This window comes from Natrialba chahannaoensis JCM 10990 (assembly GCF_000337135.1).
Taxonomy (GTDB): domain Archaea; phylum Halobacteriota; class Halobacteria; order Halobacteriales; family Natrialbaceae; genus Natrialba; species Natrialba chahannaoensis.
Window position 1 is genome coordinate 172,879 of record NZ_AOIN01000056.1, and the last position, 43,934, is coordinate 216,812.

At 59.8% G+C, this 43,934-nt stretch carries 50 protein-coding genes and 2 pseudogenes (1 of these 52 running past the window's edge); 28 read left to right on the forward strand and 24 right to left on the reverse strand.

Annotation, left to right across the window (positions count from 1 at the left end; all coding sequences use genetic code 11):
- The 4 genes in view from C482_RS09790 to phaC are tightly spaced (at most 44 nt apart) and all read left to right on the forward strand, a layout consistent with a single transcriptional unit that may run on beyond the window.
- A protein-coding gene (locus C482_RS09790; RefSeq protein WP_049896621.1) for an AbrB/MazE/SpoVT family DNA-binding domain-containing protein crosses the window boundary here: on the forward strand, positions 1-212 show its 3' portion. The gene continues 103 nt to the left of window position 1, outside the view; 212 of the gene's 315 nt are visible here — the last part of the coding sequence; its start codon lies off the left edge, out of view; its stop codon occupies positions 210-212.
- Between the two features lie 14 nt (positions 213-226).
- Positions 227-712, forward strand: coding sequence for a hypothetical protein (locus C482_RS09795; RefSeq protein ID WP_006167434.1), 486 nt, complete (start codon positions 227-229; stop codon positions 710-712).
- A 44-nt stretch (positions 713-756) separates the two neighbouring features.
- Positions 757-1,305 carry a poly(R)-hydroxyalkanoic acid synthase subunit PhaE gene (locus C482_RS09800; protein WP_006167435.1) on the forward strand — a complete coding sequence of 183 codons (549 nt, stop codon included), beginning with the start codon at positions 757-759 and terminating at the stop codon, positions 1,303-1,305.
- Positions 1,302-2,705, forward strand: a complete 1,404-nt coding sequence (phaC, locus tag C482_RS09805; RefSeq protein WP_006167436.1) for a class III poly(R)-hydroxyalkanoic acid synthase subunit PhaC — start codon at positions 1,302-1,304, stop codon at positions 2,703-2,705. Before C482_RS09800 ends, phaC begins: the two co-directional genes overlap by 4 nt.
- Before the next feature lie 12 nt (positions 2,706-2,717).
- Here the strand turns inward: phaC and C482_RS09810 are convergent, their stop codons facing one another.
- A complete protein-coding gene (locus C482_RS09810; RefSeq protein ID WP_006167437.1) occupies positions 2,718-3,377 on the reverse strand; it encodes a glycerophosphodiester phosphodiesterase in 660 nt (219 codons plus the stop codon).
- Positions 3,378-3,735: 358 nt separating this feature from the next.
- Between C482_RS09810 and C482_RS09815 the strand changes: the two genes are divergently transcribed.
- Positions 3,736-4,191 (forward strand): response regulator, encoded by a 456-nt coding sequence (locus C482_RS09815; protein WP_006167438.1) that lies wholly within the window; start codon positions 3,736-3,738, stop codon positions 4,189-4,191.
- Positions 4,192-4,275: 84 nt separating this feature from the next.
- Entirely contained in the window at positions 4,276-5,010 is a 735-nt protein-coding gene (locus C482_RS09820; RefSeq protein ID WP_006167439.1) for an SDR family oxidoreductase, read from the forward strand.
- A 104-nt stretch (positions 5,011-5,114) separates the two neighbouring features.
- Here C482_RS09820 and C482_RS09825 read toward each other — a convergent pair whose 3' ends face one another.
- The gene (locus tag C482_RS09825) at positions 5,115-5,447 is read right to left on the reverse strand and encodes a hypothetical protein (RefSeq protein ID WP_006167440.1); all 333 of its coding nucleotides are present in this window, start codon (positions 5,445-5,447) and stop codon (positions 5,115-5,117) included.
- Between the two features lie 164 nt (positions 5,448-5,611).
- The gene (glnA, locus tag C482_RS09830; RefSeq protein WP_006167441.1) at positions 5,612-6,967 is read right to left on the reverse strand and encodes a type I glutamate--ammonia ligase; all 1,356 of its coding nucleotides are present in this window, start codon (positions 6,965-6,967) and stop codon (positions 5,612-5,614) included.
- A 290-nt stretch (positions 6,968-7,257) separates the two neighbouring features.
- Here glnA and C482_RS09835 point away from each other — a divergent pair, with 290 nt between their 5' ends.
- Positions 7,258-7,611: a thioredoxin family protein gene (locus C482_RS09835; RefSeq protein WP_006167442.1), complete on the forward strand. Its 354-nt coding sequence runs from the start codon at positions 7,258-7,260 to the stop codon at positions 7,609-7,611.
- Between the two features lie 280 nt (positions 7,612-7,891).
- Here C482_RS09835 and C482_RS09840 read toward each other — a convergent pair whose 3' ends face one another.
- Positions 7,892-8,347, reverse strand: coding sequence for a hypothetical protein (locus tag C482_RS09840; protein ID WP_006167443.1), 456 nt, complete (start codon positions 8,345-8,347; stop codon positions 7,892-7,894).
- A gap of 115 nt (positions 8,348-8,462) precedes the next feature.
- Entirely contained in the window at positions 8,463-8,870 is a 408-nt protein-coding gene (locus C482_RS09845; RefSeq protein ID WP_006167444.1) for a hypothetical protein, read from the reverse strand.
- 530 nt (positions 8,871-9,400) lie between these two features.
- Between C482_RS09845 and C482_RS21505 the strand changes: the two genes are divergently transcribed.
- Positions 9,401-9,559: a hypothetical protein gene (locus C482_RS21505; RefSeq protein WP_161605597.1), complete on the forward strand. Its 159-nt coding sequence runs from the start codon at positions 9,401-9,403 to the stop codon at positions 9,557-9,559.
- A 26-nt stretch (positions 9,560-9,585) separates the two neighbouring features.
- Here C482_RS21505 and C482_RS09855 read toward each other — a convergent pair whose 3' ends face one another.
- Positions 9,586-9,801 carry a hypothetical protein gene (locus C482_RS09855; protein ID WP_049896610.1) on the reverse strand — a complete coding sequence of 72 codons (216 nt, stop codon included), beginning with the start codon at positions 9,799-9,801 and terminating at the stop codon, positions 9,586-9,588.
- 93 nt (positions 9,802-9,894) lie between these two features.
- Positions 9,895-10,959 carry a hypothetical protein gene (locus tag C482_RS09860; protein WP_006167447.1) on the reverse strand — a complete coding sequence of 355 codons (1,065 nt, stop codon included), beginning with the start codon at positions 10,957-10,959 and terminating at the stop codon, positions 9,895-9,897.
- 261 nt (positions 10,960-11,220) lie between these two features.
- On the opposite strand from C482_RS09860, the gene C482_RS09865 reads away from it, so the two are divergent.
- From C482_RS09865 to C482_RS09880, 4 genes are all read left to right on the forward strand, one after another.
- The gene (locus C482_RS09865; RefSeq protein ID WP_006167448.1) at positions 11,221-14,085 is read left to right on the forward strand and encodes a DEAD/DEAH box helicase; all 2,865 of its coding nucleotides are present in this window, start codon (positions 11,221-11,223) and stop codon (positions 14,083-14,085) included.
- Positions 14,086-14,159: 74 nt separating this feature from the next.
- Complete coding sequence (locus C482_RS09870; protein WP_006167449.1) at positions 14,160-14,558, forward strand: response regulator; 399 nt, start codon at positions 14,160-14,162, stop codon at positions 14,556-14,558.
- A 32-nt stretch (positions 14,559-14,590) separates the two neighbouring features.
- The gene (locus tag C482_RS09875; RefSeq protein ID WP_006167450.1) at positions 14,591-15,256 is read left to right on the forward strand and encodes a protein sorting system archaetidylserine decarboxylase; all 666 of its coding nucleotides are present in this window, start codon (positions 14,591-14,593) and stop codon (positions 15,254-15,256) included.
- Positions 15,257-15,573: 317 nt separating this feature from the next.
- A complete protein-coding gene (locus C482_RS09880; RefSeq protein WP_006167451.1) occupies positions 15,574-17,871 on the forward strand; it encodes a catalase in 2,298 nt (765 codons plus the stop codon).
- A 117-nt stretch (positions 17,872-17,988) separates the two neighbouring features.
- Here C482_RS09880 and C482_RS09885 read toward each other — a convergent pair whose 3' ends face one another.
- The gene (locus C482_RS09885) at positions 17,989-20,229 is read right to left on the reverse strand and encodes an AAA family ATPase (RefSeq protein ID WP_006167452.1); all 2,241 of its coding nucleotides are present in this window, start codon (positions 20,227-20,229) and stop codon (positions 17,989-17,991) included.
- Between the two features lie 190 nt (positions 20,230-20,419).
- Between C482_RS09885 and C482_RS22655 the strand changes: the two genes are divergently transcribed.
- Positions 20,420-20,554, forward strand: a complete 135-nt coding sequence (locus C482_RS22655; RefSeq protein ID WP_006167453.1) for a DUF7128 family protein — start codon at positions 20,420-20,422, stop codon at positions 20,552-20,554.
- Between the two features lie 145 nt (positions 20,555-20,699).
- Here C482_RS22655 and C482_RS09895 read toward each other — a convergent pair whose 3' ends face one another.
- Both C482_RS09895 and C482_RS09900 read right to left on the reverse strand, forming a co-directional pair.
- Positions 20,700-20,945 carry a DUF7508 domain-containing protein gene (locus tag C482_RS09895; protein WP_006167454.1) on the reverse strand — a complete coding sequence of 82 codons (246 nt, stop codon included), beginning with the start codon at positions 20,943-20,945 and terminating at the stop codon, positions 20,700-20,702.
- Between the two features lies 1 nt (position 20,946).
- Entirely contained in the window at positions 20,947-21,387 is a 441-nt protein-coding gene (locus tag C482_RS09900) for a DUF5796 family protein (RefSeq protein ID WP_006167455.1), read from the reverse strand.
- A gap of 665 nt (positions 21,388-22,052) precedes the next feature.
- On the opposite strand from C482_RS09900, the gene C482_RS09910 reads away from it, so the two are divergent.
- Positions 22,053-22,982, forward strand: a complete 930-nt coding sequence (locus C482_RS09910) for a shikimate kinase (RefSeq protein ID WP_006167457.1) — start codon at positions 22,053-22,055, stop codon at positions 22,980-22,982.
- A 51-nt stretch (positions 22,983-23,033) separates the two neighbouring features.
- The gene (locus C482_RS09915) at positions 23,034-23,360 is read left to right on the forward strand and encodes a chorismate mutase (protein WP_006167458.1); all 327 of its coding nucleotides are present in this window, start codon (positions 23,034-23,036) and stop codon (positions 23,358-23,360) included.
- 94 nt (positions 23,361-23,454) lie between these two features.
- Here the strand turns inward: C482_RS09915 and C482_RS09920 are convergent, their stop codons facing one another.
- The 8 genes from C482_RS09920 to C482_RS09955 form a co-directional block, all read right to left on the reverse strand.
- Positions 23,455-23,844, reverse strand: coding sequence for a histone acetyltransferase (locus C482_RS09920; protein ID WP_152421994.1), 390 nt, complete (start codon positions 23,842-23,844; stop codon positions 23,455-23,457).
- A gap of 80 nt (positions 23,845-23,924) precedes the next feature.
- Positions 23,925-24,209, reverse strand: coding sequence for a type II toxin-antitoxin system RelE family toxin (locus tag C482_RS09925; protein ID WP_006167460.1), 285 nt, complete (start codon positions 24,207-24,209; stop codon positions 23,925-23,927).
- A complete protein-coding gene (locus tag C482_RS09930; RefSeq protein ID WP_006167461.1) occupies positions 24,202-24,474 on the reverse strand; it encodes a ribbon-helix-helix domain-containing protein in 273 nt (90 codons plus the stop codon). The genes C482_RS09925 and C482_RS09930 overlap by 8 nt, the downstream gene beginning before the upstream one ends.
- A gap of 427 nt (positions 24,475-24,901) precedes the next feature.
- Positions 24,902-25,348: a hypothetical protein gene (locus tag C482_RS21130; RefSeq protein WP_152421995.1), complete on the reverse strand. Its 447-nt coding sequence runs from the start codon at positions 25,346-25,348 to the stop codon at positions 24,902-24,904.
- Between the two features lie 226 nt (positions 25,349-25,574).
- A complete protein-coding gene (locus C482_RS09940; protein WP_006167463.1) occupies positions 25,575-25,928 on the reverse strand; it encodes a type II toxin-antitoxin system PemK/MazF family toxin in 354 nt (117 codons plus the stop codon).
- Entirely contained in the window at positions 25,925-26,164 is a 240-nt protein-coding gene (locus tag C482_RS09945; RefSeq protein ID WP_006167464.1) for a hypothetical protein, read from the reverse strand. The genes C482_RS09940 and C482_RS09945 overlap by 4 nt, the downstream gene beginning before the upstream one ends.
- A 142-nt stretch (positions 26,165-26,306) precedes the next feature.
- Complete coding sequence (locus tag C482_RS09950) at positions 26,307-26,690, reverse strand: PIN domain-containing protein (protein WP_006167465.1); 384 nt, start codon at positions 26,688-26,690, stop codon at positions 26,307-26,309.
- Complete coding sequence (locus C482_RS09955; protein WP_049896611.1) at positions 26,687-26,932, reverse strand: AbrB/MazE/SpoVT family DNA-binding domain-containing protein; 246 nt, start codon at positions 26,930-26,932, stop codon at positions 26,687-26,689. Before C482_RS09955 ends, C482_RS09950 begins: the two co-directional genes overlap by 4 nt.
- A gap of 238 nt (positions 26,933-27,170) precedes the next feature.
- Here C482_RS09955 and C482_RS09960 point away from each other — a divergent pair, with 238 nt between their 5' ends.
- From C482_RS09960 to C482_RS09975, 4 genes are all read left to right on the forward strand, one after another.
- On the forward strand, positions 27,171-27,455 hold the full coding sequence (locus C482_RS09960; protein ID WP_006167467.1) for a ribbon-helix-helix domain-containing protein: 285 nt from the start codon (positions 27,171-27,173) through the stop codon (positions 27,453-27,455).
- Entirely contained in the window at positions 27,448-27,732 is a 285-nt protein-coding gene (locus tag C482_RS09965; protein WP_006167468.1) for a type II toxin-antitoxin system RelE family toxin, read from the forward strand. Before C482_RS09960 ends, C482_RS09965 begins: the two co-directional genes overlap by 8 nt.
- Before the next feature lie 226 nt (positions 27,733-27,958).
- A complete protein-coding gene (locus tag C482_RS09970) occupies positions 27,959-28,552 on the forward strand; it encodes a flavodoxin domain-containing protein (protein WP_006167469.1) in 594 nt (197 codons plus the stop codon).
- 7 nt (positions 28,553-28,559) lie between these two features.
- A complete protein-coding gene (locus C482_RS09975; RefSeq protein ID WP_006167470.1) occupies positions 28,560-29,408 on the forward strand; it encodes a hypothetical protein in 849 nt (282 codons plus the stop codon).
- Positions 29,409-29,418: 10 nt separating this feature from the next.
- On the opposite strand, the gene C482_RS22350 is transcribed toward C482_RS09975, so the two are convergent.
- Positions 29,419-29,964: a DUF5694 domain-containing protein gene (locus tag C482_RS22350; protein ID WP_338043512.1), complete on the reverse strand. Its 546-nt coding sequence runs from the start codon at positions 29,962-29,964 to the stop codon at positions 29,419-29,421.
- Between the two features lie 433 nt (positions 29,965-30,397).
- Positions 30,398-31,204: an aminoglycoside N(3)-acetyltransferase gene (locus C482_RS09985; RefSeq protein WP_006167471.1), complete on the reverse strand. Its 807-nt coding sequence runs from the start codon at positions 31,202-31,204 to the stop codon at positions 30,398-30,400.
- A gap of 348 nt (positions 31,205-31,552) precedes the next feature.
- Between C482_RS09985 and C482_RS22355 the strand changes: the two genes are divergently transcribed.
- A complete protein-coding gene (locus tag C482_RS22355; RefSeq protein WP_241431911.1) occupies positions 31,553-31,825 on the forward strand; it encodes an MBL fold metallo-hydrolase in 273 nt (90 codons plus the stop codon).
- 512 nt (positions 31,826-32,337) lie between these two features.
- Positions 32,338-32,946, forward strand: coding sequence for an NUDIX hydrolase (locus tag C482_RS09990; RefSeq protein ID WP_006167473.1), 609 nt, complete (start codon positions 32,338-32,340; stop codon positions 32,944-32,946).
- Positions 32,947-33,135: 189 nt separating this feature from the next.
- Here C482_RS09990 and C482_RS20435 read toward each other — a convergent pair.
- Positions 33,136-33,956, reverse strand: a pseudogene (locus tag C482_RS20435) (class I adenylate-forming enzyme family protein); the annotation flags it as partial.
- Between the two features lie 538 nt (positions 33,957-34,494).
- On the opposite strand from C482_RS20435, the gene C482_RS10005 reads away from it, so the two are divergent.
- The 3 genes from C482_RS10005 (at position 34,495) to C482_RS10015 (ending at position 37,065) form a co-directional block, all read left to right on the forward strand.
- Complete coding sequence (locus C482_RS10005) at positions 34,495-34,956, forward strand: hypothetical protein (RefSeq protein ID WP_006167476.1); 462 nt, start codon at positions 34,495-34,497, stop codon at positions 34,954-34,956.
- A 55-nt stretch (positions 34,957-35,011) separates the two neighbouring features.
- Positions 35,012-35,353 (forward strand): universal stress protein, encoded by a 342-nt coding sequence (locus C482_RS10010; RefSeq protein ID WP_006167477.1) that lies wholly within the window; start codon positions 35,012-35,014, stop codon positions 35,351-35,353.
- Positions 35,354-35,541: 188 nt separating this feature from the next.
- Complete coding sequence (locus C482_RS10015) at positions 35,542-37,065, forward strand: MATE family efflux transporter (protein WP_006167478.1); 1,524 nt, start codon at positions 35,542-35,544, stop codon at positions 37,063-37,065.
- Between the two features lie 549 nt (positions 37,066-37,614).
- On the opposite strand, the gene C482_RS10020 is transcribed toward C482_RS10015, so the two are convergent.
- From C482_RS10020 to C482_RS10030, 3 genes are all read right to left on the reverse strand, one after another.
- Positions 37,615-37,926, reverse strand: a complete 312-nt coding sequence (locus C482_RS10020) for a DUF7521 family protein (protein WP_006167479.1) — start codon at positions 37,924-37,926, stop codon at positions 37,615-37,617.
- Positions 37,923-38,282: an ArsR/SmtB family transcription factor gene (locus C482_RS10025; protein WP_006167480.1), complete on the reverse strand. Its 360-nt coding sequence runs from the start codon at positions 38,280-38,282 to the stop codon at positions 37,923-37,925. Before C482_RS10025 ends, C482_RS10020 begins: the two co-directional genes overlap by 4 nt.
- 137 nt (positions 38,283-38,419) lie before the next feature.
- Positions 38,420-39,190 carry an alpha/beta hydrolase family protein gene (locus C482_RS10030; RefSeq protein WP_006167481.1) on the reverse strand — a complete coding sequence of 257 codons (771 nt, stop codon included), beginning with the start codon at positions 39,188-39,190 and terminating at the stop codon, positions 38,420-38,422.
- A gap of 154 nt (positions 39,191-39,344) precedes the next feature.
- Here C482_RS10030 and C482_RS10035 point away from each other — a divergent pair, with 154 nt between their 5' ends.
- The 4 genes and pseudogenes from C482_RS10035 to C482_RS10050 all read left to right on the forward strand — a co-directional run.
- Positions 39,345-39,932: a metal-dependent hydrolase gene (locus C482_RS10035; protein WP_006167482.1), complete on the forward strand. Its 588-nt coding sequence runs from the start codon at positions 39,345-39,347 to the stop codon at positions 39,930-39,932.
- Positions 39,933-40,347: 415 nt separating this feature from the next.
- Entirely contained in the window at positions 40,348-41,418 is a 1,071-nt protein-coding gene (locus C482_RS10040; RefSeq protein WP_006167483.1) for a polysaccharide deacetylase family protein, read from the forward strand.
- Positions 41,415-42,779, forward strand: coding sequence for a hypothetical protein (locus tag C482_RS10045; RefSeq protein ID WP_006167484.1), 1,365 nt, complete (start codon positions 41,415-41,417; stop codon positions 42,777-42,779). Before C482_RS10040 ends, C482_RS10045 begins: the two co-directional genes overlap by 4 nt.
- Positions 42,780-43,128: 349 nt before the next feature.
- A pseudogene (locus C482_RS10050) lies at positions 43,129-43,902 on the forward strand (antibiotic ABC transporter permease); the annotation flags it as partial.
- Positions 43,903-43,934: the final 32 nt, after the last annotated feature.

The window sequence follows — 43,934 nt, forward strand, 5'->3', positions numbered from 1 at the left end:
TGAAGCAGATGGTTCAGGCTAGCTCAGCGAACCCGTTCGAGGAGATAATGCCGTTCGGACCGATGAATATGGGCACAGCGACGTTCAAAGCCCGCGTCCAGAGCAACGGCCGAGTCAGCATACCTGGCCCGGAACGGGAGGCCCTCGATATCGAAGAGGGAGATATTGTCCAAACAATCGTTGTCCCTGTCAAACGCAACCGCGAAGAGTGAGCAGAGTCACAATCATGACACAAAACCCCTTCAGTACGGTCTTTGACGCACAGCGCACTGCAATCAAACACAGCCAGAACATGGCGCACGACGCCATCGAGGCCCAACAGGCCTCCATTGGCGCGTTCGCCAACGCCGTCGAGAACTCGAACGCGCTCGTCGAGTCTAACGCCGAGCTTACTAAGGGAGTCATCCATGCGTACTTTAACGCACTCGAGGCGTCCGTACCGGAAGACACGGTTGAATTCGACGATCTCAGCGAACTCGTTGATGAAGGCGTCGACTCTGCCACTGACGCTCAGTTGCAGTCGCTCGAGGTTGCCGTCGAGGCACTCAGGGAATCAGAAACAGCCTACGATGAGTTTACAGCTTCCTATTCGGAGGCCGTCGACAACTCCTTCGAGGCGTTCATCGAGGTTCACGAGCAGGTTGCGCAAAACATGACAGTCGCTGCCGAAAGCGTCGAGGAGGCTACCGAGGAGTTCGACGCTTCACCATAGAATTGAGTCGAAATCACACCTTCATCCACTCCCGATTAGAAACAATGTCTGATTCGCAATATCCAGAACAGGACTGGAGCGCATTCGCCGAACAGTGGAACGAACAGTTCCTCGAGGAATTCGAGAACAATATGGAAGCCCAGGCCCAGTTCGTCGAAAGCTGGTGTGACGCAGTTGACACAGTCAGCGACGACAACGAAATCTCCGACGATATCGAGGGTTACGCTCGCGCCTACGAGACATGGATGAGCGCATCGAAGCAAATGGTCGACCGGATGAACGACACGTTCGAAGGTGAGGATGTCGAGTTTGAGGAATTCCGTGACATCTGGCTCAACACGGCTAACGAGGCGTTCAAGGATGTTATGTCGACGACCGAATTTGCCAAGATGACTGGCGAGGCAGTCGGAGACGTACTCGAACTCCAGCAGCAGGCCGACGAGGCCTCACAGGAGACCCTTCGGATGCTCGGTTTCGCAACCGAAGATGACATCGCCGAAGTCGGTGACCGACTCGTCGAACTCGAACGCCGTCAACACGCTGTCGAGACAAAACTTGACCGTGTCCTCGAACACGTAGAAGACGAGCAATGAAGAACCCGTATTCGATCGCGCTGGATATACAACGGCAGGCCTGGGAAGGTGCCGCCGATCTGGCGGAGAAGGTTCAGATCACCCCTGAACGAACCGAGACGATCAAGAATATCGACGTCGGTCAAACGCCGAGCGAGGTCGTTTACGAAGAGAACAAGCTCGAACTTCTTCACTACAAGCCGGTGACAGAGGAACAGCACGACGTGCCGATCCTCATCGTCTACGCACTGATCAACAAACCCTACATTCTCGACCTTCAGCCGGACCGTTCAGTGGTCCGGACGCTGCTCGAGAACGGGTTCGATGTCTACCTGATCAATTGGGGAGAACCGTCCACACTCGATCGATCGCTGACGCTCGATGACTACGTCAACCGCTACATCGACAATTGCGTCAACGTCGTCCGCGAACGTTCCGGTCAGGACGAGATCAATATCCTCGGCTACTGTATGGGCGGCACGAAGTCGGCAATGTACGCCGCCCTCTATCCAGAGAAGGTAAAGAACCTCGCCCTGATGGCGTCGGGACTGTGTTTCGACGGCGACGGTGGTATTCTAGAACTCTGGGGAGATGAAGACTACTACGATCCAGAACAGGTTACAGAAGCCTTCGATAACGTCCCCGCAGCGTTTCTAGACCGTGGTTTCGAACTAATGGACCCAGTCGCGAATAACGTGACAAAATACGTTCGGTTCTACGACAACATGGCGGACGAAGATTTCGTCGAGAACTTCGCCCGAATGGAGCGATGGCTCAGCGAGGGAATCGATGTCGCGGGCACCACCTACAAGGAGTTCATCGAAGACATCTATCAGGATAACAAGCTGATAAACAACGAACTGTACCTCCACGGCGACCACGTCGACATCACCAATATCGACATGCCAGTTCTCCAGATCGTTGCGGAGTACGACCACCTCGTCCCACCCGAGGCATCGAAACCGTTCAACGACGAGATTCCCTCGGAAGATACCGAGATTATCGAGTTCACAACGGGGCACATCGGCATGTCAGTTTCCTCCCAGAGTCACGCCGAGCTCTGGCCTGCGGTCTGCGAGTGGTTTGAAGAGCGTTCGAGCGACACAGACATCGAAACTGAACCAGAGACACCAGCCCCCAAGGAAGCAGACGCCGCACTCGCTGAAGACGTAACCGGCGACGAATCTGGTCCTGACGTGGTGGAAGTTACTAACCAAGACATCGCATCTAAGAACGAATCCGAAGTCACCGATCTCACCGAACTGAACGGCGTCGGAACAGTCTATGCCGGCGAACTCGCCGCGGCCGGCATTGAGACAATCAACCAACTCGCGTCCGCCGATACAGCAGAACTCGCTGCCGAAACAGGGATTTCCCCGAGTCGGATCAACGACTGGATCGAACAGGCACAGGAGCACTAATGAGTGGGAAAACTACACCTGAATTGGTCGATCCGCCGAAACACAATCCACGCCACGAAATCCCAACAACATCGCAGTCAGTCGCCGCTCGATCGACCACGCATGAATCTCGAGGTCTACCGCCTTCGCTCGCGGCACCAACTGGGTCGTCAAACAGCGCCAGTAGTTCGCCCCGATCACGTCACAGTCGAGTTCGACCGCCGTCGTCACCGGCATCTCGAGTCGTCGGCTGACGAGCAATCCCATCGGCTGACTCGCATCCAGTTCGCGGATCGTCCGCAACTCCGGCGCAAGAAACGATGTCGTCACCACGCGATTCTCGACGCTGTCGAGTGCATTGAGCACGTCAGCGGCGATACCCAGTTCCTTCATCTCAAGATTGACTTCAACCCCGGGCGGAACGGCCCCGAGCATCTCCTCAAGGGTTGGAATTCGCTCGCCGGACTCGAGTACGGTGTGTGTTTTGAGGTCGGCAAGGCTACTCTCTGCGACGGTAGCGACGCCGCCCGTAACGCGGTCGATCGTCTCGTCGTGGATAACGACGAGTTCGCCCGAGCCGCAGCGTCGAACGTCGAATTCGACGGCGTCGGCGTACTCGGCGGCAGACTGGATGGCAGTGATGGTGTTCTCGGGAGCCGTCGCAGCGAAACCGCGGTGGGCGATTAGTCGCATTCGATCCGGTTGATGGTGGCCAGTGGCTTCAGTGTCACGTCCGGCGGGTCAGGTGAGTGGATACCCGTGTCCGATGGTGTCGGGATCGTCTCTGTCGGTACTCGAGTGCTGTTTGTGCAGTACTCCGGACAGCAGTCTTGCTACCTCTCCGACAGGCGATGCTACCGACATCCGAACAGCTAGGCGAGCACGTTTTGGAGTCTCGCTCAAGGAACACTGTTTGAGTGACCACAAACAGTCGACTATCCAAACCGTTTAGCACCTACGTTTAAACAGATCGGCTGAGAATTCTCTCTTACGTGTTTCCAGCGATGTGTCGTCGACGAGTAGCAACGTCCCCGAGGCAACGGTGGCTGCAATGAGTAGTCGACGGGCGGAACCGTTCGATGTCCTCCTAGTCGAAGACGATCCGACAGACAGAGACCGCATCCGTAACGCCTTCGGGCAATTGCCCGTCGAACTGACGTTCACGGTCGTCACTGATGGGGAGACTGCACTCGAGGAGCTCTCCGTTCGAGTGGCCGATAAGAGCACCGAGTTGCCAGCGCTCGTGTTGTTGGACCTCGATCTGCCGGGCGTCAACGGCCACGCGCTCCTCGAGACGATCCGTGAGGATGCGTCGCTCGTTCGGCTACCGGTAATCGTCCTGACGAGTTCGGGGACGGGTGAGGACGTACAGCGCAGTTACGAACTGTCTGCAAACGCGTATCTGACCAAGCCCGCAGAACCGGATGCGTTTTACTCGCTTGCGGAGGCGGTCGCGGAGTTCTGGTTCGAACACGTGCTGTTGCCGCCGATCTCTGGGCCGAGGTAGGCATCGAGAAGGTGGGAGAGATCGAGCCAGCCGAGCCGAGAACCGCCACCTAGATTGATCGGGTCACTCGTTGGAGTCTGTTCTATGTCGCCACAGCACACCGCCGACTTCGACTTCACGGATAGCGTCACAATCGTCACCGGTGCGAGCGGCGCTCTCGGAAGCGCCGTCGTCGAGCGGTTCCGTGCAGACGGCGCGACCGTCTGTGCAGTCGATATTGTCACGCCCGACGACGAGGACAGTCTGCTCGAGCAGGAGCCATCCGAAACGTCAGGGCTGGACTTCTACGAGGCGAATCTGACCGACGAGGCGGACGTCTCTGCCGTGGTCACACAGATTATCGACGACCACGGCCGAATCGATCACCTGCTGAACATCGCCGGCACCTGGCGTGGCGGCGACCCCATCGAGGACACCGATCTCGACGAGTTCGAACTGTTGCTCGATGTCAACCTGAAATCGGCGTTCCTCATGTCGAAATATGCGCTCCCATACCTGCAGGACAGCGAGGGCTCGATCGTCAGTGTCAGCGCTCGTGCAGCACTCGAGGGCGGCGAGGGCGACGGCCCCTATCGGATCACGAAAGCAGGGATCAAGCTGCTTACCGAGACGCTCGCGGCGGAGAATCGGGGCACCGTTCGGGCGAACTGCGTCCTCCCGAGCGTGATCGATACGCCGATGAATCGCGAGATGATGGCCGACGCAGATCATGACTCGTGGGTCGATCCCGCCGAAATCGCGTCCATGATGGCGTTTCTCTGCAGTGATGAGGCGACAGCCACGAGCGGGGCTGCGGTGCCGGTGTACGGCGAGGCCTGAGACGGTCCGTGGTAGTTCCGTGCCAGTGATCGCTCCGCTGAGGGCGGGAACCTCCGGTCATACGCGATAACAGCCGTATGAGCCAACTGTCTTCTCGGCTGCAGTTACTCGTCCGCCAGTCGTTCGGTTTCCGATCTGATTTCGTCACCTTCGCGCCACTGGTAGTATCGGTATCGTTCGCCTGCAATCTCGACCACAGAGACGACTGCACGGTCTGGAACGGATGGCGGCGACTCCGAGGACGACTCCGGCGATGGCTGCTGAGACGTGGACGGGGACGCCTCATCAGCAGCTAATGATTCCTTCCACTCGGCAAGCGACAGCGCGTACTCTGCGACCGACAACAACGTCTCGCTGTCCTGCGTCTCGAGTGCCTCGACGAGTCCATCGTCGAGTGCTGCTGGTGGCTGCGGGGGAGTGGGGTCGCGTTCAGTCACAGGTTTGCTCTCACCGGTGAGTGGGAGTACGAGCCCAAAACAGTCTCCGATCTCGATTCGGTCATAGCCCGGTTCTGGTTCGAAAGGAACAGTAGATCAAGTGCCACAGAGCCGAACGCCACAGGGCACAGAGATCACCTCGAAATCAGGCCGCCGGGAGCGGCTCAGAACGTCTCGAGATAGCGGTCGAGTTCCCACTGGGAGACATCGATCAGGTACTCTTCGAACTCCTGGCGCTTTGCCTCGACGAACTTCGCCCCGACGTGTTCGCCGAGTGCGTTGTAGATCTCCTCGTCCTCCTCTAAGGCGTCAACGGCTTCGCCGAGATTCGACGGCAGCGTTTCGATACCGTACTCCTCGCGCTTCTGCTCGTCGAACTCGTAGATGTTCTCGCGCACTGGGTCTGGACAGTCGAGATCGTTCTCGATGCCGTTCAGTCCGGCGTGGATCATAACGGCAATAGCGAGGTACGGGTTACAGGACGGGTCGGGTGAGCGCAGTTCGACGCGCGAGGCAGCGGGCACGCGGGCGGCCGGTTTGCGGATGAGCGACGAACGGTTGCGGTCCGACCAGGCGACGTACACCGGCGCTTCGTAGCCCGGCACAAGGCGCTTGTAGCTGTTGACCGTCGGGTTCGCGACCGCCGTGATGGCGGGTGCGTGCTCGAGAATACCAGCGGTGAACGCACGAGCCTCGTCGCTCAGGTCGAACTCGTCGTCGCCGTCGTGGAAGGCGTTCTCGCCGTCCTCGGTGAAGAGCGAAAGATGAGTGTGCATGCCCGAGCCGTTGATCTTCGGGATCGGCTTCGGCATGAACGTCGCGTGGTAGTCGTGCTGGGCGGCGATCGCGCGGACGACCGTACGGAACGTTCCAACGTTGTCCGCGGTCGTCAGCGCGTCGTCGTACTCGAAGTTGATCTCGTGCTGGCCCTCTGCGACCTCGTGGTGGCTCGCTTCGACCTCGAAGCCCATGCTCTCGAGTCCGTAGATAATGTCGCGGCGAACGTCGCTTGCGAGGTCTTTCGGTGCGAGGTCGAAGTACCCGCCGGCGTCGTTCGTTTTCGTTGTTGCACGCCCCTCCTCGTCCTCCTCGAAGAGGAAGAACTCCGGTTCGGGTGCGGCGTTGACCGTGTAGCCCATCTCCTTGGCGCGCTCGAGTGCATCCTTCAGCACGCGGCGTGGATCACCCTCGAACGGTTCGCCCGTCGAGGTGTCGTAGACATCACAGATCATCCGGGCTGCTGCGCTATTCTCGTCGTTGCGCCACGGGAGAATCGCGAACGTTTCCGGGTCCGGCTTGAGTCGCATGTCCGACTCCTGAATGCGGACGAAGCCTTCGATCGAGGAGCCGTCGAAGTAGATGCCCTCCGTGAACGCCTTCTCGGTCTGACGGGCCGGAACGGAGACGTTCTTGACCGTTCCCAGGATGTCCGTAAACTGTAATCGGAGGAAGTCGACGTCTTCCGATTCGATTTTCTCCAGTACCGATTCTTCCGTTGAGGTCAGGTTCCCATCTGTCATCTTCTATTCGACTCAGACAACCACATCCACCACTAAAACTCTATTGTTGTGGGCGAATATACTGTGATTGATTGAATAGTGGCCAATTGTCCACTCATGAGTTGCCTTAGTAAAGAGTGCGATACTTGAGGGGCAACACTTGCACCCCGAGTGGAAGAACGTGTGTCATGGATAGAAGCAACATGATCAACAGGTCGTGGTCCAGACTGGTGTCACACGAGCACCGATGCGGACCACGGACAACCCGAGCTAGTCGTCACTTGTTTCGCACGTCAGCCCTACGTCCCAGTATGAACGACCACACACCCACCCCAGTCGACCTCGACGACGGCGACGCACTCGAGTCCTTCGTCGCGAGTCACGAAACGTGTCTCGTCGAGTTGTACACGAAGGGGTGCTCGCTGTGTCAGGCGATGGAGCCGGTGCTCGGCAACGTCGCACGGTCGACGGGAGTACCCGTCGGGATGCTGAATCCGAGAGACGATCCCGAACTGGTCGAGCGGTTCGACGTTCGGTCGGTGCCGAAGCTCGTGGTGTTTCACGAGGGAGAGCAAGTAGCGAGCCGTGCGGATGGATTCCTTGGCGGTGACGAAGTGACTGCGCTTCTCGAGACGCACGCGCCTGCGGTGAACGAGGGCGCGTAGCGGAACGCCTCGGAAACGAACTGAGAGAACTGGTTGGGTTAGTCGTCGCGAGTGTCGGTTTCAGTGCTGCTGTCGGCAGCTTCGTCCACGTCGGCCCGCTCGTTCTATCGGCAGCCTCGGCTGGTTCAACAGTCTGGTGAACAGCACCAGCAGCACGGTATCAGCAACCTCAGCGGCAGCAACCATTCAGCAGCAGCAAAACCTCAGCAACAACCACAACAGCAGCGACAACAGCACCACCAACCCCGACTACAGTGTCAGTATCCGTTTTTCTGCCGACTCACTCCGCAGAATCAGCACCGCTTGTGTCCGACTCATCTTCACGGTCCGCACCGTCAGCACCGTCCTCAGTGGTCCCCTCCACACCCTCATCATCATCACCGAGTTCAGCCAACTCGACCTCGCCCGCGAGCACCTGCTCGCCGAGGTCTGTGATATCGTAGACGCCAGGCATATGCTTCGTCAGCAGTCCGCGCTTGGTGAGTTCGCGACAGCGATAGGCCGCATGGGGACCACGACAGACGTCTTCAGCTGCAATCTGATCGGGGGAGAAGTACTCTTCGCGGCCCATGTACTCGAGTACCGTTTCGTCGACTGGGTCGATCCAGTCTGCATCGGTGTTGTCGGCGGTGTCGTCGGTGTCGGTAGCGTTGGCTGCGTCAGTCGGTTTGGTTTCGGTGCGATTTCCATCTCCATTGCCAGTACCATCGCCATCGCCGTCTCCGGCTACAGTCATAGTTGGCAGTACTCGTTCGTGCTCCAAGAAGGAATTGATTGGACGAGTGTGACGGTGACAGGTGGCCAGAGGCGGCTTCTGGAGGGTGCTGACACCGTGTACGCCCGCGGCTCGCTCAGCTGGTACTGTAGTCGACGTGAACGTGCGGTGCGGCACTCGGCGAAAGGCCGGTGATACCGCGGTCAACGAAGGTGACGTCGGTCAGGTCACCGGTAAACTCGAACTCGACGGTGCCGTCTTCGATGGTTCCTTCAACCGTTGATCCGGAGAGCACGGAGGTGTCGGTCGTCGTCGCTGCGTCACAGCCTTCGATGCGTCCCTCAACCGTAATCTCGAAAATCGTCGGGACACCGCGGCCGATGATCGTCAGCGTTCGATCGGAGCCGTCGGGGTCGCCTGTTGCGACGATGGTCGCCGGGGAGGGTTCGGCAGTCGCCGCTGGTGTTTCGGGGTAGCTGCCCTGTGCTGGCTGTTCCAGCGGGTTGTGTTCGTTTCGTACCACATCAGCATCATCCTGTGCCATACCCTTCGAAAGCAGAGTAATTACTCATAAACCTTCCCACTGAATTATCGCCACAGTCGTGTGAAGGTTTTCTCGTCTTACTGGTTCTCTGCGGGGATACTCTGTGCGTGAGGACAGACAGAAGGGAGTGATCGAGAGACGGAGAAGACCACGAACTCGTCCAGTACGAATACGGTCACGATGGATGCTGGTGAGAGATTCGCTCAGCGACTGTGCTCGGAACTGGCGTTCCACAGTCCGTGCACCTCCAGCTTCGTGAGACCGTTCCCGACTCCTTCTGAAGGTCCTGTCTGTACTGCAGGCGAGCACCACACTGACACGTGTATGTTGTTCGGGACATGGGACATCGAAAGCGCCGTACTGAGGCACGACCGTGACGGAAACGGCCGGTTCGAGCGCGCTGTGATCGTGCTGCTAGCCAGTCAGTCACCGGCCCCGCTCGTAGTCGGCTGTAGGTGCTTCTCCGAAATGACCGCACGGGTTTCGATCTCAAGCCGCGGACTCGTCTCCGCGGGGCAACGAGATGCGCTATGGATTCGAAACGACCCGACGTACGAGTGGACGACCAACCGGACGAAGAAGGACGCGTAACGACTCGATCGACGGACGACACCGGTAGCGAGTCGGGGCTCCGAGCACGGCTGTCCGCACTGACTCGTTGGCTCCACGGCGCACTGTTTCGGCGGTGAAGGGACAGGCAGTCCGTTCGAGGACGCTACGAGTCCTCGAGCAGGCCGAGTTCGGTCGCGACCAGATCGGCGATCTGATCAGCAATGTCGGGATCGACCTGTGCGATCTCCTCGCCGTCGTGAAGCTGGTCGTTGTGGCGCGCAACTGCGTTGGCGACACCCGAGAGCGGCACGCGTGAGGTCGTCTCACAGGCGCTACAGACGATCGGAACCTGCGGGGCGTCCGTGTCGTCAGTCGTCATTGTCGGCAGTCTCGTGGCAACCGTGATAGGTTCGTTGGTTCGAGCAACGAACGCGAGACGGGGCATTGATGCGAGCAGCCACTGTGCGCTCTCTCAGGGCCGTCTGAGGGCGGCAATCAACAGCGCGCTGAGCGCGACGAGCACCGACAAGACGCCGAACCCGGGCACGGTGTCGGTCGCGTCGTCGTCTGTTCCGTTCGACTCGCCGGCCTCGTCACCGGTCGAGTCGTCGGCACTATCGTCCGTATTCTCGTCTGCGCCACCACCGGCATCGGCAGCTGCGTCACCGATTTCTTCGTCCGGATCGACCGGAATGTCGGCGTCACCGTCGAGCTGGAGGACGACGACCAGCTGTCCGTGCGAGCCGTCAGGGTGGTAGGTCCAGCCACCGCCGGCCTCCTCGTAGGCGACGGCCGACTCGAGTGGGTCGATATCAGTGTCCCAGGCTTCGTGTGGGCGCTCGATGTAGCCGACGAGGTCAATCTGGTCCGCGTGTGGTCCCTCAATCTGTGCCTCACCGTACTCAACGGTCTCGTCCTCGGGGAGGCCATGCCACTCGAAGCAGTGGGAGTCGAGGTAGCCGTCACCCTGTGGAAGGTCAGCGCGGGTGCCGAACTGGTCGGCGTCGAGCGGTCGGTTGTAGTTCTCGGCCAGTGGGTAGTCGACGACGAACGGATCGATATCGTCGTGCCAGGATAGTGAATCGCCGGTCGGCACTGTGACAGTCGTGCCGGGGATGGAATTGCCCTCGACGGGTTGGCCGGCCTCGTTCAACAGCGTCACGCACATCTTTCCGGAGCCATCGCCAAGATAGGGCATCCGGTACTCATCGCGCGGGTTAACGTAGCTGATCCACTCGCCATCCGGATCTTCCTGTTCGAAGTAGAGTTCATCCGCTTCAGGAACTGGTTCGACGACAGCCTCTTCAGAGACGTACACCGTCGCCTCGTCAGTCTCGCTCTCTTGTACCGCTGGTACCGGCTGATCTGCATCTGCATCTGCACTCGCACTCGCGCCGACGACTGCGCCGACACTCAATGCGATGACAACGCCGACGAGTAGCACGAGGCCGGCGAACGCGATCGAGTGTGGGAATGCAGAGAGGGATCGTCTCGAACGAATTGGAATCGATGACTGTCTTCGATTTGGAGGTGTCATTGCCGGGGATTCCGGAACAGGGACCGTAGATATAGGCCGCCTACCAGCGGGTAGGGCCCGCATACCCGCTGACATGTTCGGCTTCGTTTAGCTTCGTTCGCCTTCAGAGGTATGACCGATTCGAACACAACGAGCACGCTCGGTGTTGGCGCAGTGTCGAACCGGTGTCAAAGAAGCGAAGACTGTCCCTATACCTGTCCGTACAGTGCTAAGCGGCGCAGAACGTGGCCCTTATGCATCGTTCGCTCATAGGAACGAGTCATGACTGAGGGGGACGTCGCGGCCTTTTCCCATCTCGGAACGACTGTTCGTGGGGCGCTCTCCGAGCGCGGGTTCTCGACCCCGACGGCACCACAACGGCTGGCGATTCCGCCGCTCGCCGCCGGCGAGAGCACGCTCGTCATTGCCCCGACCGGGAGTGGCAAGACCGAGACGGCCATGCTCCCCGTCTTCGATGACCTCGTCGACGAGCGTCCGGAGGGGTTCGGTGCGCTCTACATCACCCCGCTGCGGGCACTCAACCGCGACATGCTGGACCGACTCGAGTGGTGGGGCAAGTTTCTCGACCTTGAGGTCGACGTTCGCCACGGCGACACCACGGATTACCAGCGCAGCAAGCAGGCCGAGAACCCACCTGACGTGCTCATCACGACGCCCGAAACCGTTCAGGCGATGCTCACCGGTGACCGCCTCCGCGATGCACTCGCGGACCTCTCGCACGTCGTCATCGACGAGGTGCACGAACTCGCCGCCTCGAAGCGTGGCGCACAGCTCGCGATCGGACTCGAACGCCTCCGCGATCTGTCCGGCGACGTCCAGCGGATTGGGCTCTCCGCGACGGTCGGCGACCCGGGCGAGGTCGGCCAGTTCCTCACCGGCGGCCGCCGCTGTGAGATCCGCGAAATTAATGTCGGGAGCAACGTGGACGTGACCGTCTGCCAGCCCGATATCCGGCCAGAAGACGAGCAACTCGCTGGGCAGCTGATGACTGAGGCTGACACGGCAAGCCATGTCCGACTGATTCGGGACCTCGTCGAGGAACACGAGTCCACGCTCATCTTCGTCAATACGCGCCAGACCGCAGAAGCGCTCGGCTCGCGATTCACCGAACTCGATCTCCCTATCGGCGTCCACCACGGATCGCTCTCGAAGGACGCCCGGATCGACGTCGAGGATCGGTTCAAGGCGGGCGAACTCGACGGCCTGCTCTGTACATCCTCCATGGAACTCGGGATCGACGTGGGACGTGTCGATCACGTAATCCAGTACAAGAGCCCGCGGCAGGTCGCCCGACTGCTCCAGCGGATCGGCCGCGCTGGTCACCGCCGGGACGAGGTTTCGAGTGGCACCATCGTCACGACCCGGCCGGACGACACCTTCGAGGCGCTGTCGATCGCCCGCCGGGCCCGCGATGGCGAGGTTGAACCGGCCCGAATCCACGAGGGGAGCCTCGATGTGGTCGCGAATCAGATTCCGGGTCTGGTTCACAGCCGCGGCTCAGTGCACGTTCGGGACGCCTACGAGACGATCAGCCGGGCATACCCGTTCCGCGACCTCGAACTGGAGACGTTCCGCGAGGTGCTCGGCGAACTCCACCGCAACCGAATCGTCTGGTTCGACGAGGGCGAGGATCGCATCGAAACCTCCGGGGGCACCTGGCAGTACGTCTACGCCAACCTCTCGATGATCCCCGACGAGGAGACCTACGAGGTCCACGACATCGCCTCGAGTTCCCAGATCGGAACCTTAGACGAGCGGTTCGTCGTCAACTTCGCCCAGCCCGGCGAGGTATTCATCCAGCGCGGCGAGATGTGGCGCATCGCCGAAATCGACGACGACGAGAGCCGCGTGAAGGTCAGTCCGATCGAGGACCCCGCCGGCGAAGTCCCCTCCTGGATCGGCCAGGAAATCCCGGTCCCCGCGGCGGTCGCACAGGAGGTCGGCGAGATCCGCGCCGTCGCCGAACCCCAGTTCGAAGCAGGTGCCGACGCACGCGCCGTCGGTCGCGAACTCTCGGGCCGGTACCCCGGCGACGAGTACACCCTGACCGAGGCCTGCACGCAACTCGAGTACCAGATCGATGCTGACGCCGACACCGACGCCGCGGACTCCTCGTCAATGCCCATGCCAACCGCCGACCGGATCGTCCTCGAACGGCAGGGCCGAACCATCGTTCTCAACGCCTGCTACGGCCACATGGCAAACGAGACACTTGGTCGTCTCCTCTCGTCGCTGCTCGGCCAGCGTGCCGGCTCCTCGGTTGGCCTCGAGACGGACCCGTACCGAATCGAACTCGAGGTGCCCACGTCGGTCGCAACGAGCGACGTCCTCGAGGTGATCGAAGAGACGGATCCCGACCACGTTCAGGCGATCATCGAACTCGGGCTCAAGAATTCCGACGCGCTCGCGTTCCGCCTGGCGCAGGTCTCGGCCAAGTTCGGCGCACTCAAGCGCTGGCAGGGCCAGGGTTCGGGTCGGCTCTCGAACGACCGGTTGCTCGCTGCACTCGAGGACACCCCGATGTACGAGGAGGCGATTCGGGAGGTGTTCCACGAGGATCTCGACGTCGAGCGAGCGGCAGCAGTGCTTGCGGGACTGCAGTCGGGCGAGATCGAACTCGTCACCCACCGCGGACGGACGCCGGTTGGACAGGGCGGTCGCTCCAGCGGTGGCAAAGAACTGCTCGCGCCGGAGAACGCCGACGCGGGCGTGATCGAGACGGTCAAGGAGCGCCTGCAGGACGATCGTGTCATCCTGCTGTGTACCCACTGTACGGAGTGGAAGGCCCGGACGAAGGTAAAGCGCGTGCAGGAGCAGCCAAAGTGCCCCGAATGTGGCTCGACGCGCATCGCCTCACTGAACCCGTGGGCCGACGAGGTCGTCCAGGCGGTCCGTGCTGCGGTGAAGGATGACGAACAGGAGGAGATGACCGAACGCGCGTTTCGGGCCGCGAGTCTCGTCCAGAGTCACGGCAAGCAGGCCGTAATCGCGATGGCAGCCCGCGGCGTCGGTCCGCACAACGCCGCCCAGATCATCAACAAGCTTCGAGAGGACGAAACCGCGTTCTACCGAGACATTCTCTCGAAAGAGCGAGAGTATGCCCGGACGCAGGCGTTCTGGGACTGAGCCGGAAGTGTCTGAAAGAAATACTAAATCTGCAAGAAGAATTATTAGACAAACCTGTGTCACAGGTATAGTAGATGTCATCTCACAGCGTTCTCCTCGTCGAAGACAGCGAGTTCATCACCGAACACGTCAGCACGGCGTTGCAATCTGCACACGGCTTTGATGTCAACGCCGTGACCACGGGCGAGGCGACGCGAGCGACACTCGCAAACGAAGACCAATCGTTTGACTGCATCGTCTCGAGTTACGAACTGCCAGACGAGACGGGGATCGACCTGGCGGCCTCCCTGGAGGAGGAGTCAGTACCGTTCGTGCTGTTTACGGGGAACCCACTCGAGCCACTGGTCGACGAGGCGCTGTCGGCTGGCGTCTCGGCGTTCGTGAGCAAGAGCACGCACGCAACGGGTGAGATGAACGTCTTCGCGAACCGGATTCGGCTGGCAATCGAGGCTCACGACAGCAGGGCACCGTAACGACCATACAACTCGCAGGCCTCAGCACTCGTATGAACTTCGCGCCGGGAGCGTGGAAGTACGCGCTCGTTCCCCTTCTCGCTGCACCGTTCGCGTTTATTTTCAGCGTGACGGCGAGTGCCGTCGCGCTCGCACTCGGCGTCGGGACGCTCGCGTTCTTTCGCGATCCCGAGCGGACAACGCCGGCATCGGGTGTCGTCGCACCCGCAGACGGCACTGTCTCGGTGCTTCGCGAGGAAGACGAGCGCGTCCGTCTTGGTATCTTCATGAACGTCTGGCACGTCCACGTCGTCCGTGCTCCCTTCGCCGGCACCGTCACCGGCGTAGAACACATCGACGGCGCGAACCGCCCCGCCTTCTCCAAGGAATCCGATCGGAACGAACGGGTGCACGTCGAGTTCGAGACCGGCAACACCGGCGACACGGACGGCACCAGCGACACTGGTTCTACACCGTTGCCGGCAAACAGCCCGGGTACCGTTACCTTCATCGCCGGCGCGTTCGCCCGCCGCATCCACCCCTACCGCCAACCCGGCGACGACCTCGCTCGCGGCGACCGCCTCGGCCACATCGCCTTCGGCAGCCGTGTCGACGTCCTCTTCCCACCAGCGGTCACCCTCGACGACATCGCCGTCGACTCCGGCGACTCGATGACCGCCGGTGAAACGGTGCTCCTCGAGTCCGGGGCACTCGAGTAGCCGGGTAGAACCGCGTCTCGGAACCGGCTTGCAACGTAGTGGCTCGGCTTTATTCTGCTGGTGCTGGTCGATGGACAGGAGGCGAGCGACTGGCCGACACAGTATCGTTTCGCAGCCATGGTAGATCCAGTTCACCCTGTTCCATTCGATGCCGGTCCGATACCGCCGCGATGCGACCCTGCTGGCGAGCCGCAGTGATCCAGCGTACTCCCGTGGTACCCGTAGATAGAGAAGTGCTGAGAGATGGACAGCAGGTGAACGGACCGACAGCCGTGATCGGTACCAGACGAGACTGGGACCCTTGAGATCGAGAATATATGTCCGACACACCACACGACGATCAGCCAGACAGTGGAACCGAAACCGAGCACGAACACACGCAGTCAGACGAGCACGAAGAACCGGTAGACAGAGACCAAGTCCCGGTCACTGACGGCGGCTCCGGCTCGAGTGAGTCCGGCACTAGCGACAGCCACGATGGTGAGGTCGACGAGAACAGCAAACACGAGCAACTCGATGAGGTTCGCGAGAATTCCGAGGGCGAGGAGTTGACGAGCGACCACGGCGTCAAGATCAGCGACACGGATAACTCCCTGAAGGCCGGCGAACGCGGGCCGACGATTATGGAGGACTTCCACTTCCGGGAGAAGATGACGCAGTTCGACCACGAGTCGATCCCGGAACGCGTGGTCCACGCCCGCGGGACGGGTGCGCACGGCTACTTCCAGCCCTACGAAGATCCGGACTTAGGCGACGAGTACAACGATATCGAGGAGTTGACGAAGGCGAAGGTACTGACCGACCCCGACCAGAAGACGCCGGTGTTCACGCGGTTCTCGACGGTTGTCGGCTCGCGGGGGTCGTCCGACACTGTCAGGGACGTCCGCGGCTTCGCGACGAAGTTCTACACGGAGGACGGCAACTGGGACCTTGTCGGGAACAACATGCCGATCTTCTTCATTCAGGACGCGATGGAGTTTCCCGACCTGGTCCACGCGATCAAACCCGAGCCCGACGACTCGATTCCGCAGGCCTCGGCGGCCCACGACACGTTCTGGGACTTTGCCTCCCTCAAGCCGGAGATCACCCACATGATCATGTGGGTACTCTCGGGACGGGCGCTCCCGCGGGCCTACCGCATGATGCAGGGCTTTGGCGTTCACACCTTTCGGCTGGTCAACGAGGAGGGGGACTCGAAGTTCGTCAAGTTCCACTGGACACCCAAACTCGGTACCCACCAACTCGTCTGGGACGAGACGACGAAGCTCTGGGGGAAGAGCTCGGACTTCAACCGGAAAGGCCTCTACGACGTCATCGAGGAAGGCTACGACCCCGAGTGGGAACTCGGCGTTCAGATCTTCGACGAGGAACAGGCCGAAGAGTTCGACTTCGACGTCCTCGATCCGACGAAGATCGTCCCCGAGACCGAGGTCCCGGTCCGACCGATCGGCAAGATGGTCCTGAACGAAACGCCGGACAACTTCTTCGCCGAAGTGGAGCAAGTCGCGTTCCACCCCGGGAACGTCGTCCCCGGCATCGACTTCTCGAATGACCCGCTCCTGCAGGGCCGACTGTTCTCCTACCAGGATACCCAGCTCAACCGCTTCGGCAGTGCCAACTGGGACGAGATCCCGATCAATCGGCCCGTCGCCGAACGGCATAACAACCAGCGCGCTGGCTTCATGCGCCAGGAGATCAACGTAGGAAAGGCCACCTACAAGCCGAACTCGATCGATGATGACGATCCACAGGAAGTCCCCGAGGAAGAAGGCGGTTACGAGCACTACGCCGAGAAAATCGATGGCAAGAAGATCCGCAACCGGAGCGACAGCTTTGAGGAGCACTTCGACCAGGCACGGCTGTTCTGGAACAGCATGTCCGAGCCCGAAAAGCAGAACCTCGTCGACGCCGCTCACTTCGAACTTGGGAACGTCGACCGCATGGAGATCCGCGAGCGGATGGTCTACGACCTGTTCAACAACGTGGACCACGAGTTCGCCACACGCGTCGCCGAGGGAATCGGCGTCGATCCGCCTGAATCGCCCGGTGACGAGATGCCGGACCATGACAGGGAAGACCCATCACTCAGCATGGAAAATCGGACCCCGGACACAATCGAGACTCGCAAGATCGCGATGCTGATCGACGACGGGTTTGACGACGAACACGTCTCGGAGCTTCAATCTGCTCTGGAGGACGAGGGAGCCCGGGTCAAGGTAATCTCGAAACACCTCGGCGAGAAGTCGGGAACCGACGGTGAGACGGTGGAAGCGGACAAACACCACGTCGCGGCAGCCTCAGTTTCGTTCGACGCGGTCCTCGTCCCTGGCGGTAGCGAGAGCGTCGACGCAATGGCCCAGCAGGGCGATCCGAAGCACTTCGTGGCTGAGGCGTTCAAACATTACAAGCCAATCGGCGCAGTTGGCGATGGAGCAGCCCTGGTCGAAGCGGTCGACCTGCCGGATACCGACATCGCTGACGATGGCGATCTCGTCTCAGACGCCGGCGTCGTCACCTGTCGCAGCGACGATCTAGACGAGTTCGCCGAGGAGTTTGTCGACGCAATCGCCCAACACCGACACTGGAACCGCGACCCGGAGGAAGTCCCGGCCTAAAATAGCGGCTCGAACCGTCGAGCAAGCCCCGCACCTTGATTCTCGTTTTGGGAGCGCTCGGACGGAGACTCGCCAACAGTGTGACGTTGAGTCAACGCACGTCAGCAGTACTGTGCGTTAGATATCCACGTTCTCGCGGGCTGCCTCGAGATGCCGACGCTCGACGACGACCTGCTCTGCCCGCTGGTTCGCTTCTTCGGGACTGTACTCGTCTGCCACCTCGCGGATCGCCTTCATCGAGGCGTCTCTGACGAGTGCCTCTAGGTCCGCACCGGTGTAGCCCTCGAGTTCACCTGCAAGCTCCTCGAGTTCGACATCGTCGCCAAGCGGCTTGCCACGTGCGTGGACCTCGAGGATCTTCTCACGGGCCGCGCGGTCGGGTTCGCCGACGTAGACGTGGGTGTCGAGCCGGCCCGGCCGCAGCAGGGCAGGATCGATCTGGTCTTTGCGGTTGGTCGCCGCGAGCACGACGAGGTTCGGGTTCTCGCGCATGCCGTCGAGTTCGGTGAGCAGTTGTGAGACGACCCGTTCGGTCACCTCGTGACCCTCGCCGCGTGCGGCGGTGATGGCGTCGATTTCGTCGAAGAAGACGATCGAGGGTGCAGCCTGACGGGCGCGCTCGAACACCTTGCGGATGGCCTTCTCGCTCTCGCCGACGTAGCGGTCGACGATTTCGGGGCCGTCGACGCGGACGAAGTTGACGTCCGTCTCACCGGCCAGCGCGCGGGCGAGCAGCGTCTTTCCAGTACCAGGAGGGCCGTGCAGCAAGACGCCCGATGGCGGCTCCGTGTTCGTCACCTCGAAGAGTCTGTCGTAGGTCAGGGGCCACTCCACGGACTCACGGAGCGTCTGCTTTGCGGTCTCGAGACCGCCGACATTGCCGAAGTCCGTGTCGGGTGATTCGGCGACGTACTCACGCATCGCCGAGGGCTCGACCGATGCGAGCGCCTCGTCGAAGTGGCGCTTTTTCACCGTCGGGTTCTGGTTCCACGTCGCGAGTTCGTCCTCGTCGGCCGGCCGACTCCGAATCGCTGCCATCGCCGCCTCGCTCGCAACAGCGTCGAGGTCTGCCCCGACAAAGCCGTGCGTTCGCCGCGCGAGCGCGTCCACGCTGACGTCCTCTGCGAGTGGCATTCCGCGGGTGTGAACCTCGATAATCTCCTTCCGGCCCGTTTCGTCGGGAACCCCGATCTGAATCTCACGGTCGAAGCGACCGCCCCGTCGGAGTGCAGGGTCGATACTGTCGACGCGGTTCGTCGCGCCGATCACGATCACTTCGCCGCGAGCGTCGAGCCCGTCCATCAAGGTCAGCAACTGGCCGACGATCCGGTTTTCAGCGTCGCCATCGTCGTCTCGCGTCCCTGCAATGGAGTCGATTTCGTCGAAGAAGATGATCGTCGGGGCGTCCTCCTTCGCTGCTTCGAAGGTCTGGCGAAGTTGCTCCTCCGACTCACCCTTGTACTTCGACATAATCTCCGGCCCGGAAATCGTCACGAAGTGCGCATCGACCTCGTTCGCGACCGCGCGAGCAATCAGCGTCTTTCCGGTGCCGGGCGGGCCGTAGAGGAGCACGCCGGAGGGCGGCTCGACGCCGAGACGCTGGAACAGTTCCGGCTCCGAGAGCGGTAACTCGATCATCTCGCGGACCAACTCGAGTTCCTCGTCCAGCCCACCGATGTCCTCGTAGGTGACGCCGGAGGGGGAACTCGAGTCGGGGCTGGCCTCGACAGCGCCGTCCAGATCCGTGGACGTGGCCCCACTCGAGTCGGTCGTTGACTCCGTGTCGGTTGCACTGGTCCCGGACGAGGTGCCCGCCTGGTTCGTGCCGGCAGCGCCGGCCTGTCCCGCAATGCGGACTGTCGTCGAGCTCGTGATCCGAACGTCGCCATCCGGCGTCGTGTCGACGACGGTGAAGGGGTCCTGGTCGACGCCTTCGACGCGGATCTGCTCACCGGTTCGAACCGGCCGATTTCGAAGCGTCTTAGCGGCTTCGTGCTCTGCGACCTGGCGCTGGCTGGCGGTGAGTCCCGGTGGTGCAGTCAGCGTCACGCGCTCGGCGTCGCGGATTGCGGATTTGTCCTTCGTGCTAACGGTAACCGTGTCGCCGACGTGGACGCCCGCATTGGCGCGGGTGTCACCATCGATCTGGATCGCGCGTTCGGGAATCGACGGGTCGGCGGGCCACATCTTCGCGACAGTCGTTTTCCCGTTCTCGCCCTCGATGACGATCGTGTCGCCACTCAGGACGCCCAACTGTCGCCGGGCCATTTCAGGAATGCGGGCGACGCCGCGGCCAGCGTCGCGCTTCTCGGCTGCTCGTACCGACAGCGTGACGCCGTCGGAATCCGACCCACTCATACCCGGTTCTTTTCGCTGGGAGGTCTTGAGAATTGCCCACTTCTGGAGGCGTACTCGGCCCAGATCGAGTCAGATCGAGTTGGGACTGAAGGAGTCGGCTGGTTGTCCGGTGTGTTGGCCGCTGGCGCAGAGCGGCTTTCGGCCAATATGCCGGAGAAACGCATTTGGGCGTCGCTGTTGGAACTCCGGTATGGTGGTCCAAACCGAACGGGACGACGCCACCTGGTACGAGTGTGAGACCTGCGGGTTGCTCTTCGACGAGAAGGGAGACGCCGCAGAGCATGAAAAGCGGTGTGACGGAGAGGATCCAACCTATATTCAGTGAGGTCGATACTGGTCGGTAACGGGCGAGGGGTGACGTCCGATAATCGATAACCGATTACTAGGGGCGACAGCCGAGAGCGACGACTGACCGGGGAGAATCGACAACTGACAATGTACAACTGACAACGGACAACCGACAACCGAAGCTACTCGAGTCGGTCCCGGTGCTCGTCGGCAAGCTCCCCAGCCTGGTCCAGCGTGTGCGTTTCGGTCCAGCGGACGCGTTCGCCGTCGCCGTAGGCGAGTACAGTCTTGAGTTCGTCGCGCAGGACGCCGTGATCAATTGACAGTACGGTTCCCGACTCGTCACCGAGTTCGTAGACCCCGGGACGATTCGGCGCGCTGGCGACGGCGTCGCGGTCGAGCGATTGCCAGGGTTTCTGGAGTGGCATCTTAGCTGTCGATCTCCGACTCGGCGACGAGTTCGTAGGCGTGTTCACTCATCTCGTCCTCGGCGAAGACGAACACTCGCCCGTCGACGAGCGAGAGGTCCGCATCGACACGAATCGAGTAGGCGTCGGTCATAACCGTCACGCCCGGGAACAGTACTTCCTCGTCGTCGTCGCTGAGCATGACGCGGCCGACACCAGTTCCCTCGAGGATGTCGTCGTGCGTGTCCCGGTCGTTGACGTAGGTCATGACGCCCTCAACGCCGTCGGGGTCAGTAACAAGGACGTGGACGTCCTTGCCCGGCGGCGTCTTGATCGACTCCGCGACGGGTTCTGGCGGTCCGTGATAGAAGACCTCCCGGCCGTCGAGATACTGGACGACGATGCCACCATCGACGAGGTCGACGGTGATCGTACTCGGGGCGACGTTACTGCGCGCGCTCATTAGTCAGTCGTTCGGTCGGCGGTGGGAAAAGCGGTGCGTTCTCGCTGGTCGTTGTTGTGCTGCAAACAGTGAGCCAGCAGGTAATATCGACGATCGGCTAAAGTCACACCCAAGAAGATACAGAACTCACTCACGACTGACCGTCCCAGAAAAGCGATGATCCAGCTGATTTGGCGAACCTCCCCAATCATCATTTCCATATACACATATTCGAGCTGGTAAGTCTGAGAAAACGTGGTGAACTGTGGCTATCTATAGTAACAACTGCAACTAGTTACACACTGATCGCCGAGCAGGCTGGCGATCAGGTGTGCAGTGACTTGCAGTGGCTACTATAGCAGTCAGTTATAAGAATAGCATTGTCTATCGAACGTCTCATTCACCTGTTTATCTTAGCATGTCGTTTGAGCGGGAACGGTGCCGAAATGGATATTTATTGTGTATTTTATATGGGTTATTTAGTGACATCTCACACCTCTTGAGATCAACCGTCAGTCACATCCTATCGACGTGCCATTCGAGGGACAGCCGTAGTACACAAGCCGTTCCGGCGCTGGTCGGACCCGCGTGGGCGTGCTCGTGTGGCTGTGGGACAGCGTTCCAGTGACGCGAGAAGAGTTGTCGGAACCGCCAGCCGTAAATACACTCTCTGTGAGTGTGTTCGTATGGATGGTCGCGCCGTCGCACCTGCAGCCGGAACCGTTCTCAACGCGCTTGCGACGGGAACCGGTTCGGCGTTCGCGATCGATCTCGAGACGACTGCGACGGTCGAACTCGAGCAACACGAGGAACTCGCGGAACACGAAAGTGACACCGTCGATGGCCACATTGTAGGCCACCCCGACGCCAACACCGACCTTATCGAGCGCTGTGTCGAACTCACAATTGCGGCGTTTGCCGCCGACGTCGGACTCGATCCGAAAACTGTCGGCGGTCGCGTCCGAACCGAAAGTGAGGTCCCGCTGGCTGCCGGCCTGAAAAGCTCGAGTGCTGCCGCCAATGCGACGGTGCTTGCCACCCTCGACGCACTCGGTGTCGCCAGTACGGTCGACCGAATCGATGCCTGTCGACTCGGCGTCCGTGCCGCCCGCGAAGCCGGTGTCACCGCCACCGGCGCGTTCGACGACGCCAGCGCCAGCATGCTCGGCGGCGTGACGATCACCGACAACACGGGCGACGAACTGCTCGCCCGCGAAGCGTTCGACGACGACCTGCAGGCGCTCGTCTACACCCCGCCAGAACAGGCCTTCAGCGCCGACGCCGACATCGTCGCCTGCAAGCGCATCGCACCGATGGCACACCTGGTCGAAGAGCTCGCACTCGACGGTCGGTACGGCGAGGCAATGACCGTCAACGGGTTTGCGTTCTGCGGGGTACTCGAGTTCCCGACAGGACCGATAGTCGAGGCACTCCCGGATGTGGAGGGTGTGTCGCTGTCGGGGACGGGGCCGAGTTACGTCGCGATTGGCGAGCAGGACTCACTCGAGATCGTCCGCGAACGGTGGAACGAGCGTGACGGGACGACACGGATTTTGCAGTTGCGGACGGATGGAACACGTGTGCAGGACACGTCCCAGAACGGTGAGGAGAGATGAGCTGGCGAGAGGGAGTAGCGACAAGACGTACCAACTGAACGACGAGATAGCATGACTCGAAACACAGCCACAGACAGCGGATCTGAGACGGAGAAACGGACACCGGAGGAGATGGACCTCGAAGAGCTCCGGGAAGAAATTCAGACGATTGATCGAGAGATTGTCGAGTTGATCGCCCAACGCACCTACGTCGCGGATACAATCGCGGCGGTCAAAGATGAGAAGGATATGCCGACGACCGACGAGAAACAGGAAGAGCAGGTAATGGATCGAGCGGGGCGAAACGCCGAGCAGTTCGACGTGGATGCGAATCTCGTGAAGGCGATTTTCCGACTTTTGATCGAGTTGAACAAAGTACACCAGCGTGACAGCCGGTAACGTATAACACGACTGAGGTTGGATTTCTGACCTCTGTCTGGTATCAAGTCGCAATCGTAATCAAGACACGTTCGAGAGAAGCTGGGAATAGAGATTACCCTTCGTCGTAGAGTGGAGACGCCTGACAGCGAGCAACCCACTGTTCAAGAAAGGTGTCCCGACTCACGACGCGTCCGGCGAGGTCGGCGACCTGCGTGACGGACTCGTTACGGCACCAATCCACACATTCTCGGTATAGCGGAATATTCAACTCCTGCTGGTCAGGGTCGGGAACGATCTCAATCGTAGTGGCACCCGCTAAGTGAGCGAGGAACGCCCGTGTGTGACCATCGGACAGAACGAACTCATCCTCGATGTGGAGAACTGGAATTGGGTCGTACGCCGGGTCGTCAAAATCGAACCACTCCAGCGCATTTCGTAGCCGACTGGCGTCGATATACAACTGGCTGGGAAAGGGTTCGTCAATCGGTACGGAAGATGGCATCGTCTCTCCCAGTCCTTCGCGTTGTTTGACCAACGTTCTTACGATTGGAACGCCACCAAGCGGAAACCCATCGCACTGCCTCACGGAAACTCGTCGTAGATAGACGACCGATGCCCAACAGCACCGACCTGCATTACTCTGTTCTCGCGCTTGAACCGCACAATAGCCCGATAGTCACCGACTCGCAACGACTGCCACGGCTTCGCGCCCGTCAACGGCTTGGCGAAGTCCGGCGGCTCGCGGAACTCGTCCGATACTACGTCGTCGAGCTTATCGAGGATTCGCTGTTGCGTCTCGGCGTCAAGTGCTCCGAGGCCGTCTGCCGCTCGCTCGGAGAGTTCCCACGTCCACTCGTCGTCACTCATCCGTACCGAACCGGTCGCGGGCCTCCTCTGCGCTCACCGTCTCACCTTCGTCGAACTGCCGTTCGCTCTCCAGCAGGTCTTCGAGCGCCCGCTTCGAGAGTCGCGTTCCGTACACTGCGTCTCGCAGAGCTTCGCGCATGAACTCCGAGCGCGAGTTGTATCCCTGCTCCTGCCACTGCTCGTCTAAGTCAGCGAGAAAATCCTTTGGAAGTCGGAGGTTCACCTTTTCATCGTTCCCATCGGCGGCGGTATCGGACTGAGCCATATCTCGTAGTACGTGCGTACTACACTAAGAACTTTCGAGTAGTCGGTCGAATCCGTTGGCGAGCCGCGCTGAAGTCAATCACCATGGTTCCAAGAGAAAGCGGCAAAGTAGACGAAATCTGTAACGTCAGTCAGAGACCTGAACAAGGTGGAGCAAAGGGATAGTAGATAGCGCTAAGCGGGCCTCTGAGTGCGTGTACTGCCCGATCAACGAACAGAAATCTTCCGGTTGCTGTCCAGTTGGTTCAGGTAGAGTGAGTACATTGAAACTGGCGGACACTACACGTGCTTATTGAACGCTGGACGATCTCTCAGGAGTGAGAGGTATTCATGATGGCGAGCTGTGGTGGACAAGCTCTGGCGTGATTTGCAGAAGCAGTTATCAATCAACACTGAGGAGTAAGAAGCGTACCGTCGCTCTACGTTGATCAGCCACTATCAACCTCCACTCCGATCCAATAATATTTGTCTTCAAATTCAATATATCCGGAGTAGCAATCTGTATCTAACAGCTCTGGACTTTCATCAACTCCGTAGCGAGAGTGGTCTTCTGATTCGAAGTCTACCCCGTCAATCGCTTGTAAAAATTCAGTCTGTGCTCCACTTGGAAGTTCCTCAAACCTACAGATATCATCAGCTTCAACTTCTTCAACTGGTGATTCAACGAGAATTCGATAACGTGTAGAGTATTCCACATCCTGATTCTCAGCGCTGTTCTTGTTGTCATTGCTCGCTTTCGGGTCACCATCCTCTTTAGATGCCCCGTCATCGTCGTTTGATTCTTCAGTAGACGAACTACCGTCTGAGACTCTATCAAGACATCCTGCTACAGTCACTGACAAAGCAAATCCCATGATAATATTACGTCGTTTCATGGTAGACGATTGACCATCTATGAGTAAATATCTTCTTCACACTGAAATATGTATTTAACCTATTACGCAGCGTTCAGTAAACCGGGGAAAAGATACCACAGAAATTCGGGATGAATAGTGGCTGTTTGCTGGGTTCTCCCTCTTCCCAGGCAGATTTTGTCATAGTAAGGATAGATCGTTAGTCGCTTCGATAACTGTTTGTCCTATACTGATCACAGCAGATACGTTAGTCCAGTCCGAGACTCAGTTTTAGCGCTTCGTCCACTGTCTCCATCGTCTCTGTGTCGAGGCTTCCAAGCACCGAGTGAATCCGCTTTTCGATGGAGACGACACGAATTTGATCGAGGCGAATCGAGGAATCGTTCTCGAACGGTGATTCCGCCGCTTCGACGAGTATCTCGAACGGATAGCCCCGATATGTCCCCGTCGCAGGTGCAACGATAGTCGTACTAGCATTTGTATTCCCAATATCGTTCTGAACGACTACCCCAGGGCGAGTTTTCTTCATCTCGTACCCTTCCGCAGGATTGAGCCGAACGATAACAACGTCGCCGCGACGAATTTCCACGTCCTCGCTCATTTATCCAGCCCGCTCCACGCCTCGTCCGACGCTTCGTCCCACTCTTCTGCAAGCGCTTCCGCACTCTCAGATGCCTCGCGGTACGCAGCAGCCAGTTCATCTTCGTCGGGATGGTCAGATTCTACCTCGACGACGGCGACAGTCACGCGTTTGTTCGCATATTCCGTTCCGAGATAGATTCGACCTCGGTCATCGGTCTCGTTCGTTTGGAGGTCCCGAGCATCTACTTTCGTCATGTTACTGGCTTGGATCGACTGTTGAATAAGTGTTGCCCACTATTACCCACGGCAGATAGTTTCTGTGACTCGTGCCATGGATTTCATCTACCTGAACAAAGTCGAGTAGCGCGAGAATCGGTAGCACGTGATAGAGATATTGTCATTCATCAGTAGGTTCTAGCGGGACTCGTTCCACCTCGATGTCTTCGTAGTCTTTCTCCGATGAGAGTACGTTCAGCGTCCGTGTTTCTGCAGTCGCGGCGTGGAACGCATCGAACGCCGTCATTCCCTCGTCGTAGTAGTTGACGGCCTTCAGAACGATTTGTCGTTCTTCCTCGTTCCGGACAGGGACGAGTTCGAGCAGATTTGCCACGAGTGGGACGTAATCAAACTCGTACCGTTCTCGGGCGAGAAGGAGTTCGAGATAGGAGAAGGCCGACGTTTCTACGTCGTACTCGTCGAGTGCTTCTTCTGCTGGTTGCTGCAACCAGTCTGAGTCTTTGGCGAGCGCGAGTAAAAAGTCGGTTTCGACGTAGACCGTCATCTATCGTCCCCTTTCTCGCGGGCTTCCGCTTTCGCTTCCGCTTCGATGTCTGCTCGAATATCTTCGGTGGATGCGTCACGTAACTCGCCTGCCGCTTCGCGGACTGCAGCGAGCGGGTCGTCTGCAACCGGAACGAGTTCAATTCTGTCCTCGTACGTGACGATGTGGTACTTCTCCCCGTATTTTTCTCGTACGTCTTTGGGGATGTACAACCTCCCCTGCCCGTCCGTTTCTGCTGACATAGATATGACTATGTTGCCATAGACAAAGAATCTTACCACCAATAAGGAACCAATGGTACAGTCATCGGTGTTTCATCTGTTCGCACATTGAATATTATCTATCTGAACAAGGTTGAGCAGCGCGAGAATCGATAGGAAACAACGCTCATTTCGCGTATCTGCTACTGTTTCTCCTCGCCACTAGCGTCTGCGTTCGGACGCCGAAACACCTACAGTAACACGCAGGTAATACAGCCGTATGTCCGAAGCGGCCACAAACAACGGCGACGACGAGATCGTCACGGTAAACTTCAAAGTCACACGGTCGTTTCTCAACGAGATTGAAGACACGTGGCAAGGACGAGGATTCAACAGCCGGAGCGAATTTATTCGGTATACCTTACGCGATGCCGTCGAACACCCCACGTTCGACCGTGATGAACTCGTTGCACTCCTCCAAGCTGAAGAGGACGTTCGTGAAGAACAGACGATGAGTGCCGAAGAAGCGCGCGAACGATTCGGTACTGGCGATACGAATGAGTGACGACGGGTGGGATTGGGAACTCGCATCGAACGCACAGGACGACCTCGATGCGCTCAACTCGACTAATCAGCAGCGTATCATCGACAAACTCGACGAAATCGTCGATTCTCCGTGGCGCGACCCACCAGACTATGGCGAACCGCTCCAGAACAGCCCACGCCGTAAGGTGCGTATCGGCGAGTTCCGTCTTGCGGTCACTTTCCACCGTGACGAGTACCGAATGGTCGTTGCTCGAATCAAACGCCGTGGAGGCGCGTATACCGCTGACGACGACTGAGAAAATGTGCCAGAAACCGCCAAAGTAGACAGAATCTGTACTATCAGACTGAGACCTGAACAAGGTCGGGCAACGAGAGAATCGGTAACACTCGCCAGAGAGATTTCGATCGCGTTCAGCAGCCGATTTTTGGATGGGACTCTCCCTGTTGTCCGCTTGAACAAGGGAGGACAGATACGTCAGTCCTTTATCCGCGTGGGCGTCGTACGAAAACCGGTCATCACCCATGCTATCGTTCCTCATTTACTACGGCACTGGAGAGGGTCAGACGGCCACTGTTGCCGACCGCATCGCAGACGTGCTTCGCAACCGCGGTCACGACACGACTACGGTCGACGCTGCGGATGGGCTGGGAGAGCATGCTCTCGAGTCGTTCGACGCCGTTCTCGTCGGGGCATCGGTCCACATGGGAACGCACCAGTCGACGGTGAGTGAGTTCGTGCGGACCGAACGCGAGGTGCTGGCATCGCGACCGACCGCGTTCTTCCAACTGTCGCTCGCGTCAGCCGTCGACGACGAGTCAGCACGGGCGGACGCAGCGGAGTACGTCGACGAGTTCCTCGAGAAGACCGACTGGCAGCCGGATCGAATCGGACTCTTCGGCGGCGCACTTCGGTACTCGAAGTACGGCTTCCTCAAACGGCTCGTGATGAAACGAATCGCGAAGGGAGCGACCGGCGATAGCGACACGTCCCGTGATTACGAGTACACAGACTGGCACGAGGTCGAGGCGTTCACCGCCGACTTCGCTGCGTTCGTCGAGGGGCGACTTGATGCACCAGCCGCCTCCGATCGAACCCAGGAGCAGGACTCAGCGTAGACACGAGATGGCTGAAACTCCGCTTACGAGGATACACGCATTCACGTCCGTTATAATCCTCGTCCTAGCGGTCGTCGCGTCTGGAACCGGGCTCTTCGGTTCGGGGCTCTACCGCGATGCACCGGTTCTCTTGCCGCAACTCTACGGACAGGATTTCCTGACGATGGTCGGTGCCGTACCTGCGCTGGCACTCTCTCTGGTCGCCGCCGCTCGCGGATCGCAGCGGGGCTACGTCGTCTGGCTTGGTGTCCTCGGCTACCTGCTGTACACCTACGCGTTCATGACGGCCTTCAGCGAGTTGTACCTCGTCTACGTCGCATTACTCTGGTTGACGCTGTTCGCGTTCGTCAGCGGTGTCGCCGCGCTGGACGCCAACGAGTTGAAACGCACGATCGGGGACACCTCAATCTGGCCGTACGTCGCGTTCCAGTTGTTGCTGGCCGCGCTGATCGCAGCACTCTGGCTCTCGGAGGTCCTGCCGGCCACTGTCGGTGGAACGACCCCACCGAGCATCGCCGAGGCAGGGCTATCCACCTCCGTGATCTACTTGTTCGATCTCGGCATCGTCGTCCCCGCACTCATGCTCTCGGCGTACTGGCTCTGGCAGCGCCGACCCTGGAGATACGTCTTTACCGCCGTGCTCCTCGTCAAACTCGCCACGCTTGGCGGTGCTGTCCTCGCGATGGCAGCTTTCGAGATTCGTGCTGGCACCCCCATCCCGTGGCCCCAGCTCGTCATCTTCAGCGGGGTGACCGCCGCCAGCGTGCTGCTGACGATTCAGCTCCTGCTCTCGATCGACTCTGGATCGAGGTACTCGAGTACCTCACCAACACTCGAGTCGGATCGAAACACGTAGCAAGGAAACCCTAGCAGTGTGGCAGTGGACTCACTGGACAGAATAGCGGCGCTGTCGCAAACAGATGCCGAAGCACGGGTACGTGTCCGTTGCCGACGAGAAGGAGGACCCGTTCGTCGTCCGGTTCAATCGCCCGCCAGACGTTGTGCACGATTCGGATGTTGCGGTCGTACCAGGTTGAGAGTACTCGAGGGCCACCGAAGTTGTCGTTCTCTCCCCATCGGAGGTACGCATCGAACAGTGATTCGTCGTTTATGCCGAGTTGCTCCTCTTGGTTCAACCAGCGGTGGAACGCCGAAACCGTCGACGACTGTAGCCGAGTTGCCATCATTTCCAACTGTTGTTCTGGATCGGACTCGAGTGCACTCACCTTCTCGTCCGGTTTGAACCCCTGGTCGCGAAGCGATTCGAGCGCGTCGTTTCCAAGCCGTAGCGGGTAATCGACTGGATACACCTGTTCGTGTGCCAGTTTGTCCGCGACTCGAAAGCCAAGCTGGACGACTTCGCTCCGACACTCGGTGTCGGTCTCGTCTCGAAACAGGTGTTGTGGCTCGATTCGTTCTTCTGTATCGTATCGACACTCGCCAGACCGGTACTCGCGTAGAGGCTGTTCACCGCCTCGAACCGGTCATATGGCCGTTCGACGGCGATGCGGTCGGCGTTCCAGCGAGCGAGGTCTGCAGCGAAGGACTCGAGTTCGGTCTGTCTCTGTGCGGTGAGTACATCGTCACTCTCGAGATTCAGTTCGTCCAGCCTCGGATTGTCCATATGGTACGTCCCGAGGAGCATTACCTGGATATCCGTCGAGTCGGGGGATGGCCAGCCAGTAGGGACAGTGTCGATCTCCGACATTATGTTATCGTTTCACTCTGATACGAAAACAGTTCGGGTAGTGAGAAGTCTGCTGATTGGAAACAATTCATGGCAGACACTCGTGGCCAACGGAGGACGGTGAGTGGTGAGTGTGTGTGTACGTGTACGTACCCAAACTACCGATTCGCTTCGAACCATTCCGTCGCGAAGTCGACGAGTGCCGGCTGCTCAAGTAGGGTCGCCGTCGCAGCGCCAACGGCACCCTCGCGATAGTCGTGCTGGTCTTCGAACGCGGCTCCGACTTCAGGGAAGTCGTCGGTCGATGTCTCGAGTTCCTCGCAGTCATGCAGGACTCGGTCGCCGTCCTCGAGGACCGGCACAGTCGTCGTCGACGTTCCAAGATCGAGATCAGCGCGGTGCTCGGCCAGATGTAACGAGGTGTTTGTACTGTAGTCCGTGCCGAGCATGAGCACGTCACCGTCCTGCTCGTAGACGTCCGCGAGCGGAGATTCCTCGCCGAGCCCGTGGTCAAGCGGGTGGTCGTCGACAATTTCCTCTGCCTCCGCACCCCACGCTGCCACCGAGTAGAGCGGGTGTGAGCTCCGGACGACGTCGGGAGAGGTTCGGAAACACTCTGAAATTGCGCCCATGCCTCGTGTCGGTGTCGCGGCTGGCTGAAACGCGGGACGTTCCTCGCGAATCGTTTCGATCCAGTCCGACGGAACGGGTGGGTTCGACCAGGCGGATGGATCGGAGTACTGTGACGTGTGCGTCGGCATCACGAGTGTTCCGTCTGTAGTCACAACGTTCTGGAGCGCCTCAACGACGGCCTGGGCGTCGCCTGCGACCCAGCCCAGTGACGAGAGTGAGGAGTGAACGAGGAGAGTCTGGCCTGACTCTACGCCCAGATAGCGCAAATCTTCAGTCAGCGACGAGACCGTACATGGTTCCTGCACGCGATCGACAGCGTCTGCTTCGTCCATAGTTATCACTGAAAGTGACTGGTTGTAATTTCTCCGGTTGCGGTGTGTCAATAGATAGATGACCGGTTTTCCCGCTACAATCCAAATAGTATAGTATATTGTGCTCGTGATACACCATACATCTAGAGTATGTCATATGAGTGTCGGCGCTACTGAAATGCATCGAATTCGAAGTCACTTCTCTTCTCCAAAATACTGTTGTCACACACAATTCACTGAGAGTGTATTTGAGATGCAGACAACAGTGGCAATGAAGCACCCACGGTGCTTCGGATACCGGCATTCGCCGTAGAGCCGACATTTAAATAATGTGGCACCGTCGTCTGCGACGATGGAGACGACGGACGAGTGCTCGCCGATGCGGGCCCACCCGGAGAGCAGGCAACAGAAACGATGTGGACCCAGCTGAACAGGCTCGGCGTTGGCCTCGAAACGATCGATGCAATCCTCATCACCCACCCGTACTCGAGCAGGCCCGGCGAGACGAGGACGACCTCGCGGCGCGCGTCCGTGAGACGACACGCTCTGCCGGGTACGAGGATGAGGCACTCGAGCGGGTGTTTCCAGGCCACGGGCCGGTCTTCACCGCGTCGCGGGAGCGATCGCGGACACGCGGGCTGATCTCGACTCGCTACTCGAGTCCAGACGCGACGCTGTCGCGACCGTTGGACCGGCGACGCCACTCGAGATTACGGAATATCTCTACGATGACTTGCAGTATCCAGCGCAGTTGCTCGACACGCTCGGTGCGCTCGGGACACTCACAGAGCGAGGCGAGGTGACGTTCGACTGGCGCGATGGTGTGCGGTACTATCGGACAGCGGACCAATCGGATTCGCCGGATAGATAGGTCGACATCAGCGAATCGAAGCAGTTGATAGGTAGCAGTAGGAGCGAGGTTCCGGTTTCTCTGTTGTGTTGAGCTGATAGAACAGCAGTGTAGTCCCGAGTAACATGGAAAAGAACCCCATCTAAGTCGAAGAAGAGCGAGTCTTTATACTCCCATACTATTCATGCAAATAAAAAGCCTCGGTATGTCTCTATTGATGGAGTGAGTGACGTGTTCATGATACAGTGACGCCCAGTCTCTGCTCTCCGAAGGCTTTTGTCAGCAAAAAGACGAAGGAACTCGTATGGACTGGCAGGATATCAACCGTAAGGAAATCGAACGTCGGCGCGATCGCTTATTGGGTTCGTTTGGTGAGGCACCAGTATACGAACGACACGATACACCGGAGCCCGAACGATTCGAGAAATGGACGCAGCTGTCTAAAGATGGCTATATCGGTAGTGCCTACGCGTTCATCAAGCGTTCGCCAGACGACTTGCCGTCACTTACGGAATCGATGGCCGTTGAAAACGAAGAGCAAGAGCGTGTGTTGCTAACCTTGGAACGTGGAGGGTTCAAATGGGGCGTTCCTGGCGGTGGACAAGAAGCTGACGAGCGGATGGAGAAGACAGTCCAGCGGGAAGTAACCGAGGAAGTTGGACTTCGTATTTCCCTGAGCGGTATCAATCACATGCGTCATGAAATTGCCACCTGTGAAGAGTATGACGAGCGGCTCCACGTTCTCCGTGTGTTCTTTCACGCCGACTATGAGGATGGCTCGATTACAATTCAACCCGGTGAACTCAACGGGGCGGCATGGTTCGCTACTCCACCGACACCCGAACGGTTGCTTCCGTCCACGCAACGATTACTCGAAGGATGGGGCAACGAAGAAAATCGCGGGCTGAATTGATGCTGATAGCCCCGGTTTTCTAGACCACATCTGCGTAGCCAATGAACCCGACCTTCGCACGAACTGTTAGCCAGCTATTGTACAGGTCAGTTCTCGTCAGTGCGCACCTCTATAGTAACAACTGCAACTAGTTACACACTGATCGCACAGTTGCCGTGCGATCAGGTGTGCAGTGACTTGCAGTGGCTACTATAGCTTGTACTTCTGAATCTTCCCCGAAGTCGTCCGTGGCAGTCCGTCGATGAACTCGACCTTGCGTGGGTGTTTGTAGGCCGCGACGTTGTCGAGGAAGAACTCCCTGATGCCGTCTTCGGTGACATCGACGCCGGGTTCCGCATCGGGCGTCGGGACGACGAACGCCTTCGGAACCTCGTTACGACGCTCGTCCGGGATGCCGACGACGGCACCCTCCGCCACGGCCTCGTGTTCGGTGAGGAGTTCCTCGAGTTCGCTCGGATAGACGTTGTAGCCCGCAGTGACGATGACGTGTTTCTTCCGGTCGACGATCTCGTAGTAATTCTCTGCATCGCGTCGGGCGATGTCACCGGTCCGGAAGTAGCGTCGTCGGTGAAGGCAGCCTCGGTCGCCTCCGGACGGTTGTGATACCCTTTCATTACCTGTGGGCCGCGAACGAGGAGTTCACTCTCCTCACCCGGTGGGTCTTCCTCGCCGCTGCTGTCGACGATCTTGCAGTCGGTCATCCGGAGCGGCTGGCCGATCGTGCCGTGGCGCAAGCCGAACGTCGAGTTCGACTGCGTGTGGGTCGCACCGTGTGTCTCAGTAAGCCCGTATCCCTCCTGCATGTCGACGCCCGCGACCGATTCGAACTCTTTCTGGACGGCGACGGACATCTTCGCACCGCCCTCGCCGGCCATCTCGAGTGTGGTCAGATCGTAGTCGACGAACTCGTCACTGTTGACGATGTCGACGTACATGGCGGTGACACCGACGAAGTGGGTAATCGCTTCCTCCTCGATGAGGCCCATTTCTGTCTCGCCGTCCCAGCTCGCCAATAGTTACGGTCATACGATTGTAAACTGTTCGGCGTCTGTCGAAGGACGCGATTCGCATACAGTGGCATATCCGAATATATCCATATTCGATAGGTTCTACTTCATATCTGGATAAGAATAGGTAGTGCGATAATTCGGATACAACACGCATACCAGCGTTATACCTCTTCAAAACCCATCAGATAGCGCCACTGTGGCGGAAGACACGCTGAATTGGTGCGAAAAAACTGCAGCCACATCACCGCTCCAATAGTCGTTTCCGGCGAGTATAGACACCGTTGCAATTGCCACAGCATCACCAGACAGTCAGCTATCATAACTTTCCTGCTCACATACACAATATTACACATCAATAGCTTAGTATTATCTGAGATGAGCCACAGGTTCGGACTCACGCCGAGTCGGCGACGTGGGGATACCATTTCGCAGTTACGCACATGCGAACAGCGGTCTGTCTACAGGATCGCGTCGGTACCTGTGAGAGTCACCCGACTCCGAAAAATGATTGATACATCGTCTCGGACAAGGACGGTCCATGGACGAGCACGAGGGAGCCGCCGGCACAGCGCCCACGGCGATCGATACAGACCACCACCCTACACAGGTCGAGTTCGCGGACGGACCGATCGTCGTCGAGTTCGCAGACTGCGAAACCGTCCACGTAACTGGCGACGTGTCGGCGGTCATCCTCTCGCTGTTCTGGTGGGACGAGAACGGGCGAATCGGAACGATTTCCGAACCCGTTGGCGGTGTCAACGACGAGCGCGATATCTTCGCCACCGAAGAGTTCGGCGAGTTCGCCTACGGCCCGATCGTTACCGGACTCGAGTGCTTCACTGGCGAGGGACCGGTCGTCCCTGGTGCCGGTGACGCCGATCTCACAAATCCGACGGTCGATGCCTGCATCGCCGCCGTTCGCTCGGAGTACGACGAGTCGGGAGAACTCGAGTCGCCGCCGATCGAACGATCCTCGAGTGCGGTCGGGACGTCGGAGTAGACGTGCGTCTCGGTTCTCGGGACGGAGCGAGAGGTCTGCACGAGCGATCGAGACTATGTACGATACAATTTTGATTCCGACGGATGGCCGGCCGAACACCGAACGAGCGATCCGCGAGGCGATCGAACTCGCTAACGTTCACGACGCGACGCTACATGCACTGTCCGTCATCAACTCCGCCGAGATCGCGCCAGGAGTTGACTTCGAAGATCTCGAACCGATCGGCGAATCGACGGTCGAGCATATTGCCGAGCGGGCGGCCGAGGCCGGAGTCGATGGGGTCGAGACGAGCGTCCAGCACGGCCTGCGCCACCAGGCGATTCTCGACTACGCCGAGGCCCACGGCGTCGACCTGATCGTCGTCGGACGAACGCGTGGACTCGATCGGTTCTTCTGAAAGAGCGTCTCCAAGCAGGTTACCGAGGTGGCGTCTATTCCCGTGCTGGTCGTTGAGTAGTAGAAAGACAGACATGTAACGGCCAGAAGAGTGACTCGGATCTCGACGTGTGAGACGGGGTAGCGAGTCGAAATCGGACGTGTCTGCCGCGTCTGCAAGACACTTTTGTGGGACTCGGTTAGGCCGAGATGGTTCTTGTGAGTCGTCGATCGTTCAATCCGATCCGGCTGTGTATCTACTGGATCGGACTCGCGCTCGCCCGCCTCGGGTTGATAGACCCCGAGCGAGCGCAGCGGACGTCTGATCTCGCGTGGCCCCGCGTCGTTACGGGCGTCGCGCGAATGTCGAAAAACGCCGTTGACGTCGCCATGGTCGGCGTGGCGGTCGGATCGACGGCCATCGCCGGCGTCGGCTTCGCCTCGCCGTTCTGGGGGCTCGCGTTCGCGCTCGGTGGTGGGGTCGCCGGCGGTACCATCGCGCTCGTCTCCCAGCGCTTCGGTGCAAACTCGTTCGACTCGCTCGGACAGGCGGTGCGCTCGAGTACCCTCCTGGTGCTCGTGCTCACACTGCCAGTGACGGCGCTGTTCTGGACGTACCCAACTGAGCTCATTTCGCTCATCGGAAACGACCCGGAGACGATCGCGATCGGTGCTGACTATCTGCAAATCGTTGGCCTCGGGATTCCGTTCGCCGGACTCAACCTCATCGGGAGCCGGACGTTCGTCGGGATGGACGACGCCTGGACGCCGATGGTCGTCCGCGCGGGCGGTGCCGTCGCCAACATCGGGCTCAACGCGGTGCTCATCTTCGGATTCGGCCTGGGCGTCGAGGGCGCAGCACTCGGGACGGTACTCGCGAACGTAGTCGTCTCTGCGACGTTCGCAATCGGACTCGTCGCGGGCTGGCTTCCCGGCGTCGGGACGTTCCCTGTCAGCGTCGACCCGTTCGGGAGCTACGTCCACGGCGAGACGGTTCGGAATCTAACGAAAATCGGGCTCCCTGTCCTCGGCAGCAAGTCCGTCTGGACTGTCGCCGAGTTCCCGATGCTCGCCATCGTCGCGCTGTTCGGTCCGCAGATCGTCGCCGCCTACGTCATCGCACGGCGCATCTGGGGGTTGATGAACACGCCTGGCTGGGGCTTCGGCCTGGCTGCCTCGAGTCTGGTCGGACAGGAACTCGGCGTCGGCCACGAGGGGCTCGCAGAGCGCTACGGTCGAGAGATCATCCGCTACGCCGTCGCGGTCTACGTCGTCTCGGCCGTGCTCGTCTTCGTCTTCGCGGAGCCGATCGTGCTCCTGTTCACCGACGATCCGGCGGAGCTCTCGGTTCCGGCCGCCGTCTCGCTCATCTACGCGGCGTGTCTCGCGATCGTCCTGAAGGGTGTCTCGACGGGTGCTGAAGGCGCGCTCAAGGCGAGCGGAGACACCAAATGGCCGTTCTACAGCCAGCTCGTCGGGATGTTCGGGCTCGCGATTCCCCTGGCCTACCTCGGTGCAGCCGGTCTGACGATTCCCGCGATTGGGCCAATTCCCGTACTCGGCGTGACGATCCCGGGCGTCGATATCGCACCGCTCGGACTACTGGGCCTGTATCTCTCGTTCATCGCCGAGACAGCCGCTCCCGCGGTGATCAACTACTACCGGTTCTCGACCGGTCACTGGAAAGCGATCAGCCGGGGATACCGGCCTGGAGCAGCACCGAGTGACGATTAACGAGCACGAACGAGTGTCTCGGCCGCGACTGGTTCGATACCGACGTGGATTTTCCGACCCAGAAAACGCGCTGGCATCACTAATACCATCCAGTGCAACGGTGAAATTGGGGGACGAGACAGGTCCAACATCCACCCCGCGTTGGTCCCTCATCCGATCACCCACTCGAACGGGGTCCCACCCCCACTGCGAGGACGGCTCCCGACCCGTCCTCGTCTCCCGTTCGACCCGCCCTCCCCCTGACAGCGCCTGTGCCCGCGCTGTCAACCCCACCACTCCACTATCACTCCACGACTCGCTTTCGTGGCGAGCGCTTCGGCCCTACAGTCGCGGTCCGTTTTGCTGCCCTGTTCGACTGAATACAAGCAGCCGCTACAGTAGACTACCCAGGAGAAAGGAGGGAGATAGTTGTCAGTCGAAAAATCGTTCACCACTTGTCCCCAGTCGTACCAGTCGAACCGGCACCCAATCACATCAGCCAAATCCACGACCAGTCATAACAGCTGAATCTGCCACAGTCACATCAACCGAACCCATCTCCAGTCGTCCTCAATGTTGTCCGTACAGCGAGTACATGATCGCGACCAATCCGAGCAGTCGACTCAGATTCTTGGCAAACACCGTCACAATCCGATCCGTCGCCGTCATCGTGTTGAGTACGACATTGAGCACGAACGGAAACAGCGTCAACAAGAGTAGCCCCACCGCGAGGTAGAGCATCGATCTCGCATCGTTTCGACGATAGCCACGGTAGGCCTGGTAGGCGATCACCGTCCCGAACAGCGCGACGAGAAAGAGGCTCACGACGGTGAACAGTTCGAACATCGTCGCCTCGTCGAGTCGAACGACGTCGGCGCTCATCGCATCCCCTCCCACATTCGGGTGAACTTGTCGGCGACGTCCTCCTCATTGTAGCTCACTTCGAGATCGAACGAGCCGTCCTCGAGTGAAAGCTCTAGTCGATCGAGATTCGCGCTGTAGATGCTATAGTGGTTGCCGTCCGGGGCGAGTTCGGTCTCTTCAGTGACGAGTCGGCACTCCTCGAGACGATCGAGACGACGGTAGATCGTCGGCAGGGACGCGTCACACCGGTCACTCAGTGTACTGGCAGACATGGGTTCGACGCTCGTGTGCGTGAGGATCTCTCGCGCGTACTCGTCGTCGAGCACGGAGAGAACAGTTGATAGATCGGTATCGGTATCGCTATCCTCACTCACTGGTAGCTGTTCGTTTCGGCATCGCTATGAAAAACGGTCCGGTTTTTCTGACCGTGAAAAGACCCTCTGAAATCCGGTGTCAGCGTGGCCAGCCCCTGCCCGGGAGCCGAATAGATGCCCCACCAGTCGCACTCGTGCTATAGCCCCGTCTCAGACAGCCATGCGAACAACAGCCCACGCAACCGCTCTTCCGCCTCGCGCGAGAAGATGTGCCCTTCACCCTCGAACACCTGGACGAATACGTCCGTCTCGAGTACCCCCGCCGCGTCGAGGCTGTCCGAAACGGGCACCGAATCGTCGGCCGCGCCGTGAAAGATGGCGACTGGTACGTCGAACGTCGCCGCTACGTCCGCGAACGGGTACGCATCCAGATCGTCGAAGAATCGCTCGTCGAGTCGCTCACCGGTGTCGAACTCGAGTACCCCCTCACGTTCGACGCGATTGCGGTAGCGGTCGAAGGTCGAGAGATCGGTGACGGGGGCGCGGGTTGCGACGGCGTCGATGCGGTTGTCGGTGGCGGCAGTGTGGAGGGCGACAGCGCCGCCGAAGCTGGAGCCGAAGAGAGTGAGTGAGCTGCAGTTGTTGCGGTCGTCCTGGAGGACGCAGTCGAGTACTGCCTGCAGATCGGCAAGGCGCGTACTGAGCGAGTGATCGACGAAGTCCCGGTCGGACTCGCCACAACCGCGAAAATCGAACCGGACGGCGTTGTACCCCTTGTCGACGGCGCGCTGGCAGCGCCGTTCGTAGCTGCCTGACTTGTCGCTTCGGAGCCCGTGACAGAAGACGAGCCAGTCGTCGGAGGGCGCTTCGTGGTGGACGGCGGCGACGGATTCCGGTTCGGAACCGAACTCCGATTCGGCGACGGACGATGAGCCGTCCGTAACTGAAACCGTGAACTCGCGTGGCATGCTCGCTCGTCCATTTCGTCCCGACGACCGTATTCGTTGAGGTCAGACGGCGGTGACCGGCCGGCCGAACAGATTCGAAATCGCGGTACTGGACCGCCGCCACGGCAGGTTATCTCCTGCATAACTAATCAGCCGACGTGGCTGGCCTACACCAATGTGGCCATGGGAACACGCAATCGTCGGCTACGTCGTCTACTCGCTGTTTAGTCACCTCGTCTACCGCGACGCACCGAGTGGACTCGAGGCGTTCGCCGTCGTCTTCGCGTCCGTACTGCCGGACCTCATCGATAAGCCGCTGGCCTGGCAGTTCGGCGTCTTCGACTCCGGATACGCGCTCGGCCACTCCGTCTTCTTTGCGGTACCGCTTGCAATCGTCGTCGGCGTGGGCGCTCGCTCCGTCGGTCGTCCACGCGCAGGAGTCGCCTTCGGTCTGGGCTACCTGCTCCACCTGCCGAGTGACATCCTCGACACCTACGTTCGTGGCGGCGAACTCCGGTATGATATCGTGCTCTGGCCCGTCCATCCGGTCGAACCGATCGGCGAGCACACCGACTTTCTCAGCGAGTTTACCCGTCTCTTCGGACACTATCAGCAAGAACTCCTCGCCGGCGATCTCTCGATGTACATGTGGTTCCAACTCTCCATTGCAGCGTTTGCAGCCCTCCTCTGGGTTTACGATGGTACGCCGGTTCTCCGTGAGTTCCTCCGGGGCAGTCTCCGGGTCCTCTCGAGCGGCCGGTAGCGAGACACTGATACTGGAACCGCCATCAGCACCGATATCGACACTGTCACTGGCACCGGTACGGAATGCGTACCAATTGTTCGAGACAGCCACACAGTTCAGCTACTGATAATGTTGTCATTTACTATCGTATCGATTCCAGTGAGTGTATAGCTGTAATGAGCGAGACGACGAGGTGTCATAGATTTTCGAGTGAGTACGAGCGTGACCGTGACCGCAGCCATGGCCGTAGTCAGCCGAATCGACGCGGTACCCCCTGTAACCGGGGAGCCACGGCCGAGATTGACGGTGGATTCCCTGTCCGAATAGACCGCCGCGGACGGGACGAGTCAGGACTCGCGGCGGACTGGGTCGAAGTTGCGTCATCGAGAATCGACACCACTCACGAACGCCGCACCCTTCGGCGGGTGAACGCATGAACCCCAATCACACCAGCTCCCAACCGGCGCGAATCACAGCCCTTCCCGACGATGCCGAGTTCGCCCTCTGTCTGACCCACGACGTCGACCGCCCGTACAAGGGCTTTCGATCACTGTACTACGCGACACAGGAGCGCCCAGGTTACCACCTCCGAACGGCGCTCGACCGATCGAACCCCTACTGGCAGTTCGCCGAGATCATGGATCTCGAGGACGACCTCGGTGTGCGGTCGGCCTTTTACTTCCTGAACGAACAACACCTGCTGTGGGATCGACAGCCGCGTGAGTGGCTCTCACCGGAACACTGGATTCAGCACCTCGGCCGGTACGATATCGACGGCGACGATATCGCCGCCGTCATCCGTGACCTGTCAACCGGCGGCTGGGAAATCGGCCTCCACGGCTCGTATCACACCCAGCATGACCGCGACCGACTACGGACCGAAAAGGTCGCACTCGAGAACGTCCTCGGCGAGCAGCTATCCGGCGGCCGTCAACACCATCTTCGCCTCTCAGTGCCAGAGACATGGGAACACTACCGCGAAATCGGGCTCAGCTATGACACCAGCCTCGGCTCGACGACCGACTGTGGGTTCCACGACGGCTACCACCCGATCCGCCCGTTCGGCGACGAGTTCGTCGTCTTCCCGCTGGCGATCATGGATCAGGCGCTGCCGGATCCCGCGACCAACCCGGATGCCGCGCGCCGGGCCTGCGAGCGGTTACTGGTCGACGCCGCCCGAAACGACGCCGTGATGACCGTGCTCTGGCATCCACGCTACTTCAACGAGAAAGAGTTCCCCGGCCACCGAACGCTTTATCGGTGGCTCGTCGAGCGGGCACTCGAGTTAGGCGCGTGGGTCGGATCGCCAGGCGAGCTGTATGAAACGATCGACGCTGAGACGATCGATCAGCATCCCGTCTCGATCGGAACCGACTCGGAGACGGAACCGGTGTCGACACCGACCCAGTCCGATCAGGAGCAGTCGCGGCGTGGTGATCGACGCGAGGAAACCGCGCCACAGCTTCGCTCGGCGAGTAGTAGCGGAGGTGAGTCCTCCCTATGAGTCGTCGTCCAGCGGCGGTTGTCGCGGTCGTCGCTCTGCTCGTCCTGAGCAGTGTCGGCGGCGTCGCGCAGGTCGGCGACTCGTCGTCGACGCCATCGCCGAGCGCCTCGGCTTCGAACGCGCCACCGGCTGACAGCTACGTTATCGAACAGGACGGATTCTGCCAGCAGATCGAGCCGCTCTCGAGCGGCGGCACGGTCGAGTCCTTCTACGACTATCGCAACCACGAGACGCATCCGGAGGGCGTCGACCGGATGTACAGCTCCTACGGCACCGAGCACCTCCAGGAAGACGATACCAGTATCCTGTTCCTCCACGAGGGCACTGACGGGCTAAGCCTCGTGACGATTCACGACCAAGTTGATGGGAACTCCACCGGCGGTGTCGCAACGTTCGATATCGTCGGCCTCCCAGCGGAGTCCGAGTGGGTCGTCCAGGACGACAACTACACCGGCGAGACGAACATGGCCGAGTGGTACGGCGGCGACGGCTGGCTCGGCGCGTCGTGGATCTGGTCCGACGAGCGCACCGACGGCGGCGCGATCAACGGCGGCCTCAACGACGCCTTCGCGATGACGATCCACCCGGCGTTCAACGAGGACGCAGAGCACTACGACAACGATGAACTCTACGACCCAGACTTCCACGACGACGGCGAAATCAACGACTGGGAGATCCTCTCGGGTGATGCGGACAACCCAGACCGCACAGCTATTCCGTCGCTCGACGAGCCGGTAACGATCCGGACCGGAACCTGTGACGGCCCGTCTATCTCCTATGACCTCCTCGGTGGCGGCAGCGGCGAAGACGCCGCGGATACAGGCCTCGCAGCTACGATCGAAGGCGCGAGTTCCGACGACCAAATCCACCTGCGACCGACGGCAGGCTCCGTCGACGAGGTTCGATTCGACGACGTGTACGTAAGCGGCCTCGACGGCGACACCACCGTCACGTTCGAAAACAACCACCCCGACGACCTGCCCGGCAGTCCGGACGATGTCCCCGGACTCGGGTCGCTGGCCGTCTCCGGCGAACCCACACTCGAGAACCTCTCGGCGACAGTGATGTTCACCGTAGACGAGACGGTACTCGAGGAGCACGAGATTGCGCCCGAAGACGTCTCGCTCTACGAGCGGGCAGATGGTGCGGCGTGGAACGAGTCGACGACGGAGTATCAGGGCTCCTCGGGGTCGACGCACGAGTACGCGGCCTCGGTCGACACGCTCGAGGGGCTGACGGTTGCACAGGCCCAACCGGAGCCTGAATCAGGACTGTCAGCGATGCCCGGCTTCGGTGGCCTCGGTGCGCTCGTGGCGCTCGCAGCGCTTATCGGCCTGCTCGCGGTGCGGTATCGGGAGTAGGGACTCCTGACTGATCAATCCGACTTGCGGGACGCCGTCTATGGCCTGCCTCGCTTAAGCCGCAACACCTCCCGTCGGAACGACTAACAACAATGGTTGTGATGGCAGTCGGAATTGCTGCTGTCGCGAGAGTTGTGCGGGCAGGCCTCGTCCACCCGTTGGACCGCTGTGGCTCAGTCCGCTCTGGTGGTTCGTCTTCCCGCCGCTCGCAAGGTGCCTGTTATCGCCCTCATACCAGTTCGGGCGACCATCATCGTGTGCGACTGGTACCGACTAACCGCTTGCTGTGTCGCCGACACAGCGGGTAGCGAGCGTATAATAATGGGACGCAGTGGGGTGCCTCGAGTAGATGCAGTCGCAAGGATTTCCCGACACTGGCGGCGTGACCGAGACCGGCGGGCGAGTCGAGCTGGGTGTGACGGCTGCGGAGACCGTCGAGCAGTACGAACCCGTACTGGATGCGACGCTTGCGTACGCGCGCCGACACGACTATATCGGTCCGGACTACGGCGACGGCTTGAGCAGTCAGCTCCTCCAGGCGCTTCCCGTCGAGAACCGCGTGCTGAATCTCGTCGTCCAGGAAACGGTCAAGCGCACGCCTGTCGACGTGCGGCCGCTGTTTCGCGTCGAGTGCAAGCGCAACTACAAGGGCACGGCGCTGTTCGCGATGGCCAACCGGAACTACCAGCAGTTGGCCACCCAGGATCTCGCGGATCGGAGTGTGGACGACCTGCCATTTGATCCCGAAGGCGAGGCTGACCGGCTCGTCGATTGGCTCGTCGACGAACAGATCACGGACTATAGCGGCTTCTGCGGCGGCCACCGACACCCGATCCAGCACCTCCACACCAAGGGCGTGCCGAGTGATCCCGACATCGTCTCGACCGCCTACGCCGTCAGGGCGTTCCTCCAGGCCGCCCGTACCGACGACGACGCCGAGGAGTACGCCGACCTCGCTCGCACCGCCGCCGACTTCCTCGTCGAGGACCTGAACTACCGGGAAGTCGAGACCGGCGCGAAGGTGGACTACCACATGAACCACCCCGATGACTCCTACACCGTCAATGCAGCCGCCATCGGGGCTCACATGCTCGTCGACCTCTACGACTACTTCGGCGACGAGGCTGTCTCTTATACACATCTCTGAGCGGGCTG

Coding starts and splice junctions, on each gene's coding strand:
- C482_RS09795 (WP_006167434.1), top strand. CDS start 227: ATGACACAAAACCCCTTCAGTACGGTCTTTGACGCACAGCGCACTGCA.
- C482_RS09800 (WP_006167435.1), top strand. CDS start 757: ATGTCTGATTCGCAATATCCAGAACAGGACTGGAGCGCATTCGCCGAA.
- phaC (WP_006167436.1), top strand. CDS start 1,302: ATGAAGAACCCGTATTCGATCGCGCTGGATATACAACGGCAGGCCTGG.
- C482_RS09810 (WP_006167437.1), bottom strand. CDS start 3,377: ATGCGACTAATCGCCCACCGCGGTTTCGCTGCGACGGCTCCCGAGAAC.
- C482_RS09815 (WP_006167438.1), top strand. CDS start 3,736: ATGAGTAGTCGACGGGCGGAACCGTTCGATGTCCTCCTAGTCGAAGAC.
- C482_RS09820 (WP_006167439.1), top strand. CDS start 4,276: ATGTCGCCACAGCACACCGCCGACTTCGACTTCACGGATAGCGTCACA.
- glnA (WP_006167441.1), bottom strand. CDS start 6,967: ATGACAGATGGGAACCTGACCTCAACGGAAGAATCGGTACTGGAGAAA.
- C482_RS09835 (WP_006167442.1), top strand. CDS start 7,258: ATGAACGACCACACACCCACCCCAGTCGACCTCGACGACGGCGACGCA.
- C482_RS09840 (WP_006167443.1), bottom strand. CDS start 8,347: ATGACTGTAGCCGGAGACGGCGATGGCGATGGTACTGGCAATGGAGAT.
- C482_RS09845 (WP_006167444.1), bottom strand. CDS start 8,870: ATGGCACAGGATGATGCTGATGTGGTACGAAACGAACACAACCCGCTG.
- C482_RS21505 (WP_161605597.1), top strand. CDS start 9,401: ATGGATTCGAAACGACCCGACGTACGAGTGGACGACCAACCGGACGAA.
- C482_RS09855 (WP_049896610.1), bottom strand. CDS start 9,801: ATGACGACTGACGACACGGACGCCCCGCAGGTTCCGATCGTCTGTAGC.
- C482_RS09860 (WP_006167447.1), bottom strand. CDS start 10,959: ATGACACCTCCAAATCGAAGACAGTCATCGATTCCAATTCGTTCGAGA.
- C482_RS09865 (WP_006167448.1), top strand. CDS start 11,221: ATGACTGAGGGGGACGTCGCGGCCTTTTCCCATCTCGGAACGACTGTT.
- C482_RS09870 (WP_006167449.1), top strand. CDS start 14,160: ATGTCATCTCACAGCGTTCTCCTCGTCGAAGACAGCGAGTTCATCACC.
- C482_RS09875 (WP_006167450.1), top strand. CDS start 14,591: ATGAACTTCGCGCCGGGAGCGTGGAAGTACGCGCTCGTTCCCCTTCTC.
- C482_RS09880 (WP_006167451.1), top strand. CDS start 15,574: ATGTCCGACACACCACACGACGATCAGCCAGACAGTGGAACCGAAACC.
- C482_RS09885 (WP_006167452.1), bottom strand. CDS start 20,229: ATGAGTGGGTCGGATTCCGACGGCGTCACGCTGTCGGTACGAGCAGCC.
- C482_RS22655 (WP_006167453.1), top strand. CDS start 20,420: ATGGTGGTCCAAACCGAACGGGACGACGCCACCTGGTACGAGTGTGAG.
- C482_RS09895 (WP_006167454.1), bottom strand. CDS start 20,945: ATGCCACTCCAGAAACCCTGGCAATCGCTCGACCGCGACGCCGTCGCC.
- C482_RS09900 (WP_006167455.1), bottom strand. CDS start 21,387: ATGAGCGCGCGCAGTAACGTCGCCCCGAGTACGATCACCGTCGACCTC.
- C482_RS09910 (WP_006167457.1), top strand. CDS start 22,053: ATGGATGGTCGCGCCGTCGCACCTGCAGCCGGAACCGTTCTCAACGCG.
- C482_RS09915 (WP_006167458.1), top strand. CDS start 23,034: ATGACTCGAAACACAGCCACAGACAGCGGATCTGAGACGGAGAAACGG.
- C482_RS09920 (WP_152421994.1), bottom strand. CDS start 23,844: ATGCCATCTTCCGTACCGATTGACGAACCCTTTCCCAGCCAGTTGTAT.
- C482_RS09925 (WP_006167460.1), bottom strand. CDS start 24,209: ATGAGTGACGACGAGTGGACGTGGGAACTCTCCGAGCGAGCGGCAGAC.
- C482_RS09930 (WP_006167461.1), bottom strand. CDS start 24,474: ATGGCTCAGTCCGATACCGCCGCCGATGGGAACGATGAAAAGGTGAAC.
- C482_RS21130 (WP_152421995.1), bottom strand. CDS start 25,348: ATGAAACGACGTAATATTATCATGGGATTTGCTTTGTCAGTGACTGTA.
- C482_RS09940 (WP_006167463.1), bottom strand. CDS start 25,928: ATGAGCGAGGACGTGGAAATTCGTCGCGGCGACGTTGTTATCGTTCGG.
- C482_RS09945 (WP_006167464.1), bottom strand. CDS start 26,164: ATGACGAAAGTAGATGCTCGGGACCTCCAAACGAACGAGACCGATGAC.
- C482_RS09950 (WP_006167465.1), bottom strand. CDS start 26,690: ATGACGGTCTACGTCGAAACCGACTTTTTACTCGCGCTCGCCAAAGAC.
- C482_RS09955 (WP_049896611.1), bottom strand. CDS start 26,932: ATGTCAGCAGAAACGGACGGGCAGGGGAGGTTGTACATCCCCAAAGAC.
- C482_RS09960 (WP_006167467.1), top strand. CDS start 27,171: ATGTCCGAAGCGGCCACAAACAACGGCGACGACGAGATCGTCACGGTA.
- C482_RS09965 (WP_006167468.1), top strand. CDS start 27,448: ATGAGTGACGACGGGTGGGATTGGGAACTCGCATCGAACGCACAGGAC.
- C482_RS09970 (WP_006167469.1), top strand. CDS start 27,959: ATGCTATCGTTCCTCATTTACTACGGCACTGGAGAGGGTCAGACGGCC.
- C482_RS09975 (WP_006167470.1), top strand. CDS start 28,560: ATGGCTGAAACTCCGCTTACGAGGATACACGCATTCACGTCCGTTATA.
- C482_RS09985 (WP_006167471.1), bottom strand. CDS start 31,204: ATGGACGAAGCAGACGCTGTCGATCGCGTGCAGGAACCATGTACGGTC.
- C482_RS09990 (WP_006167473.1), top strand. CDS start 32,338: ATGGACTGGCAGGATATCAACCGTAAGGAAATCGAACGTCGGCGCGAT.
- C482_RS10005 (WP_006167476.1), top strand. CDS start 34,495: ATGGACGAGCACGAGGGAGCCGCCGGCACAGCGCCCACGGCGATCGAT.
- C482_RS10010 (WP_006167477.1), top strand. CDS start 35,012: ATGTACGATACAATTTTGATTCCGACGGATGGCCGGCCGAACACCGAA.
- C482_RS10015 (WP_006167478.1), top strand. CDS start 35,542: ATGGTTCTTGTGAGTCGTCGATCGTTCAATCCGATCCGGCTGTGTATC.
- C482_RS10020 (WP_006167479.1), bottom strand. CDS start 37,926: ATGAGCGCCGACGTCGTTCGACTCGACGAGGCGACGATGTTCGAACTG.
- C482_RS10030 (WP_006167481.1), bottom strand. CDS start 39,190: ATGCCACGCGAGTTCACGGTTTCAGTTACGGACGGCTCATCGTCCGTC.
- C482_RS10035 (WP_006167482.1), top strand. CDS start 39,345: ATGTGGCCATGGGAACACGCAATCGTCGGCTACGTCGTCTACTCGCTG.
- C482_RS10040 (WP_006167483.1), top strand. CDS start 40,348: ATGAACCCCAATCACACCAGCTCCCAACCGGCGCGAATCACAGCCCTT.
- C482_RS10045 (WP_006167484.1), top strand. CDS start 41,415: ATGAGTCGTCGTCCAGCGGCGGTTGTCGCGGTCGTCGCTCTGCTCGTC.